Source organism: Streptococcus sp. BS35b (assembly GCF_000286475.1).
Taxonomy (GTDB): domain Bacteria; phylum Bacillota; class Bacilli; order Lactobacillales; family Streptococcaceae; genus Streptococcus; species Streptococcus oralis_W.
In genome coordinates this window covers 1-56,270 of record NZ_ALKH01000008.1, presented here as the reverse complement: position 1 = coordinate 56,270, position 56,270 = coordinate 1, and the positions used below count along the sequence as shown (strand labels likewise).

55 protein-coding genes, 3 tRNA genes, 5 pseudogenes, 1 riboswitch and 2 other annotated features (1 of these 66 running past the window's edge) are annotated in these 56,270 nt (G+C 41.3%); of the genes and pseudogenes, 21 read left to right on the top strand and 42 right to left on the bottom strand.

Features of this window, described 5'->3' with window-relative positions; translation table 11 throughout:
* Together HMPREF1149_RS07740 and HMPREF1149_RS07735 are read right to left on the bottom strand one after the other, a co-directional pair.
* Nucleotides 1-715 carry the 5' portion of a S41 family peptidase gene (locus HMPREF1149_RS07740; RefSeq protein WP_000750495.1) on the bottom strand. Its footprint begins 545 nt before the window's first position, so only the first 715 of its 1,260 coding nucleotides appear in the window; its start codon is at nt 713-715; the stop codon falls past the left edge of the window.
* Between the two features lie 79 nt (nt 716-794).
* Nucleotides 795-1,250 carry a GNAT family N-acetyltransferase gene (locus tag HMPREF1149_RS07735; protein WP_000973463.1) on the bottom strand — a complete coding sequence of 152 codons (456 nt, stop codon included), beginning with the start codon at nt 1,248-1,250 and terminating at the stop codon, nt 795-797.
* 69 nt (nt 1,251-1,319) lie between these two features.
* On the opposite strand from HMPREF1149_RS07735, the gene HMPREF1149_RS07730 reads away from it, so the two are divergent.
* The gene (locus tag HMPREF1149_RS07730) at nt 1,320-1,979 is read left to right on the top strand and encodes a prepilin peptidase (protein ID WP_000566517.1); all 660 of its coding nucleotides are present in this window, start codon (nt 1,320-1,322) and stop codon (nt 1,977-1,979) included.
* Here HMPREF1149_RS07730 and trpA read toward each other — a convergent pair.
* The 14 genes from trpA to HMPREF1149_RS07655 form a co-directional block, all read right to left on the bottom strand.
* Nucleotides 1,951-2,727 carry a tryptophan synthase subunit alpha gene (trpA, locus tag HMPREF1149_RS07725; protein WP_001127018.1) on the bottom strand — a complete coding sequence of 259 codons (777 nt, stop codon included), beginning with the start codon at nt 2,725-2,727 and terminating at the stop codon, nt 1,951-1,953. The genes HMPREF1149_RS07730 and trpA overlap by 29 nt on opposite strands.
* Nucleotides 2,720-3,943 carry a tryptophan synthase subunit beta gene (gene trpB, locus HMPREF1149_RS07720; protein ID WP_000331259.1) on the bottom strand — a complete coding sequence of 408 codons (1,224 nt, stop codon included), beginning with the start codon at nt 3,941-3,943 and terminating at the stop codon, nt 2,720-2,722. The genes trpA and trpB (HMPREF1149_RS07720) overlap by 8 nt, the downstream gene beginning before the upstream one ends.
* A complete protein-coding gene (locus HMPREF1149_RS07715) occupies nt 3,921-4,520 on the bottom strand; it encodes a phosphoribosylanthranilate isomerase (RefSeq protein WP_000169906.1) in 600 nt (199 codons plus the stop codon). The genes trpB (HMPREF1149_RS07720) and HMPREF1149_RS07715 overlap by 23 nt, the downstream gene beginning before the upstream one ends.
* Nucleotides 4,507-5,274: an indole-3-glycerol phosphate synthase TrpC gene (gene trpC, locus HMPREF1149_RS07710; protein WP_000076510.1), complete on the bottom strand. Its 768-nt coding sequence runs from the start codon at nt 5,272-5,274 to the stop codon at nt 4,507-4,509. Before trpC ends, HMPREF1149_RS07715 begins: the two co-directional genes overlap by 14 nt.
* On the bottom strand, nt 5,271-6,275 hold the full coding sequence (gene trpD / locus HMPREF1149_RS07705; protein ID WP_000658673.1) for an anthranilate phosphoribosyltransferase: 1,005 nt from the start codon (nt 6,273-6,275) through the stop codon (nt 5,271-5,273). Before trpD ends, trpC begins: the two co-directional genes overlap by 4 nt.
* A gap of 10 nt (nt 6,276-6,285) precedes the next feature.
* A complete protein-coding gene (locus HMPREF1149_RS07700; protein WP_000601910.1) occupies nt 6,286-6,852 on the bottom strand; it encodes an aminodeoxychorismate/anthranilate synthase component II in 567 nt (188 codons plus the stop codon).
* Nucleotides 6,849-8,210, bottom strand: coding sequence for an anthranilate synthase component I (gene trpE / locus HMPREF1149_RS07695; RefSeq protein WP_000439657.1), 1,362 nt, complete (start codon nt 8,208-8,210; stop codon nt 6,849-6,851). Before trpE ends, HMPREF1149_RS07700 begins: the two co-directional genes overlap by 4 nt.
* A 71-nt stretch (nt 8,211-8,281) precedes the next feature.
* Nucleotides 8,282-8,507 (bottom strand) — a binding site (T-box leader).
* Nucleotides 8,504-9,682 (bottom strand): tryptophan synthase subunit beta, encoded by a 1,179-nt coding sequence (gene trpB / locus HMPREF1149_RS0102095; protein WP_000208433.1) that lies wholly within the window; start codon nt 9,680-9,682, stop codon nt 8,504-8,506. (Overlaps the previous feature by 4 nt.)
* Before the next feature lie 161 nt (nt 9,683-9,843).
* Nucleotides 9,844-10,069 (bottom strand) — a binding site (T-box leader).
* A gap of 42 nt (nt 10,070-10,111) precedes the next feature.
* Nucleotides 10,112-11,338, bottom strand: a complete 1,227-nt coding sequence (locus tag HMPREF1149_RS07685) for a DegT/DnrJ/EryC1/StrS family aminotransferase (RefSeq protein ID WP_001134529.1) — start codon at nt 11,336-11,338, stop codon at nt 10,112-10,114.
* 42 nt (nt 11,339-11,380) lie between these two features.
* Nucleotides 11,381-12,073 carry a sugar transferase gene (locus HMPREF1149_RS07680; protein WP_000922231.1) on the bottom strand — a complete coding sequence of 231 codons (693 nt, stop codon included), beginning with the start codon at nt 12,071-12,073 and terminating at the stop codon, nt 11,381-11,383.
* A gap of 183 nt (nt 12,074-12,256) precedes the next feature.
* Nucleotides 12,257-13,999, bottom strand: coding sequence for an ABC transporter ATP-binding protein (locus tag HMPREF1149_RS07670; RefSeq protein ID WP_001180044.1), 1,743 nt, complete (start codon nt 13,997-13,999; stop codon nt 12,257-12,259).
* A complete protein-coding gene (locus tag HMPREF1149_RS07665) occupies nt 13,989-15,734 on the bottom strand; it encodes an ABC transporter ATP-binding protein (RefSeq protein WP_000022637.1) in 1,746 nt (581 codons plus the stop codon). Before HMPREF1149_RS07665 ends, HMPREF1149_RS07670 begins: the two co-directional genes overlap by 11 nt.
* A gap of 206 nt (nt 15,735-15,940) precedes the next feature.
* Nucleotides 15,941-16,576 carry a DUF421 domain-containing protein gene (locus HMPREF1149_RS07660; protein ID WP_000174452.1) on the bottom strand — a complete coding sequence of 212 codons (636 nt, stop codon included), beginning with the start codon at nt 16,574-16,576 and terminating at the stop codon, nt 15,941-15,943.
* On the bottom strand, nt 16,573-17,028 hold the full coding sequence (locus HMPREF1149_RS07655; protein WP_000675340.1) for a DUF3290 family protein: 456 nt from the start codon (nt 17,026-17,028) through the stop codon (nt 16,573-16,575). The genes HMPREF1149_RS07660 and HMPREF1149_RS07655 overlap by 4 nt, the downstream gene beginning before the upstream one ends.
* Before the next feature lie 134 nt (nt 17,029-17,162).
* On the opposite strand from HMPREF1149_RS07655, the gene HMPREF1149_RS07650 reads away from it, so the two are divergent.
* The 4 genes from HMPREF1149_RS07650 (at nt 17,163) to HMPREF1149_RS07635 (ending at nt 20,584) form a co-directional block, all read left to right on the top strand.
* On the top strand, nt 17,163-17,990 hold the full coding sequence (locus tag HMPREF1149_RS07650; protein WP_000767448.1) for an exodeoxyribonuclease III: 828 nt from the start codon (nt 17,163-17,165) through the stop codon (nt 17,988-17,990).
* Between the two features lie 11 nt (nt 17,991-18,001).
* Nucleotides 18,002-18,388: a bleomycin resistance protein gene (locus HMPREF1149_RS07645; protein ID WP_000386237.1), complete on the top strand. Its 387-nt coding sequence runs from the start codon at nt 18,002-18,004 to the stop codon at nt 18,386-18,388.
* Nucleotides 18,389-18,519: 131 nt separating this feature from the next.
* Nucleotides 18,520-18,615: riboswitch (purine riboswitch) on the top strand.
* 125 nt (nt 18,616-18,740) lie between these two features.
* Complete coding sequence (locus tag HMPREF1149_RS07640) at nt 18,741-19,322, top strand: xanthine phosphoribosyltransferase (RefSeq protein ID WP_000770434.1); 582 nt, start codon at nt 18,741-18,743, stop codon at nt 19,320-19,322.
* Nucleotides 19,322-20,584 carry a nucleobase:cation symporter-2 family protein gene (locus tag HMPREF1149_RS07635; protein WP_001171646.1) on the top strand — a complete coding sequence of 421 codons (1,263 nt, stop codon included), beginning with the start codon at nt 19,322-19,324 and terminating at the stop codon, nt 20,582-20,584. Before HMPREF1149_RS07640 ends, HMPREF1149_RS07635 begins: the two co-directional genes overlap by 1 nt.
* A 32-nt stretch (nt 20,585-20,616) precedes the next feature.
* Here HMPREF1149_RS07635 and HMPREF1149_RS07630 read toward each other — a convergent pair whose 3' ends face one another.
* The 4 genes from HMPREF1149_RS07630 to HMPREF1149_RS07615 all read right to left on the bottom strand — a co-directional run bounded on the left by HMPREF1149_RS07630 (nt 20,617) and on the right by HMPREF1149_RS07615 (nt 24,424).
* A complete protein-coding gene (locus HMPREF1149_RS07630; protein ID WP_000651224.1) occupies nt 20,617-21,021 on the bottom strand; it encodes a PaaI family thioesterase in 405 nt (134 codons plus the stop codon).
* Nucleotides 21,022-21,090: 69 nt separating this feature from the next.
* On the bottom strand, nt 21,091-22,578 hold the full coding sequence (locus HMPREF1149_RS07625; protein WP_000077633.1) for a UDP-glucose--hexose-1-phosphate uridylyltransferase: 1,488 nt from the start codon (nt 22,576-22,578) through the stop codon (nt 21,091-21,093).
* Nucleotides 22,575-23,234, bottom strand: a complete 660-nt coding sequence (locus tag HMPREF1149_RS07620) for an HAD family hydrolase (RefSeq protein ID WP_000340242.1) — start codon at nt 23,232-23,234, stop codon at nt 22,575-22,577. The genes HMPREF1149_RS07625 and HMPREF1149_RS07620 overlap by 4 nt, the downstream gene beginning before the upstream one ends.
* An 11-nt stretch (nt 23,235-23,245) precedes the next feature.
* Entirely contained in the window at nt 23,246-24,424 is a 1,179-nt protein-coding gene (locus HMPREF1149_RS07615) for a galactokinase (protein WP_000191985.1), read from the bottom strand.
* Between the two features lie 270 nt (nt 24,425-24,694).
* On the opposite strand from HMPREF1149_RS07615, the gene galR reads away from it, so the two are divergent.
* On the top strand, nt 24,695-25,696 hold the full coding sequence (gene galR, locus HMPREF1149_RS07610; protein ID WP_000212494.1) for a DNA-binding transcriptional regulator GalR: 1,002 nt from the start codon (nt 24,695-24,697) through the stop codon (nt 25,694-25,696).
* A gap of 229 nt (nt 25,697-25,925) precedes the next feature.
* On the opposite strand, the gene HMPREF1149_RS07605 is transcribed toward galR, so the two are convergent.
* Nucleotides 25,926-26,462, bottom strand: a complete 537-nt coding sequence (locus tag HMPREF1149_RS07605; RefSeq protein WP_000166027.1) for a phenolic acid decarboxylase — start codon at nt 26,460-26,462, stop codon at nt 25,926-25,928.
* Between the two features lie 140 nt (nt 26,463-26,602).
* Between HMPREF1149_RS07605 and HMPREF1149_RS07600 the strand changes: the two genes are divergently transcribed.
* Nucleotides 26,603-27,466: a LysR family transcriptional regulator gene (locus HMPREF1149_RS07600; protein ID WP_000354969.1), complete on the top strand. Its 864-nt coding sequence runs from the start codon at nt 26,603-26,605 to the stop codon at nt 27,464-27,466.
* Nucleotides 27,467-27,641: 175 nt separating this feature from the next.
* Here HMPREF1149_RS07600 and HMPREF1149_RS07595 read toward each other — a convergent pair whose 3' ends face one another.
* From HMPREF1149_RS07595 to HMPREF1149_RS07585, 3 genes are all read right to left on the bottom strand, one after another.
* The gene (locus HMPREF1149_RS07595; protein WP_000833750.1) at nt 27,642-28,679 is read right to left on the bottom strand and encodes a zinc-binding dehydrogenase; all 1,038 of its coding nucleotides are present in this window, start codon (nt 28,677-28,679) and stop codon (nt 27,642-27,644) included.
* A complete protein-coding gene (gene nmlR / locus HMPREF1149_RS07590) occupies nt 28,680-29,033 on the bottom strand; it encodes a stress response transcriptional regulator NmlR (protein WP_001022632.1) in 354 nt (117 codons plus the stop codon).
* Nucleotides 29,034-29,277: 244 nt separating this feature from the next.
* The gene (locus HMPREF1149_RS07585) at nt 29,278-30,165 is read right to left on the bottom strand and encodes a cation diffusion facilitator family transporter (RefSeq protein WP_000095924.1); all 888 of its coding nucleotides are present in this window, start codon (nt 30,163-30,165) and stop codon (nt 29,278-29,280) included.
* Between the two features lie 132 nt (nt 30,166-30,297).
* Between HMPREF1149_RS07585 and HMPREF1149_RS07580 the strand changes: the two genes are divergently transcribed.
* Together HMPREF1149_RS07580 and HMPREF1149_RS11565 are read left to right on the top strand one after the other, a co-directional pair.
* The gene (locus HMPREF1149_RS07580) at nt 30,298-30,852 is read left to right on the top strand and encodes a TetR/AcrR family transcriptional regulator (RefSeq protein ID WP_001126069.1); all 555 of its coding nucleotides are present in this window, start codon (nt 30,298-30,300) and stop codon (nt 30,850-30,852) included.
* 26 nt (nt 30,853-30,878) lie between these two features.
* Nucleotides 30,879-31,211 carry a hypothetical protein gene (locus HMPREF1149_RS11565; RefSeq protein WP_000958145.1) on the top strand — a complete coding sequence of 111 codons (333 nt, stop codon included), beginning with the start codon at nt 30,879-30,881 and terminating at the stop codon, nt 31,209-31,211.
* 37 nt (nt 31,212-31,248) lie between these two features.
* Here HMPREF1149_RS11565 and pnuC read toward each other — a convergent pair.
* A pseudogene (pnuC, locus tag HMPREF1149_RS07575) lies at nt 31,249-31,755 on the bottom strand (nicotinamide riboside transporter PnuC); the annotation flags it as partial.
* Nucleotides 31,756-31,794: 39 nt separating this feature from the next.
* On the opposite strand from pnuC, the gene HMPREF1149_RS11560 reads away from it, so the two are divergent.
* From HMPREF1149_RS11560 to HMPREF1149_RS07565, 3 genes are read left to right on the top strand one after another with little or no spacing between them, the layout of a single operon-like run.
* Complete coding sequence (locus HMPREF1149_RS11560) at nt 31,795-32,490, top strand: IS6 family transposase (RefSeq protein WP_001015318.1); 696 nt, start codon at nt 31,795-31,797, stop codon at nt 32,488-32,490.
* Nucleotides 32,483-32,719, top strand: coding sequence for a hypothetical protein (locus HMPREF1149_RS07570; protein WP_001287839.1), 237 nt, complete (start codon nt 32,483-32,485; stop codon nt 32,717-32,719). Before HMPREF1149_RS11560 ends, HMPREF1149_RS07570 begins: the two co-directional genes overlap by 8 nt.
* A gap of 12 nt (nt 32,720-32,731) precedes the next feature.
* Nucleotides 32,732-32,938: a hypothetical protein gene (locus tag HMPREF1149_RS07565; protein WP_001152918.1), complete on the top strand. Its 207-nt coding sequence runs from the start codon at nt 32,732-32,734 to the stop codon at nt 32,936-32,938.
* 394 nt (nt 32,939-33,332) lie between these two features.
* Here HMPREF1149_RS07565 and HMPREF1149_RS07560 read toward each other — a convergent pair whose 3' ends face one another.
* The 12 genes and pseudogenes from HMPREF1149_RS07560 to HMPREF1149_RS07505 all read right to left on the bottom strand — a co-directional run bounded on the left by HMPREF1149_RS07560 (nt 33,333) and on the right by HMPREF1149_RS07505 (nt 45,500).
* Entirely contained in the window at nt 33,333-34,133 is an 801-nt protein-coding gene (locus tag HMPREF1149_RS07560) for an energy-coupling factor ABC transporter ATP-binding protein (RefSeq protein ID WP_000103847.1), read from the bottom strand.
* Complete coding sequence (locus HMPREF1149_RS07555) at nt 34,120-34,956, bottom strand: ABC transporter ATP-binding protein (RefSeq protein WP_000343048.1); 837 nt, start codon at nt 34,954-34,956, stop codon at nt 34,120-34,122. Before HMPREF1149_RS07555 ends, HMPREF1149_RS07560 begins: the two co-directional genes overlap by 14 nt.
* Entirely contained in the window at nt 34,932-35,723 is a 792-nt protein-coding gene (locus HMPREF1149_RS07550; protein ID WP_000130448.1) for an energy-coupling factor transporter transmembrane component T, read from the bottom strand. The genes HMPREF1149_RS07555 and HMPREF1149_RS07550 overlap by 25 nt, the downstream gene beginning before the upstream one ends.
* Nucleotides 35,723-36,325, bottom strand: coding sequence for a hypothetical protein (locus tag HMPREF1149_RS07545; protein WP_000846132.1), 603 nt, complete (start codon nt 36,323-36,325; stop codon nt 35,723-35,725). Before HMPREF1149_RS07545 ends, HMPREF1149_RS07550 begins: the two co-directional genes overlap by 1 nt.
* 337 nt (nt 36,326-36,662) lie before the next feature.
* On the bottom strand, nt 36,663-38,183 hold the full coding sequence (locus HMPREF1149_RS07540) for an ABC transporter permease/substrate-binding protein (protein WP_000183012.1): 1,521 nt from the start codon (nt 38,181-38,183) through the stop codon (nt 36,663-36,665).
* Nucleotides 38,176-38,904, bottom strand: a complete 729-nt coding sequence (locus HMPREF1149_RS07535) for an ATP-binding cassette domain-containing protein (RefSeq protein WP_000575214.1) — start codon at nt 38,902-38,904, stop codon at nt 38,176-38,178. Before HMPREF1149_RS07535 ends, HMPREF1149_RS07540 begins: the two co-directional genes overlap by 8 nt.
* Nucleotides 38,905-38,976: 72 nt before the next feature.
* Nucleotides 38,977-39,420 carry a MarR family winged helix-turn-helix transcriptional regulator gene (locus tag HMPREF1149_RS07530; protein WP_000872569.1) on the bottom strand — a complete coding sequence of 148 codons (444 nt, stop codon included), beginning with the start codon at nt 39,418-39,420 and terminating at the stop codon, nt 38,977-38,979.
* A 144-nt stretch (nt 39,421-39,564) separates the two neighbouring features.
* Complete coding sequence (locus HMPREF1149_RS07525) at nt 39,565-40,758, bottom strand: O-antigen ligase family protein (RefSeq protein WP_025170449.1); 1,194 nt, start codon at nt 40,756-40,758, stop codon at nt 39,565-39,567.
* Between the two features lie 132 nt (nt 40,759-40,890).
* Nucleotides 40,891-42,333 (bottom strand): sucrose phosphorylase, encoded by a 1,443-nt coding sequence (gtfA, locus tag HMPREF1149_RS07520; protein WP_000027286.1) that lies wholly within the window; start codon nt 42,331-42,333, stop codon nt 40,891-40,893.
* 196 nt (nt 42,334-42,529) lie between these two features.
* Complete coding sequence (locus HMPREF1149_RS07515; protein ID WP_000711260.1) at nt 42,530-43,363, bottom strand: carbohydrate ABC transporter permease; 834 nt, start codon at nt 43,361-43,363, stop codon at nt 42,530-42,532.
* A gap of 16 nt (nt 43,364-43,379) precedes the next feature.
* Nucleotides 43,380-44,252, bottom strand: a complete 873-nt coding sequence (locus HMPREF1149_RS07510; protein WP_001007690.1) for a carbohydrate ABC transporter permease — start codon at nt 44,250-44,252, stop codon at nt 43,380-43,382.
* 18 nt (nt 44,253-44,270) lie between these two features.
* A pseudogene (locus tag HMPREF1149_RS07505) lies at nt 44,271-45,500 on the bottom strand (extracellular solute-binding protein).
* A 29-nt stretch (nt 45,501-45,529) separates the two neighbouring features.
* On the opposite strand from HMPREF1149_RS07505, the pseudogene HMPREF1149_RS11555 reads away from it, so the two are divergent.
* The 5 genes and pseudogenes from HMPREF1149_RS11555 to HMPREF1149_RS07485 form a co-directional block, all read left to right on the top strand.
* Nucleotides 45,530-47,047, top strand: a pseudogene (locus tag HMPREF1149_RS11555) (recombinase family protein); the annotation flags it as partial.
* Nucleotides 47,048-47,059: 12 nt separating this feature from the next.
* Nucleotides 47,060-48,040, top strand: a pseudogene (locus HMPREF1149_RS11550) (MobA/MobL family protein); the annotation flags it as partial.
* Nucleotides 48,041-48,101: 61 nt separating this feature from the next.
* Nucleotides 48,102-48,521 (top strand): nuclear transport factor 2 family protein, encoded by a 420-nt coding sequence (locus HMPREF1149_RS07495; RefSeq protein WP_000344418.1) that lies wholly within the window; start codon nt 48,102-48,104, stop codon nt 48,519-48,521.
* A gap of 12 nt (nt 48,522-48,533) precedes the next feature.
* The gene (locus tag HMPREF1149_RS07490; RefSeq protein ID WP_025170447.1) at nt 48,534-49,151 is read left to right on the top strand and encodes an SAP domain-containing protein; all 618 of its coding nucleotides are present in this window, start codon (nt 48,534-48,536) and stop codon (nt 49,149-49,151) included.
* A 107-nt stretch (nt 49,152-49,258) separates the two neighbouring features.
* Nucleotides 49,259-49,423, top strand: coding sequence for a transposon-encoded TnpW family protein (locus HMPREF1149_RS07485; RefSeq protein ID WP_000390745.1), 165 nt, complete (start codon nt 49,259-49,261; stop codon nt 49,421-49,423).
* A gap of 108 nt (nt 49,424-49,531) precedes the next feature.
* On the opposite strand, the gene HMPREF1149_RS07480 is transcribed toward HMPREF1149_RS07485, so the two are convergent.
* Nucleotides 49,532-51,691, bottom strand: a complete 2,160-nt coding sequence (locus HMPREF1149_RS07480; RefSeq protein WP_000512825.1) for an alpha-galactosidase — start codon at nt 51,689-51,691, stop codon at nt 49,532-49,534.
* A gap of 107 nt (nt 51,692-51,798) precedes the next feature.
* Here HMPREF1149_RS07480 and HMPREF1149_RS07475 point away from each other — a divergent pair, with 107 nt between their 5' ends.
* Both HMPREF1149_RS07475 and birA read left to right on the top strand, forming a co-directional pair.
* Nucleotides 51,799-52,659, top strand: coding sequence for an AraC family transcriptional regulator (locus HMPREF1149_RS07475; protein ID WP_000959980.1), 861 nt, complete (start codon nt 51,799-51,801; stop codon nt 52,657-52,659).
* Nucleotides 52,656-53,594, top strand: coding sequence for a bifunctional biotin--[acetyl-CoA-carboxylase] ligase/biotin operon repressor BirA (gene birA, locus HMPREF1149_RS07470; RefSeq protein WP_000835299.1), 939 nt, complete (start codon nt 52,656-52,658; stop codon nt 53,592-53,594). The genes HMPREF1149_RS07475 and birA overlap by 4 nt, the downstream gene beginning before the upstream one ends.
* Before the next feature lie 104 nt (nt 53,595-53,698).
* Here the strand turns inward: birA and HMPREF1149_RS07465 are convergent, their stop codons facing one another.
* Nucleotides 53,699-54,403 carry a hypothetical protein gene (locus tag HMPREF1149_RS07465; protein ID WP_000427379.1) on the bottom strand — a complete coding sequence of 235 codons (705 nt, stop codon included), beginning with the start codon at nt 54,401-54,403 and terminating at the stop codon, nt 53,699-53,701.
* 223 nt (nt 54,404-54,626) lie between these two features.
* Between HMPREF1149_RS07465 and HMPREF1149_RS11340 the strand changes: the two are divergent.
* Together HMPREF1149_RS11340 and HMPREF1149_RS11650 are read left to right on the top strand one after the other, a co-directional pair.
* Nucleotides 54,627-55,685, top strand: a pseudogene (locus tag HMPREF1149_RS11340) (transposase).
* On the top strand, nt 55,633-55,935 hold the full coding sequence (locus HMPREF1149_RS11650) for an ISL3 family transposase (RefSeq protein ID WP_002878847.1): 303 nt from the start codon (nt 55,633-55,635) through the stop codon (nt 55,933-55,935). The pseudogene HMPREF1149_RS11340 and the gene HMPREF1149_RS11650 overlap by 53 nt, the downstream one beginning before the upstream one ends.
* Nucleotides 55,936-55,997: 62 nt before the next feature.
* Here the strand turns inward: HMPREF1149_RS11650 and HMPREF1149_RS07450 are convergent.
* The 3 genes from HMPREF1149_RS07450 to HMPREF1149_RS07440 form a co-directional block, all read right to left on the bottom strand.
* Nucleotides 55,998-56,085: transfer RNA gene (locus HMPREF1149_RS07450), tRNA-Ser, on the bottom strand.
* A gap of 6 nt (nt 56,086-56,091) precedes the next feature.
* Nucleotides 56,092-56,165, bottom strand: a tRNA-Ile gene (locus HMPREF1149_RS07445).
* A gap of 33 nt (nt 56,166-56,198) precedes the next feature.
* A tRNA-Gly gene (locus tag HMPREF1149_RS07440) sits at nt 56,199-56,269 on the bottom strand.
* Between the last annotated feature and the right edge of the window lies 1 nt (nt 56,270).

Sequence of the window (56,270 nt, the reverse complement as noted above, 5' to 3'; positions counted from 1 at the left end):
AATCGAGAGTGTCATAGCCTTTCCCTTCCTCCAAGCCAAGATGTAAGAGCGGAAAATACAAAGAATCCGTGCCCCCATTGTTGTAACGGACATCTATAATAAGAGTTTCTGTCTCAGCAATCTTCTGCAAGCACTCTTGGTATAAACGGCTAATCGCTTCTTCATCCATAAAATTATCTAAGCGTAGATAGAGGATATCTGACTCCAACTCTTTCCAAAAGATCTGAGCTTTTTGAGCTTGCTGGCTAGCACGAACTGTAATAGACATCTCCTGCCCATCTCGAAAGACGGTCACTTGCTCTGCCATCAGTAGCAAATCTGCCCATTCTCGGTATCGTCTTTCTGGAGTCAGACTAATAAAGTAATTTTGGTTTTGCAAAGCTACTTGCTCCAAACTCATTCCGTCCAGACCGAGGATTCGATCCCCCACTCGGAGTCCTGTATCTTGGTTTGCTTCCTCGACAAACATTTCCTGCTCACTTATCCTCAAAAGAAAACCTTTCGGACCTGATTTTTTATCATGAAAAGAAACATGCCCAATAATCCCAAAACTAGCAAGATAAGCTCTGACTTGATAGAGAAATTCTTGCTCAGCCATATCATCTGTAATCTTTTCTAGAAAAGGCTGAGGGTTGCACCCTTTGCGATCTTTTACTGTAGATGAATCATGTGTCATAATCCAAACAATGTCTTTAAAAATGTCTGTTTTTTTCATACGAGCCATTCCTTCTACCTTTAAAATAGTATAGCCTTCTTCACAGCGAAAAAGGAGTTTTTACTACAAAGTTAATCTGCTATCTGCCCTTTTTCATGATGTATTTTCGTATAGGTACTTCAACCATTTGAACGATTTCAAATCCTGCTTTTTGGTAAAGGTTGTAAGCTGTTTGATTTGCCTCGTAGACATTTAGAGAAATAGTGTCTATGTCTTCATTTTCAAAGGCCAAACTAACAAATTTTCTTAAAGCCTGGCTACCTAAGCCTTGCCCCTGCTTCTGAGGGTTGATAAAAAATCTCCCGATATGAAGATTTCTGTCTTCTAGCCTGATTTTCTGGATAAGCCCCACAAACTCTTGTCCATCAAAGATAGAAAAGATTCCTTCCAAATCTTGCAAGGCTTGAAGGGTCAGTGGAAAAGGAACCTTTGGTCCCATCCATTGTTCTTGGAAGGATTTGCCAAGGGAGTTGGACCATTGGCATACGAATTGAGCGTTTTCTGTGCTCATATTTTCTTCAAAACGAATCATCATCTTGACCTCACCATCTTATCAATGTTTCTTTATTATACTACTTCTCCTATTTTTTACGAATAGATAAGTATGATTGATCTTTATTTTTTTCTTGTCGGGAGCATTCTCGCTTCTTTCTTGGGTTTGGTCATTGACCGTTTTCCTGAGCAATCCATTATCCGACCGGCTAGTCACTGTGATTCCTGTCAGACTCGCTTGCGTCCCTTAGATTTGATTCCGATCCTCTCTCAGGTTTTCAATCGCTTTCGCTGTCGCTACTGCAAGGCACACTATCCTTTCTGGTATGCCTTATTTGAATTGGGCTTGGGATTCCTCTTTCTGGCTTGGTCTTGGGGCTGGCTTTCCTTAGGTCAAATCATCCTCATCACTGCTGGCTCAACCTTGGGCATCTATGACTTTCGCCATCAGGAATATCCCTTACTGGTCTGGCTGACGTTCCATCTAATCCTCATGGCTTTCTGTAGTTGGAATCTGGTTATGGTATTCTTCCTTGTCCTCGGAATCATGGCCCATTTTATCGATATCCGCATGGGAGCAGGGGATTTTCTCTTTCTGGCTTCTTGTACTCTTGTCTTTAGTGTGACCGAATTACTCATCTTGATTCAGTTTGCTTCTGCGACGGGTATCTTGGCTTTTCTCCTACAAAAGAAAAAGGAAAGACTTCCTTTCGTGCCTTTCCTCTTACTTGCTGCTTGTTTGATTATTTTTGGTAAGCTACTGCTTGTTTGATAAAGTCCTGAATCGGCTCTCCTTGGTGGAGAGCTTTTACAATTTTTGAACCGACGATAACGCCATCTGACACCGCATTGAAGCGTTCGACATCGGCTTGACTAGATACACCAAAACCTGTCAAGACTGGGATGTCAGCTACTTGATGCAATTGTCCCAAGTGCTTGTCCAAGTCTGCACGGTAATTGCCTGATTTCCCTGTCACTCCATTGATGGCAACAGCATAGACGAAGCCTTCAGCTCCTTCAATCAACTCTTTCTGACGCTCAATTCCTGTTGTCAAGCTAACCAAGGGAATCAAGGAGATATCTGTGTCTGCCAAAAATGGCTCCACAAAGTTGGCATGCTCATGAGGCAGGTCTGGGATAATCAAGCCCTTAACCGCTGTATCTGCCAAATCTTTGACAAATTTCTCCACACCGTACTGAAAGAGCGGGTTGAAGTAGGTCATGATGACCAGTGGCACCTCAGTCTGAATGGTTTTCAAGGTTTCAACCAAAGCCTGGGTTGAGGTCCCTTGAGCTAGACTGCGCAAACCTGCTTCTTCGATCACAGGTCCATCTGCAACAGGGTCTGAAAAGGGAATACCCACTTCAATAGCTGAAACACCCAAATCTTCTAAAAAGTGGATTGTTTCACCAAGACCATCTAATCCTTTCTCATGGTCTCCAGCCATGATATAGGGAACAAAAATTCCTTTTCCAGCTGCTTTGATAGCGTTCAATTTTTCTGTTAGTGTCTTAGGCATGAGCTTCTCCCTTCTCTGCTGCATCTGCTTCCAAGCGGTCTTTGACTTGGACCACATCCTTGTCCCCACGACCGGATAGGCAGACAATCATAGACTTGTCTGGTCCAAGTTCTTTGGCTAATTTCACTGCGAAGGCAATGGCATGGCTTGATTCCAAGGCTGGAATAATTCCTTCCACGCGAGACAAGAGCTGGAATCCTTCCAAGGCTTCCTCGTCTGTCACAGGAACATAGCTGGCACGTTTGATATCATGATAGTGAGAATGTTCTGGACCGATACCAGGGTAGTCTAACCCTGCTGAGATAGAGAAGGCTTCAAGAATTTGACCATGGGCATCTTGAAGCACATCCATGAGGGAACCGTGAAGGACACCCGGACGACCCTTGGTCAAGGTCGCTGCGTGGTGCTCCGTGTCCACACCTAGTCCTGCTGCTTCAGCCCCATACATAGCTACAGATTCATCTTCCACAAATGGATGGAAGAGACCGATAGCATTCGAACCACCACCAACACAGGCTACTAGGGCATCTGGCAAATCTTGACCTGTCAAGTCACGGTACTGTTGTTTGGCCTCCTTACCGATGACACTTTGGAAGTCACGAACTATTTCTGGGAATGGATGAGGTCCTAAGGCAGAACCAAGGATATAGTGGGTATCGTCGATATTAGCCACCCATGAACGAAGGGCTGCATTAACCGCATCCTTGAGCACGCGCGAACCATCTGTCACTGCCTCGACCTTGGCTCCCAAAAGCTCCATGCGGAAGACATTAAGAGCTTGGCGTTTGACATCTTCCTCACCCATATAGATGGTACATTCCATGTTAAAGAGGGCCGCAGCTGTTGCAGTTGCCACACCGTGCTGACCAGCACCAGTTTCAGCGATAATTTTCTTTTTACCCATGCGTTTAGCCAGAAGAACCTGTCCCAAGGCATTGTTAATCTTGTGAGCCCCTGTATGGTTAAGGTCTTCACGCTTGAGGTAAATCTTGGCTCCGCCAATATGCTGGGTCAAGTTTTTTGCGTAGTAAAGAGGCGTTTCACGTCCTACATACTGTCGTAAGAGATGGTTTAATTCCTCTTGGAAACTTGGGTCTGCTTGACTTTCACGGTAGGCCTTCTCCAGCTCCAAAACTGCTGTCATTAATGTTTCTGGGACAAAACGTCCACCGAATTTTCCGTAAAATCCATCTTTATTTGGTTCTTGATATGCCATTCTTTGCCCTCTCTATAAATCTTCTAATCTTTTCATGATCTTTTTGTCCATCCGTCTCCACTCCACTTGATACATCTACTGCGTAGGGAGTAAAGCGTTGAATTGCTTGTACTACATTGTCTTCATTAACCCCACCTGCGATGAAAAATGGTTGAGCTAGTTCTGCCGTATCCAGTTGACCCCAGTCAAAGGTCTGGCCACTTCCAGCCACAGGGGCATCAAAGAGTAGATAGTCTGCCCGAGAATGAGGCACATGACCATTTCCATCCACCTGCACCGCCTGAATGCTGGCACAAGGCAAATCCTCAAACAAATCATCTGCTACCTGACCATGAACTTGAACCAAGTCCAAACCAACTTTTTCAATCGCTTCTAGCAGTTGAGCTCGACTTGGTGAAACAAATACACCAACCTTCTTAACGTTCATAGGAATGAGCTTTGCCAGCTCAGCAGCCTCTTCCAAGGTCACCTGCCTTTTACTAGGTGCAAAGACAAAACCGATGTAGTCTGCCCCTGCTGACACAGCTGTCTCTACCGCTTCTTTGGTCGATAATCCACAAATTTTAACCTTTGTCAATCTGCAACTCCTTGATTCTCTGGGCCACATCTTCTGCCTGCATGAGCGCTGTTCCCACCAAAATTCCGTTAAAGTATGGTGCAACACGTATCGCATCCTGTCCTGTGAAAATAGCAGATTCAGAAATGTAATAACGATCTTCCTTAAAGTGCTGGGCCAAGTCTATACTAGTCTGCAAGTCGACTTCAAAGGTGGTCAAGTTGCGGTTATTAACCCCAATAATCTCAGCACCAAGTCTGTGGGCTACCTCTAGTTCAGCTAGATTGTGAGTTTCCACCAAGACTTCCAGACCAAGCTCTGTCGCGTAGTCATACAGTTCCTTGAGGCGTTCTTCTGACAAGGCAGCGACAATGAGCAAGATGACTGTCGCACCTGCATTGCGGGCGCGGATGATTTGCTTTTCGTCGATGATAAAGTCCTTGTTGAGCGTTGGAATGTTTACCTGACTGGAGATCTCACGTAAATAATCCAAATGCCCTTTAAAGAAAACTTCATCTGTCAAAACCGAAATCATCACTGCGCCGTTCGCTTCATAAGTCTGGGCCTGTTGCACAATATCCACATTGAGATTGATATCTCCCAGACTAGGGCTAGCCTTCTTGACTTCAGCGATTACCTGCAAACGGTCCTGGTGATTCTTCAAAAATGCTGCCAAGCGATAGGTCTGGCGCAAGGGCTGGATTTCCTCCAGCTTCATCTGCTCGACTTCATGAGCCTTCTGCTCTAAAATTCGTGCTAAAAATTCCTGACTCATTTTTGGTACTCCTGTAACAGTCTGAGTTTTTCAAGGGCCTTGCCACTAGCAATCACTTGACGGGCCAAGGCAACTCCTTCCTTGATACTAGCTACCTTACCATTGGCATAGAAACCAAGACCAGCATTCAATACTGTCGTTTCCAAGAATGGGCTTGGTTCGTTTTTCAGAACGCTGAGCAAAATTTCTGCATTTTCCTGAGCATTTCCTCCACGAATATCTTCAATAGCGTAGCGTTCCATCCCCAAATCCTCTGGAGTGAAGCTGGATAAGGTGATTTCGCCATTTTCAAGAAGAGCAATCTTGGTTGTTCCGTTCAAGCCAGCTTCATCAAGACCTTCTGGTCCAGCAACCACAATGGCACGCTTGCGACCCATATTTTTCAAAACCTGAGCTGTACTTTCTAGCAGTTCTGGACGACTAATGCCAAGCAGCTGTGTTTCCAAGGCCATTGGGTGAATCAGTGGACCAGTCAAGTTCATAATCGTTGGAATTCCTAGTTCCAAACGTGCTGGCATGATGTATTTCATAGCTGGGTGCATATTTTTAGCAAAGAGAAAGACGATTCCAGTTTTATCAAAGACCTTACCTAGTTCAGCTGGTTTGAGGTCAAGATTGATGCCTAATGCTTGAAGGACGTCTGCCGAACCAGATTTAGAAGAAATCGAGCGGTTACCGTGCTTAGCCATGTGAATGCCACCACCAGCCAAGACAAAGGCTGCAGTTGTTGAGATGTTAAAGCTGAAAGACTTGTCCCCACCTGTACCACAGTTGTCCATAGCATCATGAATCTCAGTTGGAATGTGTTGGGCATGTCCTCTCATGACTTGTGCAATGGCTGTGCGCTCTTCCGGTGTTTCCCCCTTCATCTTAAGGGCCAAGAGGAGAGAAGCAATCTGCGCCTCAGTTACACGCCCAGTCACGATACGCTCAATGACATCCGTCATTTCCACACCTGATAAATGTTCAAATTTTGCTAATTTTTCAATAATCTCTTTCATCCTAGTTTCCTCACTTTACAACATTCTCGATAAAATTCCGAATAGAAGACAAGCCATCTGGCGTTCCGATACTCTCTGGATGGTACTGGAAGCCATAAATGGGCAGGCTTTTGTGTTGAATTCCCATAATGGCTTGGTCATCAGTCGAACGAGCTGTCACTTCAAAGTCTTCTGGCATTTCTTCAATTAAAATACTGTGGTAACGCATGACTGGACGACCATCCTCAATGCCTTGATAGAGAACAGATGGCGCTTCAAAGCTGATATTGCTTTGTTTTCCATGCATGACTTTTGGAGCCAAACCTAGCTTCCCACCAAAGACTTCTGCGATGGCTTGGTGCCCCAAACAAATCCCTAAAATCGGCTTCTTGCCAGCAAAATCACGAATCATGTCTTCCATCTTTCCAGCATCAACTGGCCAACCAGGACCAGGAGAAAAGACCAAACCATCTGCTTTTTCAGCTTCTTCATACAGCTTGGGATCATCATTTCTCAAGACCTGCACTTCTGCAAAATTCCCAATGTATTGCGCCAAGTTATAGGTAAAAGAATCATAGTTATCAATCAATAAAATCATGGTCTTAGTTCTCCAATTCTAGTCATAGATTTAGCCTTGTTAATGGTTTCTTGGTATTCGTTTTGGGCGATGGAGTCATAGACAATCCCTGCCCCAGCCTGTACATAGGCTGTTTGATCTTTGAGAATCATAGTTCGGATGGCAATGGCGAAATCCATATCACCCGTCGCAGACAAGTAGCCGATTGCTCCCGCGTATACACCACGTTTTTCTGTTTCCAGTTCATAGATCCGTCTCATAGCTCGAATCTTTGGAGCTCCTGACACTGTTCCAGCTGGAAGTGTAGCTTTCAAGGCATCCATGGCATTGAGTTCTGGAAGCAAACGTCCCTTGACCACGCTGGTCAAATGCATGACATAACGGAAGAGCTCCACTTCCATATACTTGGTGACTTGGACACTTGCCGTTTCAGCAATTCTACCGATATCGTTACGCCCTAAGTCTACTAACATTCGATGTTCTGCTGTTTCCTTCTCATCAGAAAGCAGGTCAGTCGCCAAGGCCTTGTCCTCTTCATCCGTAGCCCCTCTTGGTCGCGTACCTGCAATCGGATTGGTAGTTACGATGCTATTTTTGACAGAAACCAAACTTTCAGGACTAGCACCGATGATTTGATAATCCCCAAAATCATAAAAATAGAGGTAATTAGAAGGATTGGTCACGCGGAGATTTCTGTAGAAGTCAAATGGATTTCCAGTAACTTCTGCTGAGAAGCGCTGACTGAGTACGCATTGGAACATGTCACCATTACGAATCAAGTCGCGAGCTGTTTCGACCATTTCCTCAAACTTCTGAGGAGCGATATGCGGTTTGAAGTCCAGCGGAGATAGATCCAAATCTTCAAATTCATTTGGAGCAGGAATGCGTAATTCCTCAAGCACTTGGTTCAAGGCTTTTTCCAAATCTTCTTGACTGCGATTGCTATAAAGAGCATCCTCTATGACATGAATTTTTTCTTTCTTGTGGTCAAAAACCATATAGCTCTCATAGACAAAGAAATGCATGTCTGGAGTCCCAATGGTATCTTGAGGGATTTGTCCAATTTCTTCATATAGAGAAATCATATCGTAACCCACAAAGCCAATGGCTCCCCCACCAAAAGGGAGGTCTGAATGGTGCTGGCTCTTATAAGTCACTTCAAAAAGGAAATCCAAGGGATTCCGATCAATCACTTGACCATTTTGATAAAGGACTCCATTTTCAAACTTAATCTCAAAAACAGGATTATAGGCTAAAATAGAAAAACGAGCGGTTTCCTTGTCTCTCGGAATACTCTCTAAGATCACCTTGTGTTGTCCTTTTAAGCGCATATAAGCCAAGATTGGTGATAAGACATCTCCATGAATGATTCGTTCCATTGTAATTTCCCTTTCAGTTCTACTTCTAATCCGTGGCGACTGTATGAAAAATCCCCACGCAAAATAACTTGCGTGAGGACGAAATTCGCGGTGCCACCTCAATTATAGGATTTCTCCTATCTCTCATTCCTGTCTCAGAACTTTCCTATAACAGGCTGTGCGATAAAGGGCACTCCCTTGAGAATTATGTTTTCTTCTCTCGTTTCAAATGGACCCAACCTTACAGCTTTCTCTGCTTGTTTCCAGCAACCACAAGCTCTCTGTGAGAGAAAAGACTGTAATTTTTCCATCTTTTATTTTTTAGCTTCTAGGTAGTCTGCAATCGCAGCTACGTCCTTGTCTCCACGACCAGAGACATTGATGATGATGATCTCATCTTTACTTAGTTTCGGTGCACGTTTAACCGCTTCTGCGATGGCGTGCGAACTTTCGATCGCTGGGATAATCCCTTCTGTCTTACTAAGAAGGAGCAAGGCTTGAACAGCTTCTTCGTCTGTCGCTGCCACATATTCCACGCGACCTGAATCTTTAAAGTAGGCGTGTTCTGGGCCAACCCCTGGATAGTCCAAACCAGCTGAGATAGAGTAAACTGGCGCCAGCTCTCCGTCTTCCTTAAAGACTGCATAGGTCTTCATACCATCGACAATTCCGACACTACCCTTTGTCATAGTGGCTGCATGCTTGTCTGTGTCAAGTCCGTGACCGGCAGCTTCGACCCCAACCAATTTGACTTCTTCATCAGCCACATACTGTGAAAAAGCACCGATAGCATTGGAACCACCACCTACACAGGCAATGACGTAGTCTGGTAAACGGCCTTCTTTTTCCAAGATTTGACGACGAGATTCTTCACTGATGACCTTTTGAAACTCATGGACAATAGTAGGATAAGGGTGAGGTCCCACAGCCGATCCCAAAACATAGAAGGCTTCAAGGTCATTCATCCATGCTCCAAAGGCTGCATCGACCGCATCCTTGAGAGTTCGTGTCCCCGTTTCAACCGCGTGAACAGTTGCTCCCATCATCTCCATGCGGAAAACATTGAGACGTTGACGCTCCACATCTTCTGCCCCCATGTAGACATCACAAGCCATACCAAACTTAGCTGCAGCTGCTGCTGTCGCAACACCGTGCTGACCAGCTCCTGTTTCCGCAATCACTCGTTTTTTGCCCATACGTTTGGCAAGAAGAATTTGTCCTAAAACGTTGTTAAGTTTGTGAGAACCAAGGTGGTTAAGATCTTCGCGCTTGAGATAAATCTTAGCGCCACCTAAGTGATCTGTCAAACTTTCCGCAAAATAAAGCGGTGTTTCACGACCTGAATAATCCTTCAAGTAATGGCGAAATTCTGCCAAAAACTCTGGATCATCCTTGTATTTGTCAAATGTCATTTCCAACTCATCCAACAAAGCCTGAATCGGCTCCGGTACAAAACTACCACCAAATTGTCCAAAATAACCTTTAGTTGTCATAAATTTTTCCTCTTTCCATATTAATTCGGCTTTTTGTTTGCTTTTAGTAGTAGGCAAGGAGCTGCAGATAGAACTCAAGTTCATCAAAGCGACTTAACGCCCTAATAAAAGATAAACAAAATGACCGAAAGAAAAAAGCCCACACACAGAATCTACTTCCATGTGAGGGCGTTGGTAACGCGGTGCCACCTCAATTATAAAGGGACTATTCCCCTTTACATCTCTGCCTTGTCTAACAACAAGTTGCACTGTAAGGTGTGCGCACCGAATTTTCATTGTTTCAAATTCATTTTTAAAATCAGCCCACTTTCACTACTTCCAACCACCTGTTCACAATCACCACAGGCTCCCTGAAGATCAAAAATAGTTACTTTTCTGATTTGTTGAGAATATTATATGCTATTGTCCGCTTTTTGTCAAGATTTTTTATTATTTTTTTCCAGAACCGAGGATTTCTTCAGAAATTCTCACCAAAGTCTGAACGATGTAATCAACTTCTTCATCGCTTAATTTTGTATGAAGAGGAAGCGTAATTTCATTTTCAAAGAAGGCATAGGCTCTTGGATAATCTGCCATATCGAAACCAAGATTCTTATAGGCTGTCAGGAGAGGAAGCGGTTTATAGTGTACATTACTTGCAATTCCTGCTTTGGCCAATTCTTGGATGATGTGGTTGCGTTCTTCTAAACTTGCTCCTTCTACATGGGTGATGTAGAGGTGGCGTGAAGATTCGACACTATCAGTCTTGTGTGCCAATGGACGGATGCGAGAACCTGCAAAACCACGATCATAGCGGTCCACGATGTCCTTACGACGTTCTAGCAAAGCTGGGTAACGGTCCAATTGTACCAAACCAATCGAAGCCATGATATCGGTCATATTGCACTTGTAGGCTGGTGTGACGATATCGTACTCCCATGAACCCAATTGCATCTTGGCAAGAGCATCCTTTGTTTGACCGTGAAGGGAAAGGATTTGGAACTCCTTGTACATCTCTTCGTCATCAATCGCTGGATTGGCTTTCCAAGTCGCACTTCCTCCCTCAGCCGTTGTAAAGTTCTTAACGGCGTGGAATGAGAAGGAAGTAAAGTCAGCGATAGATCCAGCTGGTTGTCCTTTATAAGTAGATCCCAAAGCATGGGCACTATCTGAGACAATTACGATACGGTTAAAGGCTTTTTGCCACTTGCTAGCAGCTGTAAAGAGGTCCCGTTTCTTCTCCACCACTTGGAGCAAACGATCATAGTCGCAAACAATCCCTGCAAGCTCAACCGGAATAATCACCTTAGTCTTTTCAGTGATGGCTTGCTCAAGCAAGTCATAGTCCATCTCAAACGTATCTGCTTGAATATCCACCATGACAGGTGTCGCTCCTACGTGTGTGATAACACTACATGAAGCTGTATAAGTCATAGCTGGAACGATGACTTCATCCCCAGGTCCCACTTCCAAAACACGCAAAATCAACTCAAGAGCGGCTGTCGCAGAGTTGAGGCAGACAGTCTTAGGTGTCTGTGTGTATTGAGACAAGCGGCGCTCCAGTTCTTTTGTCTTCGGACCTGTTGTGATCCAACCAGAACGAAGGGTATCCGCTACTTCAGCAATTTCAGCTTCGGTAATATCGGGAGGTGAAAATGGAATATTGTAATTTGGCATTGATTTGCTCCTTTTATCTGTACTCATTTTCTCATGACTACTTTATTTTAGTACTTCAAACACGGTTTGAAACATGATTTTGATGTCTCCAAGGAAACTAAACTCTCGGAGATAGGCGAGATTATAGCGCATCTTTTCAGGAAGGACATGTTCGACATAGGCCTGGTCAACCGACAGACCTTTCTCTGTCATCTGACTGATGATGGTGTCCTCATCCTTGTAGTTGATACTGGCTGGAGAGGTGATTCCTGCTGGCAAGAGCAAGGTCGCCATCATTTCAGGACTATACTGCTCTGTGTAACGTGGCACTTCAGGACGGGTCCCTACAAAGGACATTTCGCCTTTAAGGACATTGACCAGCTGAGGTAGTTCGTCCAAACGCACACGGCGGATGAAATTTCCAACCTTGGTAATGCGACTATCGTTAGCAGAAGTCACCAGACTTCCTTTTTTATCCGCATCCGTTACCATAGTACGGAACTTCCAAATCTTGAACCGACGATTATACTGGGTCACGCGCTCTTGCTTGTAAATGACAGGTCCCTTGCTATCCAACTTGATCCAAATGCTCAAGACAAGAAAGACGGGAGAGGTCAAAAGTAGCAAAAACAGGGCCAGAACCCAGTCCAGGCAACGCTTGAAAACCAGCGAACCTTTCCTTTTAGAGACAAGCTGGTAGTAAGACTTAACCTCGCTTGATTGCATTTCCACGGGTAGGTCTTCCCATTTCAGCATGCTGTTTCTCCTTTGTTTTTATTATACTATTTGTCAACATTTTTCATTATACCACAAAATGGAAAAGGCGGTGCAAGAAATCTGTGATTTGAAGAATTTCCTTCTGGTGCTCAATGAAAATCAAAGTACAGCTTTGAGGTTGCAGATAAAGCTGACATGGTTTGAAGAGATTTTCAAAGAGTATTAGGACATGGCCCCAGCCTGCAAGCTATACATTTTGTGATAGGTTCCTCCCAAGGCCAAGAGTTCCTCATGGGTTCCACTCTCGATGATACGCCCCTTGTCCAAGACGTAGATGCAGTTGGCGTCTTGGATGGTCGAAAGGCGATGAGCAATAGCAATGGTCGTCCGACCCTGTCTCATCTTAGCTAGGGAATCTTGAACCAAACTTTCTGTTTCAGAGTCAATATTGGCTGTCGCTTCATCCAAAATCAGGATTTTAGGCTGACTGGCGACAGTTCTAGCAAAGGCAAGAAGCTGGCGTTGGCCAGTAGAAAAGTTCGAACCACGCTCAGAAACAGGTGCATCATAACCCTGCGGAAGGTCCTGAATAAAGGAATCTGCATCGACAAAGGCAGCTGCAGCCTGGACCTGATCATCACTAAGATCTTGGTACATGGCGATATTGGACTTGATAGTCCCGTGATAGAGGAAGGGATCCTGTAAGACCAAACCGATGTTTTTTCTCAGCTCTTCCTGACTGTAGTTCCTGATATCCACATCATCCAAGAGAACGCGGCCTGACTGAAATTCATAAAAGCGCATGAGGACATTGATAATGGAAGATTTCCCAGAACCTGTATGACCTACAAAGGCAATGGTTTCGCCCTTGTTAACTGAAAAGGAAATATCATCCAGAATCGGATGTTTGCCATCATATGAGAAACACACATGTTCAAAACGGATATTGCCTTCTTTGACTTTAGCTTTCCCATCTTTTTGAAGAGGCTCATAGGTCGTTTCGTCAATCAAGGCAAAGACACGACCTGCAGATACCATGGACGTTTGAAGGGTTGAAAAGTTTTGCGTTACCTCAATCAGGGGATCAAAGAGACGGTTGATGTACTGGATAAAGGCATACATGGTTCCGGCCGTTATCCCGATAGACAGACCACGGTAACCAAAGTAAGCCATCAAAACGGCGTAGCCTAGGAGTTTCAGCAAACTCATGGCAGGACGCAAAAAGAGGGCATCCAAGGCTACAGATCGGTTGGCATAGACCAAGTGTTCTTGGTTGATTTCATCAAATTCTGCCTGCAGGCGCTTCTCTTGATTAAAGGCCTGGATAATCCTGATTCCCTCGATATTCTCTGCCAGCTTACTATTGATATCCGACAAGAGACTTCTGGTTTTTTCGATGATTTTCACTGACTTTTTCCGATAGAGATTGACCAAAAGGAAAATCAAGGGAAGAAAGAGCAAGACTAAAGCTGTCAAACGAAAATCCAGCACCAACATGGTATACAGGGTTGTCAGAAAGATGAAAACAGCTGAGATAAAGCTGGATAAAATTCCCGAAAACATGTCACTGATGGTCTCGGTATCATTGGTCAAACGAGAGACGATGGAACCTGCTGGCGTCTTGTCAAAATAAGACATGCCCAGTTTCTCCATATTGGCAAAGGCATCCCGACGAATATCTCTGACAATACTGTAGGAAACCCGCGCAAAGAGAAGATTGCCGATATACTGAACTAGAGTTTGTAGGATATAAAGACCATAGTAGACCAGCAAAACGGTCACAGCAAGTTGGTTGAGATTGCTGAGGTACTGGTCGATAAAGTGGGAAGCTACAAGGGGAATGACACTTTTAATGACCGTCGTCGCGAGGAGAAAACTGAGTGCCAAAAAGGTCAGGAGGCCATAGGGCTTGAGATAAGACATCAAGCGCTTCAATACAACCCATTGTTCTTTCTTATTCTGCATCTTCTTCTCCTTTCATTTCCAATTGCTGAGACTGGTAGGTTTGGGCATACCAGCCATCTAAAGCTAGCAGGTCTTCGTGTGTACCGCGTTCTATGATTTGGCCATTTTGCAGAACCAAAATCAGATCTGCATGGACAACTGCACTGAGTCGATGTGCTGTAATAATAGTTGTCTTGTCCTTGCGCGTCTCCTTGAGATTGTCGATAATCGCATACTCTGTCTTGGCATCCACGGCTGACAAGGAATCATCTAGAATCAAGATATCAGGGTCTAAAATCATAGCCCGACTCATAGCCAGACGTTGCTTTTGACCACCTGAGAGACTGACTCCCTTTTCACCGATCAGCGTATCAAATCCCTGAGGCATGTCCACAATATCTTGGTAAACTTGAGCTAGTTTAGTCGCTTCCTCGACCGCTGAAAGGGGCAAATTAGGATTGCCGAAGCGGATATTGTCTAAGATAGAGGTCGCAAAGAGGAACTGGTCCTGAGGGACATAGCCCATGAGACCACGAAGGTCTGTCAGACGATAATCACGAATATCGTGATCGTTTAGATAAATAGCTCCCTTATCCACATCGTATTCACGCAAGAGGAGCTTAATCAAGGACGTTTTCCCAGAGCCTGTCTGTCCGACCAAGCCTAGGGTTTGTCCTTTTTCTAAACTAAAGTGAATATCCGTCAGTGTCTCCTCATTTTCAAAGGCAAAGCTGTCAATAGCGTACTCCAAACGTCCATTTTCAATACCGTCCAGAGGAAACTCAGGGTCTTTTACAGGTGATTCCTGAGATAAAAGTTCCTCAATCCGTTGGTAAGAAACCTTGCCTCGCTGAGTGATATTAAAGAGGAAACCAATGGCCATAAGAGGCCAGACCAGCATATCCAAGTAGCTGATAAAGGTGACCAGATTCCCAACCGTAATCTGTCCCTCCTGAACCATCAAGGAACCGACCAAAAGGGTTAAAACATAGGATGAACCAACAAACAAGAGAACCATAGGGTCAAAGAGACTATCGTATTTCATGGTTTGGAGGTTCTTTTGGAAGGTCAATTCATTTACTGCCTGAAAGGACTTCAACTCGTCCGCCTGATAACCGAAAGATTTGGTCACTTTGATACCCGATACAGACTCCTGCACCTTGTTATTGAGTTCGGAAAATGCCGCCTGTGACTCGCCAAAGGCCTTGTGGGTCTTTCTCCCTAGACGACTGGTCGCATAGGCCATGAAAGGCAAGGGAAGAATGGCAACCAGAGTCATCTGCCAAGAAATGCTAAAAAGCATGGTCAGCAAAGTCACCAGCGCCGTGATGGAAGCATCCACTGCTGACATGACTCCTCCACCTGCGAGACGAGTTAGGGCATTGATATCATTGGTGGCGTGTGCCATCAGGTCTCCCGTTCGATAGGTCTGATAAAAGGCTGGCGACATTTTTGTGAAATGCTCAAACAATCGAGAGCGCATAATCTGCCCCAGACGGTAGGAAGTTCCAAGGATATACATGCGCCAAACATATCGCAGATAGTACATCCCAAAGGCCGCAAGAAGCAAGTAAAATAGGTCAAGAAGGAGGTCCTGATGGGTTAATTGCCCCGATGTAATGGCATCAATCACCCGCCCCATAACCATGGGAGGAATGAGATTGAGGACGGAAACCAAGACCAAGGCCATAATCCCGACTAGATAACGGCGTTTTTCTAACCTGAAAAACCACCAAAGTTTTTGAATAATGGACATAAAATCCCTTTCTGATTGCAAATGGAAACCTGAGGCCAAGACTCAATGAAAATCAAAGAGCAAACTAGGAAACTAGCCGCAAGCTGCTCAAAGCACTGCTTTGAGGTTGTAGATAGAACTGACGAAGTCAGTAACCTACATACGGCAAGGCGACGTTGACGCAGTTTGAATTTGATTTTTGAAGAGTACAAGACCCCAGGTTTTTCTTATTCATAAGTTACGACTGAGACGGCACCCTTGTCATACTCAGCGATAAAGATATTGGCCACATTGTCATGCCCTTGTTTGCTGAGATTATCAAGCAACCACTCTTCGCTACGGTCAATATATTCCAAAACATCGACTTGGATCACACCGTCAGTCACAACTGGATACTTAGGATTTTCATCTCCCATTTGGACCACGATGAGTTGGCCATTTTGCTCATGCACAGCTCGTTTGACCTGTTTCATCTGGAAAATTCCTTGGCTACGAAGTTTGAGAGCAACTTCTGCTGCAGACAAACCAACTGAACGACAGGCTTCTGGGTCAATCTGCCCATTTTTGATAAGGAGAGTTGGTTTTCCATCAATCAAGCGTTTGACAAAACGAACATTGTTATTGAGCCACTTGAGGGTCAAGACCAAAATCGTCCACATCATCAAAATCACTGCGTACTGCAGAATGCTGATTGAACTATTGTAAATCACCCCACCGATGATACCACCAAGAACATAGTTCTGAATTTGGTCTGTAGCAGAGTTAGGTGCTAGATTCCCCTTTCCTGTCACATTAATAACAAAAACAAGAGAGAAAAGACCCAAGGCCAGTTTGATTAAAATTTCCATATAATTGAGTGTCATTTGTTTACCTCCACCAATTCAATAGCGTCTGTTTGATGCAATTCTAATTTCTCTAAAAGATACTTGTCTGGTTGGCTCCCGTTCATGGCACGATAGAAATTTGAACCTACCTTGATAAGTGCTCCATCAGTGGCTGCAGAAGTATTGACATAAACTTCTGATTTATCCACTCCCAAGTCTTTGGAAACAACCTCTATGAAATGAAGGGAAGTTTGAAATTGGTTGTTAGAGGCTTGATTGGTCTGGTATTTTGAGATTGTTACCAAAAGCATGGCTACCAAGGTCAAGGCCAAAATCATGACCAATTCCCGAAACTTAGTCCCCTTTTTATCTCGATAGGCTTTAAAAGCAAAAAATCCTGTCACAGCTAATAGGACAATCCCTAAACCAATCATGATGCCATTTTGCTGACTGATTTGGCTGAGTACATAGTCGTAAGAATAGAATTTCATCTATTTTCATCTCCCTTTCATAAAATCATTCTTAATTATAAACGAAAGAGGGTGATTTTTCAAACCATACGTTGGGGAAATACGCCTTTTTTTGGTATAATATAGTCTGTAATCTGAATGAAAAAGGTAAGTTTATGAAACTCATATCATGGAATATCGATTCCCTCAATGCAGCCCTAACGAGCGACTCAGCTCGTGCAAAATTGTCCCAAGAAGTCCTACAAACCTTGGTAGCCGAAAATGCTGATATTATCGCTATTCAGGAAACCAAGCTTTCTGCAAAAGGGCCTACAAAAAAACACTTGGAAATTTTAGAAGAACTCTTCCCAGGTTATGAAAACACTTGGCGTTCCTCTCAAGAGCCTGCTCGCAAAGGCTACGCTGGAACCATGTTCCTTTATAAGAAAGAACTCACACCAACGATTAGCTTCCCAGAAATCGGTGCTCCTTCTACCATGGACTTAGAAGGCCGTATCATCACCTTGGAATTTGATACATTTTTCGTGACCCAAGTATACACTCCAAACGCTGGCGACGGTCTCAAACGCTTGGAAGAACGCCAAGTCTGGGATGTCAAATATGCTGAGTATCTAGCTGAGTTAGACAAAGAAAAACCAGTCCTTGCGACTGGAGACTACAACGTAGCTCACAAGGAAATTGACCTTGCAAATCCTGCCAGCAATCGCCGTTCACCTGGTTTTACAGACGAGGAACGTGCTGGATTTACCAACCTTTTGGCAACTGGGTTTACTGACACCTTCCGCCATCTTCACGGCGATGTCCCAGAACGTTATACTTGGTGGGCGCAACGCAGCAAGACTTCTAAAATCAACAATACAGGCTGGAGAATCGACTACTGGCTCACCAGCAATCGCGTGGCTGACAAGGTGACTAAGTCTGACATGATTGACTCAGGTGCGCGTCAAGACCATACGCCGATTGTATTGGAAATTGAACTCTAAGGAGAAAGCTAATGGACTATCAAGCTGTCATTCCTGAATTTGTAGTATCTGACCTCGAAAAGTCACGCCACTTCTACTGCGACTTGCTGGGATTTTCTGTCGAATACGAGCGTCCAGAGGAGAAATTTCTCTTCCTCTCGCTTGAAGACTGCCAACTTATGCTAGAAGAAGGCAGCACAGAAGAATTAGCCCAACTAACCTATCCTTTCGGGCGCGGTGTCAATATTTCCTTTGGTATTGAAGATGTCCCTCAGCTCCACCAAAAACTGCTGGAGGCCAACTATCCTATTTATCGTCCGCTGACAAAAAGAGAATTTCGAGTGGGAGATAGCTTTATTTACCCTCATGAATTTGCGATTTTGGATCCAGATGGTTATTTTCTAAGATTTAGCGAATAGAATAATCGAAGTCTACAATACTATCTAGCCTTGTAGGCTTTTTCGTTCGCTTTTATGATCTATTTGCTAACAAAATATTTGATTTATAAAGCTAATTGGTGTAAAATAAAAACATTGGCAGTAGCCTATTTAAAATTGAATATCATTTTACTTGTTTATGTCGTGAATTGGCACGACGTTTCTACAAGGTGCTGGAACACCTAACAATGAGTATGTCAGCTGAAGGTATGGTTTTGGCCATGCCTATTTTGGGGACTTGCTTAGGGAATTAAGTAGGTCCTTTTTTCTAGCCCTTTTTGAGACGATAAAGGCGATAGAAAAACACAAAAGAGTTTAGACTTTAGGAGGTCTTATGAAATTATTAGAAGAGCGCATCCTTCAGGATGGGCATATCTTGGGTGACAACATCCTCAAGGTAGATTCCTTTTTAACCCATCAAGTTGACTATCGTTTGATGCGGGAGATTGGTAAGGTTTTTGCGGAAAAATTCGCAACTGCTGGCATTACCAAGGTCGTAACCATTGAAGCGTCAGGTATTGCCCCAGCCGTTTTTACTGCCGAAGCTTTAAATGTTCCCATGATTTTCGCCAAGAAAGCTAAAAACATCACCATGAACGAAGGCATCTTAACTGCTGAGGTTTACTCCTTTACCAAGCAGGTGACCAGCACCGTTTCCATCGCTGGAAAATTCCTTTCACCAGAGGACAAGGTCTTGATTATCGATGATTTCCTAGCAAATGGACAAGCTGCCAAAGGCTTGATCCAAATCATCGAACAAGCCGGAGCAAAAGTTGAAGCGATTGGTATCGTGATTGAAAAATCTTTCCAAGATGGTCGTGATTTGCTTGAAAAAGCAGGGTATCCAGTCCTATCACTGGCCCGTTTGGATCGTTTCGAAAATGGTCAGGTCGTATTTAAGGAGGCAGATCTCTAATGCAAAAACAAGAAAAACACTCGCAAGCAGCTGTTCTTGGCTTGCAGCACTTACTAGCCATGTACTCAGGTTCTATCCTGGTTCCTATCATGATTGCGACAGCTCTTGGCTATTCAGCTGAGCAGTTGACCTACCTAATCTCCACAGATATCTTCATGTGTGGGGTGGCAACCTTCCTCCAACTCCAACTCAACAAATACTTTGGAATTGGGCTACCAGTCGTTCTCGGAGTTGCTTTCCAATCAGTCGCTCCCTTGATTATGATTGGGCAAAGCCATGGTAGTGGCGCTATGTTTGGTGCCCTTATCGCATCAGGGATTTACGTGGTTCTTGTTTCAGGCATCTTCTCAAAAGTGGCCAATCTCTTCCCATCTATCGTAACAGGATCTGTTATTACCACGATTGGTTTAACCTTGATCCCTGTCGCTATTGGAAATATGGGAAATAACGTTCCAGAGCCAACTGGTCAAAGTCTCTTGCTTGCAGCTATCACTGTTTTGATTATCCTCTTGATTAACATCTTTACTAAAGGATTTATCAAGTCTATCTCTATTTTGATTGGTCTAGTTGTTGGAACTGCCATTGCTGCTAGCATGGGCTTGGTCGACTTCTCTCCTGTTGCAGCAGCACCACTTGTCCATGTCCCAACTCCACTCTACTTTGGAATGCCAACCTTTGAAATCTCATCTATTGTAATGATGTGTATCATCGCAACGGTGTCTATGGTTGAGTCGACTGGTGTTTACCTAGCCTTGTCTGATATCACGAAAGACCCAATCGACAGCACGCGCCTGCGCAACGGTTACCGCGCAGAAGGTTTAGCCGTACTTCTCGGAGGAATCTTTAACACCTTCCCTTACACAGGATTTTCACAAAACGTTGGGTTGGTTAAATTATCAGGTATCAAGACTCGCCTGCCAATCTACTACGCAGCTGGTTTCCTCGTTCTCCTTGGACTCCTTCCTAAATTTGGCGCCCTTGCCCAAATCATTCCAAGCCCTGTCCTCGGTGGTGCCATGCTGGTAATGTTTGGTTTTGTGTCTATTCAAGGGATGCAAATCCTCGCTCGTGTTGACTTTGCTAACAATGAACATAACTTCCTTATCGCAGCTGTATCAATCGCTGCAGGTGTCGGACTCAACAACAGTAATCTCTTTGTCAGCATGCCGACAGCCTTCCAAATGTTCTTCTCAAACGGAATCGTCGTAGCCAGCCTCCTCGCCATTGTCCTCAATGCCGTATTAAATCATAAAAAGAAATAAGAAAAAGAGGTGTGAGCCTCTTTTTTGTTTCTCTATATCCTTACCTGTCTTTCTTCTGACCTCTGGCCTGTGACAAACATGGTAAATGTTGCCTTGCAGACATTTCTTCCTTCTTGATTAGTGATATCAACATCCACGACACAGGTTGTGCGACCTTGATGGACACATTCTCCTTTAATGGTCAATACATCGTCGAGTTTTCCAGCTTTGAGGTAATTGATAGAGGATTGGAGTGTCACTCCATCAAGCCCCAGCGAGATAACCACCAAACCACTAATCTGGTCACAGAGAGTAAAGAGATAGCCACCATGGGCATTGCCATAGTAGTTGAGCGACGAGTCCACTACTTTTGTCGTTACCACAACGTGACCATCTCTCATTTGTTCTATTTCGTAATTTTCAAAGGCAGAGATAGCATCAAAATGAAAATCTTTCATCGTTTCCTCCTGATAGTTCAAACGACACTATAATACTACTTTTTATAGGACTGTGCAAGGAGAAAGCTCCTAGTCTGGTAAAATTCCGACCTGTTCCACAAAGCGCATAAAGGATGCTTGTCCCTGTTCCGTTTGCTTGTAGACTCCTGCATCCTCAAGTACACGAGCAAAGATAGCACCCACAGAGTCCTTAACGATTTCAAGGGCTTTTTCTTTATCCGTCAGATCTGAATGTTGGACTTTGAGTTGGTCTGCCCATTCCTGATGATAAGCGGCAACTGAGACATCTTCTCCCACTAGGTAGTTAGCGACTTGCTCCACTTCTGCTTTCAGGCGTGGTGGCAAAATAGCCAAGCCCATGACCTCAATCAAGCCGATATTTTCCTTCTTGATATGTTGGACATCCTTGTGGGGATGATAGATGCCATCCGGATGCTCTGCCGAAGTCTGATTGTCCCGCAAGACCAAGTCCAATTCAAACTGTCCATCACGCTTACGCGCAATGGGTGTAATGGTGTGATGCGGTATCCCGTCTGTCTCTGCCAAAATTTGCACTGCAGGATCTGAATACTGACGCCATTCCTGCAATATCTTATCAGCCAAGTTGATCAAATCTTCTTTTGAATCCGAGGTCAAACGTAGCACTGACATAGGCCACTTGACAATCCCAGCCTTGACCTGATCAAAACCAGCAAATCGGAAAGCCTTTTGCAAAGGAGCCAATTCCATAGGAAACACGTGACGGCCTCCTTGATAGTGGTCATGGGTGAGAATAGAGCCTCCCACGATTGGCAGGTCGGCATTAGAGCCTGCAAAATAGCCAGGAAACTGCTCTACAATAGCCAGCAGACGCTCAAAGCTCTGACGACTGATAGCCATGGGGCGATGCTGGCCGTCTAAGAAAATACAGTGCTCATTAAAATAAGCATAGGGCGAATACTGGAAGCCCCACTCCTGACCCGCCATTTCAAAACGGATAATGCGGTGATTGCTTCGAGCTGGATGGTTAACCCGACCATGGTAGCCTTCGTTCTCTAGACAGAGTTGACACTGTGGGTAATTGCTAGCTTGAACCAACTTAGCTGCCGCAATCTCTTTTGGATCCTTTTCAGGTTTAGACAGATTGATAGTAATCTCCAGTTCTCCGTAGTCTGATGGTACACGATAAGCGATATTCTTAGAAATAGCCTTGAGCTTGATGTAGTCATTTTTCTGGCTGAGCTGGTAAAAATCCCCTATCGCCTGCTCAGGAGAGTGAGCATAGGTTGTCCAAAAGTCACGATTAACCTGACTTGGACAAGGAGTTACCAAGTCCATCAGTTCAGAACCGAGGATTTCACGCGCAGTCTGACTGTCCTCAATCGTCTCTAATCGAACTGCTTCCTCGACTAACTGGTCCTTGAGGTCAATCAACTCATCCAGATCAGTCTCAACTTCCAAAACACCTTCACCCACTCGTGCTAAGACACGATTGGTTAGGTAGATTCGATCCATTTCCTCAAATGAACTTTCAGCAATGACTTCCGTGATAAATGCATCTAGAACTCCTTGACTCATTGATTCTCCTTCTTACTTTCTAAATAATCTCTGACAGCATCTAAATCCTGAAAAACTTGTTCTGTTTTATTTAAGAAAGACTGTGCTGGCATTTTTAAGTCTGGAATACAAATAACTGGTATCCCAGCTCTATACGCTGCTTCAATCCCTGCTTCACTATCCTCTAGTACTAAGCAATTCTCTGGTAAAACATTCAAATCAATACAGGCCTTTAAAAATATATCAGGGTAAGGTTTACTTCGCTTTACATCTTTTGCAAAAACTAGATGGTCAAATAGGGACAGTATCCCATTACTATCCAAAATCATTCTAGCTCTAGATTCAACACTTGAAGTTGCTAGAGCGATTGGAATACCTTCTCTTTGCAAAAAAGCAAGCAAATTTTTAGCACCTTTTTTTAAATTTACACCTTTGGCTAATATTCGAGCTTCCAGTTCATAAACTTTTTCCAAGGTTTGGTCAAAGTTCCAAGGTAAATCATAGTTATCTAAAAATCGTTGAACATTCTCCTCTTCCCTATGTCCACTGTATTCTCTAGAATATGTTTCTTCTGTGAAAGGAATTCCAAAATCTTTAAGCAATTCTTGATAAACTTTTAGAGAAATGATCTCAGTATCAGCTAATAAGCCATCTAAATCAAATATTACAGCGTCCATTTACTTCTCTCCTAGTCTAAAACGCGAGTGCCACCTGCAACTTCAGCGATATAGAAGCTTGGAGCATATCCAACGACTTCCTCATAGTGCTTGCCAACAGCTGCTTTAAAGGCCTCAACAGCATCTTTTCGCACCAAGGCAATGGCACAGCCACCAAATCCTGCCCCTGTCATACGAGCACCCAGAACACCTTCCTGAGCCCAAGCTGTGTGAACAAGGGTATCCAATTCCAAGCCAGTTACTTCATAGTCATGTTCTAGAGAAACGTGAGAAGCATTCATCAAACGACCAAAGGTTTCCAAATCACCTGCCTGAAGAGCTGCTTGCGCTTTGAGGGTACGTTGGTTTTCAAGCACAGCATGACGAGCACGTTTCAAGCGATTTTCATCTTTAATCAGATAGCTGTATTGGTCAAAGGCCCACTCATCCAATTCACCCAAGGTCTGAATATCCAAGGCAACTTGCAATTCTTCCACAGCTTTTTCACACTCAGCACGGCGTTCATTGTACTTAGAGTCCGCCAGTTCACGACGTTTGTTGGTGTTCATGATAACAACGACATTGTCCTTCAAATCAAGTGGCACCAAGTCGTATTCTAACGTATTGGTATCTAGGTAAATGGCACGTTGGTCTGCCCCCATACCGATGGCAAATTGGTCCATGATACCAGAGTTGACTCCGATAAAGTAATTTTCTGTTTGTTTTCCGATTTTAACCAAATCCAAACGGTCTAGTTTTAAACCAAAGAGATGCTCTGCCACGACCCCTGTCAAAAGTTCCAAAGATGCTGATGAAGACAAGCCTGCACCATTTGGGATATTCCCAAAGACATAGAAATCAAACCCTTTGTCAATAACATGGCCAGCTTCCTGCAAGAAATGGAGGACCCCTTTTGGATAATTGGTCCAGCTGTGCTCTTTTTCAAATTTGAGGTCAGCAAGAGGAACTTCAATGATACCTTTGTCCTCAAAGTTGGCTGAGTAGAAACGCAAAACTTGGTCGTCACGTTTGCGAGCCACCCCATAAGTTCCCAAGGAAATAGCTGCTGGGAAAACATGTCCACCATTGTAATCCGTGTGTTCACCAATCAAATTGATACGACCTGGTGAAAAGAAAGTTTGGTCTGCTTCTTGACCAAAAACGGCAAGAAAGTCTTTGCGAAGGGCTTCAGTAGTAAGATGTTGTGTCATATGATTTCTCCTTTGACTGTCCGTTAAGTCATACTCTTCGAAAATCAAATTCAAACCACGTCAGCTTCACCTTGCCGTACTAAAGTACAGCCTGCGGCTAGCTTCCTAGTTTGCTTTTTGATTTTCATTGAGTATCATCTTAACGTGTAATCGTTTTCTTCTATTGTATCCAAGGGATTTACCAAGGTCAATCCTTTTTACTAAACTTTTACTAAACTATCAGTAAAAAGCAGAAAAATATGATATACTAACCTAAAAGGAGGAGGATTTATGGCTACCTTAAAAGACATCGCACAGCTAGCCTCTGTCTCTATTGCGACCGTATCTCGTGTCCTCAATCGCGACCAGAGCCTATCTGTCACAGAAGAAACCAGACACCGTATTTTAACCGTCGCGGAAGAGCTAGGCTATACTAAGCACCTCAAGACAGGCGAATCCCACAAACCAAAGCAAAAGATTGCCATTATCCAATGGGTCAGCGAACAAGGGGAGTTGGACGACCTCTACTACTATCAGATTCGTCTCGGTATTGAAAAAAGGGCCCAAGAGTTGGACTATGATATCTTGCGCTATTTTAATGACCATCCTTTTACACTGAGCGAGGAAGTGATTGGCATTCTCTGCATCGGAAAATTTAGCCGAGCTCAGATTTCTGCCTTTGAAGAATACCAAAAACCTATAGTCTTTATAGACAGCGATACCCTCTCATTAGGTCATACCTGTATTATCACTGACTTTTACACTGCTGTGAAACAAGTTGTAGACCATTTCCTCAGCCAAGGTATGAACCGTATCGGAATTCTCACAGGTCTTGAAGAAACAACCGACCAGGAAGAAATAATCCAGGATAAGCGACAAGAAAATTTCAAAGACATTACCCAAGCAAATGGAATCTACCATGAAGAACTGGTTTTTCAGGGGAGCTTTACGGCCCAGTCTGGCTATGACTTGATGAAGGAGGCCATTCACAAGCTAGGAGAACAACTCCCACCAGCCTTTTTCGCAGCCAGCGATAGTTTGGCCATCGGCGCCCTCCGTGCCCTCCAAGAAGCTGGAATCAGCCTGCCAGACCGCGTCAGCCTCATTTCCTTTAACGACACTAGCCTAACCAAGCAGGTCTATCCTCCCCTCTCTAGTATCACGGTCTATACTGAGGAAATGGGCCGAGCAGGCATGGATATTCTTAATAAGGAAGTTCTACACGGTCGCAAAATCCCTAGCCTAACCATGCTAGGAACTAGACTGACTTTGAGAGAGAGCACCTTGCATTAAGTACAACACTTGAACATAAAAAAACTAATAGAGATTCTCAAATCCTATTAGTTTTTTCTTTTTATACTCAATGAAAATCAAAGAGCAAACTAGGAAGCTAGCCGCAGGCTGTACTTAAGTACGGCAAGGTGAAGCTGACGTGGTTTGAATTTGATTTTCGAAGAGTATTAATCCATCACAATCATAGACTTGATAGTCTTACGTTCATCCATGTCTTGACATGAATATCCTATTTATTTAAACGTTTATAATTTTCATCAAAATACTTGCCGTTGCGGATATCATCTGGAAGTCCTTCATAAGGGGCTTCAGAGATGACATCTTCGTTGTTTTGTCCTGCATCTCCCATGTAAGTGATATGTGCAAATTCAGGAACCACTAGTTTAGGGTAAGTCGCGTATTTTTCCCGAGATTCTTCCATCAAGTCAATGTAGTCATTCTGATAGCAAACAGTGATTTCTGGATGTTCGTGAACCCAAGCAGGGAAGAAAATCGTACCATTTAATTTCTTCTCATTCGGAACAAAGTCAAGAGCGACATCCGTTCCTGTTGGTTCAGTCCATGCTACTTTGTAAACACCTTCTGTCAACATGACGATATGAGCCTCTTGATCTTTGACCCAACGTCCAGCTACCATTCCCCCATGAATACGATAGTCAACTGTATGGTCATTCTTCGCATACCACTCGTATTCCCAACCATTCTCATAAGTATAAATAAAGTGTGTTCCTAAAAAATCGTCTAGTGTTTTAAATTGCTTTGTCATTCTATATTCCTCCTTTAATGATCAACAAGAATAGTATACAAGCTATTTCTGATATAAACAATTACTTTAATTGTATACAAAGTATGCCTTTTAAGCATAATGTGATATACTAGAGGAAATAATCATGAACGAGGTGAATAATGGATATTCGAGTCCTCCAGTATTTTGTTACCATTGCTCGAGAAAGAACGATTTCTAGAGCTGCTGAACGATTGCATCTTACTCAGCCAACTCTTTCGCGTCAACTTAAAGATTTAGAAGAGGAGCTTGCTGTATCTTTATTTAATCGCTCGAACCGTGAAATGACGCTAACAGAAGATGGCCAGTACCTGTATAATCGAGCTCAGGAAATTCTCAAACTGGTCAATAAAACAGAGGAAAAACTAACTCGAAAGGGAGAAATCGGTGGAGATCTTTATATTGGAACATCAGAAACAGCTAGTTTTGACTTAGTAGCTGATACTTGTAGAAATTTACTAGAACTCTATCCCCAAATTCGGCTCAACTTCCATGACGACAATGCGGATACCATCTATGAGGAACTAGATAAGGGGACTCTTGACTTCGGGCTCGTACTAGTGAGGACCATCCCTAGCAAATATCAAACTCTCCTATTACCGAAGCAGGATCAACGAGGGGTTTTGGTGCCTAAAGGTCATCCACTATCAAGTCGCAAACAAGTAACTGTTAAGGATATTGTAGCTTATCCCTTGATCGTTTCCAGTCAATCTGATGTTGATAAAACATCTCTTGGCAATCACGATTACAAGATCGTCGCCACTTACAACCTTCTCTATACCGCTAGTCGTTTGGTTCAGGCAGGAGTAGGCATCGCCATCTGCACGAACGGAATCATAGACAATCCAAATCTTACTTTTATTCCTTTCAACACAGTTAGTGAAGAAAAGTTCTACCTTATCTGGCGTGAGCAACATGATCAAAGTGCTACAGAAAAAGCCTTTTTAGAAGAAATTGAAGCACAACTATATGAAATAGAGAACTAACTTTTACTTTTGTCGAAACAACCATCAGCCCTTATCACAGCCCTCGTAATCCCTACGAGAGGCTTTTTTTATCTTTTATTTGAGAAATGCTATTATCTTTTTTACAGCATAGAAAAAGGCTTGGGAATACAACTTACTGTTGCATTTCCAAACCTTTGATAGAACTAGAACTGACCTAGTCAAGTACAATCATAGCCTTAATGGTCTTGCGTTCATCCATGTCTTTATAAGCTTGGTCGATATCTTCCAGTTTATAACTTGAGGTAAAGACACGTCCTGGATTGATGTTGCCATCAAGGACTGCTTTGAGCAAGAACTGCTTGTCATAAGTTGTGACAGAAGCTGATCCGCCTGCCACAGAAATGTTTTGGGCAAAGGTCGAACCAAGGGCACGGTTATTGTAGTGAGGCACACCGACAAAACCTAAACGTCCACCATTGTGAAGCACTCCAAGAGCTTGATCTACCGCTGCTTCTGTACCGACACATTCGAGAGCTGCATCTGCTCCACCACCAAGGATTTCACGAACCTTGGCAATGCCTTCCTCACCACGCTCTGCGACAACTGCAGTCGCACCTGACTCCAAGGTCATTTGTTGACGGTCTTCATGACGACTCATCAGGATAATTTGAGAAGCTCCACGCATCTTAGCTGCAATGACAGCACATTGGCCAACAGCTCCATCCCCGATAACGACCACTTTGTCGCCTTTTTGCACATTAGCAACACGCGCTGCATGATAGCCTGTTGGCATAACGTCAGCCAGAGTCAAGAGAGATTTGAGCATGCCTTCGCTATAATCGGAAGGTTGACCAGGAATTTTCACAAGTGCCCAATTGGCAAAATGGAAACGGATATACTCAGCCTGGACACCACCTGACCAGTTGTTGCCGATATGGCGGTCACATGTCCCATCATAACCAGCACGACAGGCATCACACTGACCACAACCATGTGTAAACGGAGCAATGACAAAGTCACCTGGTTTTACCGTAGTGACAGCCTCACCAACTTCTTCGACGATTCCGATAGCCTCATGACCACTATTACTATGCCCTTCTTCGATTTCGGGATTACGGTAACTCCAAAGGTCTGAACCACAAACGCAAGTACGAACAATGCGGATAATAGCATCATCTGCTTCTATAATTTGCGGACGTTCAATGGTAGCAAGTCCAACCTGACCTGCCTTTGTATATACTGCTGATTTCATTTAAAATTTTCCTTCCTTGTAAAGTTTAATTTTGTGATTTAATCGATTTAAAGCCACCTGTAACTGAGACAAGCGCTCCTCTAATTTTTTCTTTTCCTCTTCTAAGATACCAAGCCTTTCCTCTCTCGTTTCATCCCCCTCTTGGTAGAGCGACATATAGTCAACTAAACTGTCCACAGAGACACCTACCGAACGAAAACACTTAATAAATTCCAGCGCTTCTATATCCTGGTCTTGAAAATCACGAATTCCAGTTGCAGTTCGAGTAATCGGTGGTACAAGACCAACCCGCTCATAATACCGAATCGTATCCGCTGAAATTCCCAACAAATCACTGGCAGATTTAATATTCATACGCTAACCTCCTCTCATTTCATTCACTGAGTTTAAGCTATTCTAACTCACTTATCTTATTATATAACTTTGAGTTGACTCCAAGTCAAACTTTTTGCATCTAATCGAAAAATTTTTTTAATTACCAAACAACTAAGTAAAGTTTATACAGAGCCTTATAGGATCAAACTTTTAAAATATTTAAACAGTAAGTAAAATACTCTATTTCAAATAACATAGTGGCTTAATCATTCTTTACTTTTTACTAATGATGCCCATGCTTCTGCTCTAACTCTCTCACCTTCCGCCTATGTTGCGCATGATTACTTTGACTGCTATCCACTTCAATAGTGATATTCTGCACGCCTCTTTCTTCTAAACATTGACGCACCACTTCTTTGGTTTCCATCATCTGTTCCCAGTCCTCGATACAGATGTGGACAATAGCATTGTTCTCTAGACCGTCCATGGACCAAATACTAAGTTGATTGATACTTTTGACATTGGGTAGAGCCTCTAAATCCTTCTCCAAATCACTTGTCTCGACCCCTTCTGGCACAGCATCTAGGAAAATTTTCAGTGCGCTCCAAAAGCGAGGAATGGCTTTCGACAGAATAAAGATGGAAATAATAAGCGATAAGAGTGGATCGAGGATATACCAATCTGTAAATCGGAGGATAATCGCCATTAGAATGACGGCCAACCAACCAAGAGTGTCTTCCAGAAAGTGTAGGCTAAGAATTGACTCGTTCTTTGTCTTTCCTTTACGAACTACCAGACTTGCTAGCACATTGATAGCTACTGCAATGATTCCCAGCCAGAGGATACCTTTCTCATTAACGGGTTGCGGATGAGCAATCTTCGTGATATTTTCCAAAATCACTAGGACAGACCCTATCATAAGAATCACAGCCGTTAGCATGGCCCCTAAAAGGCTAAAACGTTTGTAACCCAAGGTGTACTGCCTATCTTCTTCACGGTTTGAGATTGTTTCTAGAAGGGCTGATATACCAATGGCTATAGCATCCCCCAGATCATGAACAGAATCAGCAAGAACTGCACTTGAACCAAAGATTCCTCCTGCGATAAACTCAACAATCGCATAGCTTAAATTTAAGAAAAAAGCTAACCAGATAGATGTTTTAGAACTCATTTCTCTCCCTCCTTTGGTATAATGGGTATATACATACTTCTTTCATTTGTATTATCTAATAAAATCCAAAGAAAGGATAGAAGCAAACTGTCAGTCCTGTTCAGTTCTGAACAGTTTGTCTCAAGTGTCTATATGCCAAAAAGAGACCGTCGAGTCAGCAAGACGAAAAAAGCCATCTATCAAGCTTTTTTACAACTTTTGAACGATAAGGGCTATGATGCCACTACTGTTCAGGATATCATTGACCTAGCAGATGTTGGACGTTCTACTTTTTACTGTCATTACGAAAGTAAGGAACTCCTTTTAGATGAGCTCTGTCGCTACCTCTTTCATCATCTCTTTGAAAGGGAAGAACACTTGACTACAGAAGACTACCTCGCACATATCTTTTTACATTTTCAGAAAAACCAGGACCGTGTCACCAGTCTCCTTTTTTCCAAAAACGACTACTTCCTCCGCCAACTACACAAGGAACTCGAACACCACGTTTATCCCATGGTGGCGGATGACTTGCAAGAGGCCTATCCAAACATTCCTGCCTCCTACCTCCAGCATTTTGTTGTGACGAACTTTATCGAGACCCTAACTTGGTGGCTAAAAAAAGGAAAATCTTATACCGAAGACCAAGTGGTGAAATTTTACCTTTATGTAATGGAGATGACCTCTACAACTCCACTTGATAACTAAGCCTGTAACTCAGAAAGGAACCAACTATGTTAACTTCGATGATTCTAGGAATACTAACAATCGTACTAGCTCTCGCATTCTCATTACTTCACCTTGCTGCTGCTTTTTCAGCCATGAAACAAAAGAACTACAGTCTGGGAAACACGTGCATCTTGGTCGGCAGTTGCATCACTTCTCTGGCTCTAGCTATCTTTTACTTCGTCCCACTGGCAACCATTCTACTATGGATTGTGGGTTCGAGTATCGTCTGCTATGGTGCCTACTGGAACGGGCGACAGCAAGAAAATCAACATATATCGCACCACATTATTCGTATAACGAGTGCTATTGTCATTACGGTATTATTCATTTTGCTCTAACACAAAAAAAGGATCATCTGATCCTTTTTTTACTTTTTTAAGCGCTTTTTGCTGCCTTGCTCCACTGATACCACCCAACTAGACTATTGATGAGATAAATTAGGTATTTCCCTTGGATTTGCAGGCTTTCTCCCCACCAGAGATAGATTGAAAAGACATTAGTAGCAGCCCAGAATATCCACTGTTCACGGTAAACAGCTGTCATGAGGATTTGCCCTACACCATTGGTCGCATCAGTGATAGAATCACGATAGGGACGATTAGCTCCGATAGACTGATAAATAAACCCAAAGGCCAACCACCAAAGAACACTAATAGAAAGATACTTGGTCCAACCCTTGCCGTCTAGTTTACGTGCGACAAACTCTTGTTGTTCTTTCTTAAACTGGGCTTGATAAATCCAAACCAAGAGACCAATTGGCTGCATAATTGTAAAATAGAGAGTTGTTAAAACCTCACCATAGAAGCCTTTTTGAAGGGCAAGCACCAGATAAATGATGGAATTAATCAAACCAAATAGGTAGTTACTAGCACGACCTTCAGCTTCTCAAAGAGCAGAAAAAAGGTTAGTAAGGCTTGAGAGATGAATCATTTTAAAGGCAAACAATTCCAACAAGACGTCATCATTGTCGCTGTTGGTTATTACCTACGTTACAATCTGAGCTATCGTGAAGTTCAGGAATTGCTTTATGACCGTGGAATAAATGTTTGTCACACTACGATTTATCGGTGGGTTCAAGAATACAGTAAAATCCTCTATCATCTCTGGAAAAAGAAAAATAAACAGTCCTTCTATTCGTGGAAAATGGATGAAACCTATATCAAAATTAAGGGGCGTTGGCATTATCTCTATCGAGCGATTGATGCGGACGGTTTAACATTGGATATCTGGTTACGAAAGAAACGTCGAGCAGACGATAACAGCTATAAGTTAGAAGATACCGCCTATCAAGAAGATAAAGCACGCAAAGCAGAAACCGAAGATAAGCTAGCTATTGAAGCAATGAAAAGCAAGTACACCACGCTATTGCTAGAAAATATGTTGCTAAGTCCGTGTGAAATGCAAGATACAAAAATCATGGCAGGATTGCAAGTCCATGTTTATCCCCTCTATGACGAACTGAAAGAATTAAGAGGGCTAAATAGTGTTAAAGACCTCTTGTCTTATGTTGCCAGCAGACGTGAAGAATATTCTAAGCATAATATCGCACGCTACCTCAAAAAAGCCATTGAACAATATCTACCAACGGTTAAAAGGCAGGACTTAAACCATGAGTGAAGACTTAAAAACGATCAAAGAGCTGGCGGATGAGTTGAGTGTTACAAAACAAAATATTCAATATCACTACCAAAGGTTACCAAAAGAATTACAGCTTAAAAGTTCCAATGGGTCTAATCTAATAAATTCTAAAGCAGAAAAAATAATTTTAGGTAAAGTAGAAAGTAGTAGCAAATCAAATACCAAAGACCAACAAATAGAAAAACTAACTAATTTGTTAGACCAGTAACAACGATTAGCCTTGCAAGATAAAAAGTTGCTAGAAGAATACAAGGCGGAAAATGATAACTTAAAAGCCCTCAAAATGCCCTCACAGGAAACAGAATTCAAACACTTAGACAATCAATATAAAGATGAAGTGAACGCTCTTAAAGAGAAGTTGGAAAATTTGCAGGAACAAATCAAAGATCAAAAAAGGATAGAAGAACAAGAAAAACCAATAAAATAGTGGGGACTATGGCGAAAATAGATGATTCAGTTAAAAAGAAAGTTCCAGAATTGCGATTTAAAGTATTCACGGATGAATAGGAATAGCGTAAGTTAGGAGACGAAGTTCGAATAGTGATGGGACAGCCTCCTAATTCAGAAAATTATACTGATGATCCTAATGGACGCTAAAAATGCGAAGACCTATGAAGACCTATTTTGTATTAGTCAAACAAAAAATCCAAAAGAAATGGTATATGATTATGACCATGAAACAAAGTAAAATCAAACCGAGTGATCTGAGGAAGCACCCGATGATCATGAAACGTTATTAAACACAAAAGTCACCCATGTGAGTTCTTGCCAGAAGCTGAAGTTAATCCTTCAACCTGGAAAACCCGCAGAGGTGACTTTTTCTATACATCTCGATTTTTCTGGCAATAATCATTAACCGATAAATATGTCTGTGAATCAGCCAGCGACTCCGCTATGTCCATAATCCGCGGTGGTAGTAATCCCACTCGCTGGACAAGTTCGTGATTGCTGAACAATTCCCGTGGACTGCCGGCGAAGCCAAACTTCCCGTGTTCCATAACATACACCGACTCAAACTCGGCGGCGACCCAATCCATGTCATGGGTGATGGTCACAACTTGGTGGCCCGAATCAGCCAACTGATGGAAAATTGCGGTCAACTTGCGCCGGCTTTCCCAATCAAGCGACATCATCGGCTCATCAAATAAATAAATCGCCGGATCCACTGCCAAAACTGTGGCAACGCTCAACAGCTTGCGTTCCGACAATGACAGGTCATATGGACTTTCAGCTGTTTTATCATCCAAGCCAACTCTTTTTAGAGCCGCTAAAGCCCGCCTCGTAATCGTGTCGTGGTCATCCATGACCTGCGCGACATTCCACTCCACCTCTCGTTGAACGGTCGGGTTGAAAAGCTGATCGTCAGGATTCTGAAAAGTAATCCCAACCTTCAGTAACTTTTCGACTGGTTTAAGATCATTAAAATTTTCTCCATCGATCTTAATCACACCGGTTTGTGGTGTCAGCAAACCCGTCAACAATTTGAAGAGCGTTGATTTGCCGGCACCATTTTGGCCGACAATCGCCACCATCGGATCGGCGAAGTGTTTGTCTTCAACATCCAAGCTAAAGGACCGTTCCGGATAAGTGAACGTCAGGTGGCTCAGTTCAATTGTGGACATAACGAACCTCCTTCAGATCAGCGTAATTCACCGGATACCGGCCATCAGCCAAGTGCCAATCCATTTTTTGAGCAAGTTGCTGGATTGTCGGGGCTGGAATCTGCCAGTCAGCTGCCAAATGATTAAACACCTCACCCGGCCTGCCCTGGGCTACCATTTGACCCTCGTGCAGCACCCACACAACGTCGGCGACTTCGCACAAATCGTCAATTTCACTGGTGACAATGAAGACAGTCGTCTCTTTGACTTGGGCCAGCCATTGGAAAAATTGCCGGCGGCCAAGGGGATCCATCTCACTGGTCGGATCATCCATAATCAAAACAGCCGGATTAGCCACAATCGCCGTGGCAATTGCCAACCGCTGGATCTGACCACCGGAAAGGCTCTCGGGACGCAAATTCAGCTGTTCAATCAGCCCCATTTGCGTGGCAACTTCTTCAACCCGTTTTTGAATCAGTCCTTCAGCCATTCCCTGATTAATCAAGTCAAAGGCGATTTCATCGGCAACCGTGTCTGCCAACCCGCTTAGTTGGCCAGCTGGATTTTGCAGTACAACTCCATTCATGGCATTATAAACGGGCCAATTGTCAGACACTCGCTGGCCAAACATGTGCCAATCGCCCTCAATCTCAGCAGACACAATTTTGGGAATGACCCCTGCCAGCACACGGCACAAAGTCGATTTGCCGGAGTGGCTATTCCCGATAATCCCAACCACCTGGCCGGTATGAACCTCCGCGTTAATCTGACGCAGTTGTGGTTGCTCAGTACCCGGATAACGGGTGGTCAAATTTTCAATTACAATCCGTTTATCTTCGTCCATATCTTCCACCCAATCAATAAAATTGCCAATCCAGTCAGACCAATGTGCAGCGTCCGCGACAGGCGATACACGCGCTGGGAGGTTCTGACAGTCCGGTTGAGATTATCAAAACCTCTCAGTTGGAGAGAAATCGACCGCGTCATCGATTGATCCAAGGTCTTAATCACCAATGGAATTAGAACCGGCAGGACTGACTTTAATTTCTGAATCAACGTTTTTTGCGGATTGGTTCCGCGAACTTTTTGTGCCTGCTGGATTTTCCGCATATTGCGCATCATTTCCGGCAAAATATAACACACCGACATCAGAACGTAGACGGTTTTATAAGACAATCCGGACAGTTCCAAATAGGCCGCGTTTTCTGAAATACTCGTGGTCACCATAAAAAAGCCACTGGTCAAAATAATCACCAATACTCGACAACCCAGAGTGGTGGCGTAAATCAGGCCTTCTTTGTAGAACGACACCCCAAGCACAGAAAACAGCACAGTTTGATTCCGACTGTAAAATAACCCTTGGATGATCAGCATGGTGCAAATCAGAAACAGGCTGAATCCCAGCGCCTTAAAGGTGGTAGAACTCAATTTGGAAAATAACAATAGCAGTGTTGCGACAAGAATTAATCCGGCCTGAAGCAATAAATTCATACTGGCAAAGCTCAACAACGTCATGTCCAAGATGAACAAGAGCTTAGTAATCGGATCGATCACCTGGTACCACTTGAGCTTGACCCGTGGCGCTCCAGAAATCAATGTTTTATCAGTCATCATTTATCATCGCTAAAGAAGTGCACCATCCGCTTCGGCAGCTGACGATAGATGAAGAATGCCAGGTAGGCCACGCAGACTTTATCCAAAATATCCAAGACAAACTCATCGGTAAATGAGGCCAGCCACACTGGTGCATGATTGGCGACCATTACCGCAAACAATGAGTCACCCCAAGCGATACCGGTCTGACCACCCCAAAAGATGACGTTGAGTGGCGTTGAAATGACAGCTGAAACGATGGCAATAATAATAGCAGAAACAAATACTCGTCGCGCTGACGAGAACCACCCATTGGCGTGCAAAACTCCGACAGCAATCCCAATTCCGATGCTGGTAATCGCATACACGGTTGAAATTGGCGATAAGGTCAGCCCATAGATCACGTTGTTGATGAAACCACTAATGGCACCGGCAACCGGCCCAGCCAACATGCTGGTAAGAAAGGTTCCCAAAGACCCCAGCCAAACGGGCAACTTTAACCCCTCCGCCAATGCTTTGGCAACATAGTTAATCCCCACGGCAGCGGGAATCAAAGTCATGGTGGCAGCACTTAACCTAAATTTCCACATACTGGTACGATGAATCGGTTCTGTTTTCATAATCTTCTCCTTTTGTTTTTAAAGAGCCGTGTCTGGATAGACTTTCGGACGCAACGCTCTATTATATATCTACTGAACTGTCTATACACAAGATTTCCATCCTTAGTCGACATGAGCTGGAAATCTTTATTTGTTAAGTAGTTCACAACACATTATACACCTATTTTGTGAATAGTCAAGTGTATTTACAGTAAAATTTTAGAAAATCCTAAAAATTTCCTCTTATTTTCCATTTTGAAAGACATTCAGTAACTCTAATATCAAAAAAACCCAGACGACATTGTCTGAGCATTCTTTTCTATAGTCGTTTAAGCAAGTTGAGTTTGACATTTTCAAACTATTTCTTCAACAAACCTTGTTCTTGTAGAAATTCCTTGGCTACTTGTTCTGCTGACTTGCCTTCAACGCCGACTTGGTAGTTGAGCTGGCTCATCTGGCTTTCAGTAATTTTACCAGCCAATTTATTGAGAACTGTCTCCAACTCAGGATGTTTCTTGAGAAGAGCTTCTTTCATCAATGGAGCCCCTTGATAAGGTGGGAAGAGTTGCTTGTCATCTTCCAAGACCTGCAAATCATAACGCGCCAATTCTGCATCTGTCGAATAGGCATCTGTGATTTGAATATCGCCTGACTGAATTGCCTGATAGCGAAGAGCTGGCTCCATGGTCGCTACGTTGAGATTGAGACCATACATTGATTGCAAGCCCTTATTTCCATCTTCACGGTCATTAAATTCGAGTGTAAAGCCTGCCTTCAACTGTCCTTCCACTTTTTTCAAGTCCGAAATGGTCTTCAAGCCATATTCTTGAGCAATCTTTTTCGGAACAGCTACAGCGTAGGTATTTTGATAAGACATAGGTTTTAGATAGGCCAGATGATCCTGTTTGGCAATGCCATCACGCGCCACCTGATAAACCTGATCTGGCTCATGACCTACCTTGGGTGATGGCTGAAGCAAACTTTCAGTCACCGTACCAGTAAATTCAGGATAGATGTCAATATCGCCTTTTTTCAGAGCTTCATAGAGGAAGCTTGTTTTCCCAAAATTCGGTTTAACAGTTGCAGTCATACTGGTATTTTCTTCAATCAGCACCTTATACATATTGGCCAAAATTTCTGGTTCTGGACCCAATTTCCCAGCAATCACCAAGTTTTCTTTCTCTTTTTGAGCCAAAAGGGCTGGACTATAAGACAGACCGAGTAATATGGTCACCAAGGCAAAACCAGAGAAAATCGTTCTCAATTTTGCTTTTTCCATCACTTTTAGTAGGAAGTTAAAGGCAATGGCCAGCACTGCAGAAGAAAGGGCCCCAATCAAAATCAGACTGGTATTATTGCGGTCAATTCCCAAAAGGATAAAGGAACCCAGTCCCCCTGCCCCAATCAAGGCAGCCAAGGTTGCCGTACCAATAATCAAGACCGCTGCCGTCCGAATACCAGACATTATGACAGGCATGGCAAGTGGAATTTCAAACTTCTTGAGACGCTCCCACCTGGTCATCCCAAAGGCAATCCCAGCCTCTTGTAGACTTGGATCAATCCCCTTTAGTCCAGTGATGGTATTTTGCAAAATCGGGAAAATCGCATAAATCACTAGTGCTGTCAAAGCAGGCAAGGTTCCAATTCCCATCAAGGGGATAAAGAGTCCCAACAAGGCCAGAGACGGGATAGTCTGGAAAATTCCTGCAATCTGCAAGACCCAGTCCGCCAACTTCTCATGATAGCGAAGATAAACAGCCAAGGGAATAGCAATAAAAATAGCTAGTAATAAGGTCAAAAGCGACAACTGCAAATGTTGAGATAGAGCTGTTACCCAATCACCAAAACGATCCTGAAAAGTTGATATCAAATTAGTCATGAACACTACCTCCAAACAAGTCTGCTACAAAGTCTGTTGCAGGAGCCTTTAATATCGTCTCAGGATTCGCCACCTGACGAATCTCTCCATCCTGCAAGACAGCAATACGGTCACCTAATTTCAAAGCTTCATCCGTATCATGGGTCACAAAAATCGTTGTCATACCAAACTCTTTATGCAATTCTTTCGTCAGAACCTGTAGCTGTTTTCTCGAAATAGCATCCAAGGCTGAAAAAGGCTCATCCATGAGGAGAATCTTAGGCTGACCAATCATGGCACGGACAATCCCGACCCGTTGCTGTTCTCCGCCAGATAGTTCACTAGGAAGTCGATGGCCATACTCAGCCACTGGTAAACCAACTTTAGCCAAAAGCTCTTCTGTTTTCTGAGCAATTTCTTCCTTGCTCCAGCCCTTCATCTCAGGAATGAGGGCAATATTTTCCGCAACCGTTAGATTGGGAAACAGAGCAATGGCCTGTAAAACATAACCAGTAGAAAGACGAAGCTCACGCTCATCATAGTCTTTGATGCGCTTACCATCCATGTATATATTTCCATCAGTTGGTTCCAAAAGACGGTTAATCATCTTGATCATGGTCGTCTTACCAGACCCAGAAGGCCCAACTAAAACCATGAACTCCCCATTCTCAATCTGTAAATTGACATCTCTCAAAACATCTTTTTCTGTATAGCGTAGCGCTACATTTTTGTATTCAATCATTCTTTGTCCTCAATTTAAAATTTTCCTCGGTTGGTCAAGTTACCAACCTTTTAATAACTAATTTACCCCACTCTAAACCTCATTTTCCTTCTCTTTCAGATTAGCCAAAATTCTTTCTTGAAAACCTTCAAACTGACGAATTTCTTCCTCTGAAAATCCTTTGTAACAGATAGTATCCAATCTCTGACTGACACGTTGCCCAACTTCTTTCTGGGACTTGCCCAACTCTGTTAAAACTAAATACTTCTTACGCTTATCTTCTCCACACGGACTGACAGTTATAAGATTTTGCTCCTCTAACTTTTTTATCATAGTCGTCAACGTATTATTAGCAAGCCCAGTCGCAAGCGCAATATCTGTCGCAGTTGCACAGCCCGTCTTACTATTCCATAAAACCGCTAAAATCTTTCCCTGCTCACTCCGATAAAGAGAGTCAGGGTCTTGTCTCAGTAACTTTTGAAAAATCCGCCCATTCAACAAACGAATATGATGGGCTACCAAATGACAATATTTCATGAAACCTCCAATTTATTTCTATATCAATACGAATAAAAAATATTATAATACTTATTATTCCAATTGTCAACTATTTCGACTTAGAACTAATTTTTCTCAGTAAAAAATCTCCTACTCAAGGTAGAAGATTTCAATCTTATAAACTTAATCCGTCATGTCTGATACCAAAGTTCGACGCTCCAATGGAATACTGCACATAACTAACAAGAAAATGAAACCTGACTGAATCCAGAAAAGGGCCAAGTCAAAGATTCCATGCACAGCAACCACTGTAAGGAAAGATAGATAAAGACCGATAATTGGACGTTTCCCCGACTCCTGACTCATATCCATCATCAAACGAACAGGAGCAACAGAAGACAATGCTAATAAAATGGTTCCCACAATTCCGTAACTCAGAATCGTATCAATATAAAGGCTGTGAGCATGTTCATGATAAGGAGCATTTATCCGAGGATAAGAGTGCATATAGGTCAATGGCCCCTCCCCCCAAAAAGGATTTTGCTTAAACAAGGCCATCCCAGCATCCCAGATAGAAATGCGTTCTTCCATAGAAGAATCTAAAGTTCCCATCCGAACTCCCAAATCACTAGAAAAAAGGAAACTCAAGCCAATCGCAAAGACCCCAATACTAAGCCAAAAGGCCTTCCAGTTTTTAATGGTCGTAAAGAGATAAATGATGGCTCCAGCGATAATAGCAGGAAAGGCTGTTCTATTTTGCGTGAAATTTAAACCAAAAAGATTTACAAAACCTGCTAGCACACAAAAGACTTTCAACCATCTTAGCTTCGTCGTTGTAAAGAGATAAAAGGCAATCATGATACAGAAGCAACAAATGATCCCATAGTAGTTAGGATTAAAGAAGGTGACCTCTGCACGGTTTTGGTGCCATACTTGCATATTTGGTGAAAGAAAGGCATAGTTAAATTTCTCTACAATTTGGAAATGCTCCAAAGTAGCAAAAGCGGCAGAGACAACACTACCAAACAAAACCGTCTGGAGTATCAGTCGAAAGAAAGCATGCGTCAGACGCTTCTGGTAGAAGCTAAAGAAAATGAGGAAGAGAAACATCAGTAAAGATGCAACCAATCCAAGCCAGTTCTTGGCGACGATAGAGATGATACTACTGTAGGCAATAAAAAAGAGAAGTACAGGATGTTTGGCTAATCCTTTGATAATTCCCTTCATCTCCCCAGTAACAAGTAAACCTATCAAATATAAAGCAAAGAGGGCTAAGAACAAATAAAAAGGTAAAAAGATACTCATGATCATCAGATACAAAAAGAAATCTTTTTTCGAAAGCCCTCTTATCTTATCCAGTAATCCAATTGATTTCAAAACGGATCCTTTCTGTTCTGGATTTCTCCAGAAGATAAATGCTAAACTATCTTTATATTCTACCATTTTTTCCGTCATTTGGGAACAATGAACACGTTTTCGCCACAAAAAAAATCTTTCATTAATATGGCACTAGAACTGAATGTTTCTACCGTTTTCCACTACTTGATAGGTCTGACTTTGCAAATCAATTTCTGCTACTGCTGTTACGGACTTGTCTTTATTTTGACGTTTGATTACAATTCTGTAAGCTGTTGGTGTTTCAACGTCAATAGTCCCTTCTAGGTCAAAGGCCTCTGATTGATTACGGAAAGAAAATAGATTGAGAAGAGACTTCACCACAGGACGTTGAACTTCTTCTGCTATTTCCTCATTGCTATAGTAATGACGATTAATATTTCGACCTTCTTTGGTTTCTTCTAATAATTTCAAGTCATTTTTTCCTGCTAATAGACCCACATAGTAAACCTGAGGAATGCCTGGAGCAAAAGCTTGAATCAAACGAGCGAGGAAGTACTTGACATCATCATCTCCAAGCGCAGAATAGTAGGTTGAATTGATTTGGTAGATATCTAGATTGTTATACTCTGCACTAGAGTACTTACGTTTGACATTCGCTCCAACCTTATAAAGCTCATTTGAAGCATAGTCAATTTCCTCATCGGTCAGGATATCCTTGACATCCACCACTCCAATCCCATCATGGGTATCTAGTGTCGTAAATTGCTTCATCGGGCTCATCTTTAACCACTTAGCCAAACGCTCTGTTCTGGAACTGTAAAGAGTATAAAGGGTCACCATTGGAAGGGCAAAATCGTAAACATAGTAATCATGGTCCGCTATTTTAAACTGAATCGAATAGTGTTCATGAATCTCAGGTAAGAGCTCTGTCCCATACTCAGCAGCGATATCTCGAACTTTGTCCAATAAATTCCAAATATCTGGTTCCACAAAGAAATCATTGGTATCCAATTTCTTCACTGCATAAGCAAAGGCATCTAGACGAATCAAGTCACACCCGTTACTTGCTAGATGTTGAATCGTCTTACGGATAAATGCCATCGTTACTTCTTTGGTCACATCAAGATCAATCTGCTCCTCACCAAAGGTATTCCACAAATGTTCTACTGAACCATCTGCAAAAACGATCTCTTGCTTTGGTGCACGATCCTTACGCTTGTAAATTAAATCTACATCAGCTTGTGTCGGACGGTTTTCCGGCCAAAACTTGTCCCAGTTTAAAAAGAGATCTTTAAATTCACTAGCTTCATGTTTTTCTTGATAGTCCTTATAATATTTAGATTGACGAGAAATATGGTTAATCATAAAGTCAAACATAAGATAATATTTCTCACCTAAACGCTTAACATCCTCCCAATCACCAAACGCTGGATCCACTTCATCATAGTCCACTGGTGCAAATCCGCGATCACCTGTTGACGGGAAAAATGGTAGAAGGTGAACTCCCCCAATAGCATCGCCAAAATGTTCTTCCAAATTCTCATACAAGTCTTTAAGGTTATTTCCAAGACTATCTGAGTAAGTAATCAACATAGTTTTATTTTGAATGGACATAGATGTTCTCCTTTTTCTAATGAAAGCCAAGTCTTATATGACCTGGCTTCGTAAATGAAAGATATTTTTAGATTTTTGTTCAGTACTAATATAGACTGCAATCAACTAAATACGACTTTCTTGTTTTCTACATAGAAATGCCAACAAGCTGAACCGTTCCTCTATGTATGGAATTATAGATTCCATAAGCACTTTCTTACTTCACTGCCCCGTTACTCATTCCTGAAATGATATGTTTTTGGAAGATGAGGTAGACAATTGTTATCGTTACAATTCCCACAATATAAGATGCAAAACTTGGGCCATAGTCATTGAAGTACTGACCTTGGTAGTTGTATTGGAAGAGAGGCAAAGTCCACATCTTGGAATCCTTATTCAGAATCAAGAGTGGCAACATAAAGTCATTCCAGAACCAGAGAGCATTGATAATCAAAGTTGTCGCATGCATGGGCTTCAACATTGGAAAAATGATTCGACGATAAATTGTAAAACGATCAGCTCCATCAATTTCCGCAGCTTCATCCAAACTATCTGGTACACTGATTTTTATATAACCAACATACAAGAAGAGAGTCTGTGGAATAGCATAAGTTAGGTAGAGTATTACTAGCCCCCACATATTTGCTAGACCGAGTTTACTCATCATAACTGTGATGGGAATCATAATCACCTGAAATGGAACAAATATCCCTAAGATCAGGAGCGAATACATAATTGCAAAGGCTTTTTTCTTGGACATATTTCGAGCAATGGAGTAAGCTGCAGCTGGTATAAAGAAAGCCACTACAATCAATGATAACACCGTAATAACAGCTGAATTCCAGAAATAGCCTCCAATTCCATCCGAAATCAATCGTTCATAATTACTCAACGTAAAAGGATTGGGCAAACTAAAGAAATGATTCATGATATCCTTAGTTGTCTTGAAAGAACTAAATACCGTTACCAACAAAGGAACAAGTATAAAAATACCACCGACTATCAAGAGGACATATTTCCAAAACTGATTCAATTTTTCTTCTTTTTTCATGTGTAGGACTCCTCTATTAGATTTCAAATTTCTTTGATAGCTTGATTTGGATAATAGAAACAATTCCAATAATTAAGAATAAAATCAAGGCAATTGCATTCGCATATCCATATTGGTTACTCTTGAAGGCATAGTTATAGACTAAAAGTCCAAGAGACGTTGTAGCATTATTTGGACCACCACTCGTCAAGGCAAAAATTTGGTCAAAGGCAGTCAAACCGGACTTAAGAGCCAGAATAAAAACCATAGAAATCGTTGGTAGCAAATAGGGCAATTCAATCTTCCAAAAGGTTTGTTTACTTGTTGCACCATCAATTGATGCTGCCTCTAAAATATCATTTGGAATACTTTGAAGACCAGCAAGAAAGAGAATAATTGGCATTGCTACTCCTTGCCATAGAAGAACAAAAATAGTTGCTACTACCGCTCCGACTGGTGTCCCCAATAGACTCTCTTGTAAAAAGCTAATTCCTAAAATTTTTCCAATCGTTGGAAGACCATAGTTGAAGAATTGTTTAAAAATCAAGGAAACTGTCAAACCAGATAAAACAGCCGGGAAAAAGAACCAACCTCTAAAGAAGGTCTGTCCTTTCATCTTAGAATTCAAGGCTCGTGCCACAACCATCCCAATCGTAATCTCTCCAATAATCAATGCCAGAGTTAAAATCAAAGTAAAGGCTATAGCTGTGAAGAATTTCCCATCAATCATCAGCAATTTGTAGTTATTTAAACCAACAAATTTATAATTATAGGTCAATCCAGTCCAGTTAGTCAAACTATAGAAAGCACCTTGTACCATTGGAAAGTAAAAGAAGATAGCTTGTAATGCAAGCGGGATGAGCAAAAAAGTCCAACCCCAGTATTTATTTAAAAATTTTCGAATAGCCATATCATCTTAACTCCTATTCTAGTCCAAATCTGCCTTCATTGGATTAAAGAAAGCATTGAGATTGTTTGCCATATTTTTCAGATTTTTATCCATCAAGTAACCTGCACTTAGATTAAAAAAGTCTTCTTCAGAATTCCAGTGTTGGCCCAACCAAACATAATGCTTATCCGTAAATGCCAGTTTAGAAATCTCTGCAAGTGCTGAATCTTCTTTTTCTTGTATACCTTTTACAGCAACTGGCGATCCATCTACATCATAATATGACTGCATAGCTTTTGGACTAGTCATATAGCTGATAAATTCTTCGGTTTCTTTCGGATGTTTAGTAGTAGCTGAAGTTGATAATGCCATGTCCCCTGCACCAACAGTAACTTCTTTTCCTACTTCTTCTCCAGGAAATGCAAACATCCCCACCTCAAATTTTGGATCCTGTTGATTAATTGCCGCTAGCGCCCATGATCCTTGTGGCATCATCAAGGCTTTTTCACTCGAAAATGCTACCACCGCATCATTATAAGAGGCACCACGCCAACCATCTTGAGCATTATCTGCTAATAAATCGAGTCGTTCTGCATCTGCTTTTTAAATAGCATCATCTGCTGAAATAGCGTTTGGTTTTGAAAAGCGAAGGTAGTTATTAGCCGCGTCTCCACTACCCGTAAGGGTAATGAGAGAAAGTTGGTGGTAACCATTTAATGTCCAGCCTTCATTGCCTGCAACCGCAAATGGAGAATTCCCACTATCTTTTATCTTTTTGACAATCTCTTGAAATTCTTTAAAAGTCTTCGGTTCCTCAAGTCCTAATTCTTTAAACTTCGTTTTATTGTAATAGATTCCATAAAGGTTGGCTGTTAATGGCACACTATAAATCTTGTTATTGATTGCATACTTTTCGGCATAGTCATTCTTGATGTTCTCAAGATAGGGTTTTCCTGTCATATCTGCAAAATAGCCTGCCTTCGCCCACTCCTGAAAATCCATATTTTGAGGATAGATATTAATAATATCTGGAACGTCTCCTGATAAAATCCGAGTCTTTAGAACAATTCCAGCTGAAGGTACTGTAGTCAGCTTCACATCAATATTAGGGTGTTCCTTTTCAAAATCATCCACTATCCTTTGCAAGGTATCTGCCATCTCGGTCTTCTGGTTAAAAAACTCAATCGTTACCTTGCCATCAGCTGACTTCTCTTGACTACTACAAGCTGACAGTCCCAAAAGGATTAACCTTTTAGGGACAGAGAAAATAACAAAAACTTGGAAAGGAGGTAATTCTCATGTCAAATACGAAAAGAACAGGACAAACAGCCCTTTATGAGCGTTTAAGTCGAGATGATGAAATGCAAGGAGAAAGCAATTCCATAACCAATCAAAAGCAGCTACTTGAAAGCTATGCGAAAAGAAACGGCTTTGTCAATATCTATCACTATACCGATGATGGAGTAAGTGGAACAACCTTTGATAGAGAGGGATTTCAAAAAATGATAAAAGCAGTAGAAGAAAACAAAGTATCTACTGTGATAGTAAAAGATATGAGTAGGTTTGGCAGAGATTACCTCAAAGTAGGTTTTTACACCGAAATACTCTTCAAAGAAAAGGGAGTAAGATTTATTGCTATCAATAACGGAATAGATAGTGAGAAACAAGCAGAAAGCGACTTCACCTCATTTCTAAATATTATGAACGAATGGTACGCAAGAGATACCTCGAGAAAAATACAATCTATATTCAGAGCAAGAATGGAAGAAGGCAAAAGAGTATTTCCAAGCGTTCCATATGGCTATTATAGAAACCCAAATAACAAACAGCAGTTACTTGTCGATAAAGAGAGTGCAAAGGTCGTAAAACGCATTTACAGGCTTGTAATAGAGGGATATGGAGTAACACAGATAGCAGATATACTAACCAAAGATAAAGTTCTTATCCCATCAGCCTATGCAGAGATACATTACCCCGAAAACAACCACAGTTCCAAGAAAAGAGGAATAGAAGACCCGTATTTTTGGACACCGACCACAGTAGGCTATATCTTAGAAAAAAGAGAATATATGGGACATACCGTACTTGGTAAAACAATATGTCTTGATTACAAAACCAAGAAACGCAGAAAGGCAAAAGAAGATGAACTCATTATTTTCAAAAACACCCATGAAGCCATAATTGACGAGGAAACATGGAACAATGCTCAACGCTTAAGAAAGACAGTAAGAAGAAGTCCAAAGTATGGAACAACCTCACACCCCTTTACAGGACTTTTAATCTGTTCCGATTGTGGAGGAAAGCTAAGTTACAGAGAGCCGGCAGAACACAAAGAAAAGAAGTATGATTGTGATTATTGTTTTGTATGTCAACATTATAGACACAGAAAAGGCACTTGCAGTATGCACTACATCAAAGTAAAAACGGTTAATGAAATTCTCTTAAAATCAATCAAAGAAATAACCGATTTCGCAAAAGAAGATAAACAAGAATTTCTAAAATTGATGAATAAATTATCCGATGAAAAAAGGGAAGAAAAGTATCAAAGGGACAAAGAAAAGTTAGAAAAACTTTCATCAAGGAATGAAGAACTAACAACCTTAATTACAAAGCTATATGAAGACTACGCACTTGGAAAAATTCCCGCAAAACACTTTGACAGATTATTTAATATATATGATACGGAGCAACAAGAATTAGAAAAGCAAATACAGTATTTTGAACAAGAAATAGAAAGCTACCATCAGAGAAAAGTTGACACCGACAAATTCCTAAAAATGATAGAGAAATATACAGATATTGATGAACTGACAGTACCAATGATAAATGAGTATATAGAAAAAGTAAAACTCAAAAATGGAAATTACAAGACAAGAAAAATCAATACAGTGGATTGGAATGAGCAAGATAAAGCAGAGCATTGGCGAAAGGTATGGGGAGACATTACAAACAAATATTTGGAAGAAAATAGTATACAGAAAAAAGTAGATCACCGTTCCTATCAAAGACAGGGCATAGAACAAATACCGACCATTCATTTAGGCGTATCTGCCACCCAAATGGAGAAAAAAGGAATAGCCACCGACAGAGGAAATATCAACCGAGAAATCAAACATCAAAACATGATTTTAAGAGAAATATCAAGACGAATAAAAGCATTACTAAATTGGATAAGGGGAATAGGCAAAGAAGAAAAAACAGAAAACGAAAATACAAAATCCACCCTCCCACCGAAAGAAAATTTGCTATCCGTTCTTGAAAATCTTATCCGTAAAAATGCAGATAACCATAATACAGACTTAGAAAAATATATTGAGAGTTATCAGCTACTTAAAGAGAAAAACATCACTTCATTATCGGAGTTAAAAGGAAATATACTTGCTTTAAGAGATAAGAACTACAAGACTACAAGAGCCTTAAAAGATGTTGAAAAGAAAGTGGATGATAACACCAAACTTATCGAACAAGCAGAGAAGTATTTGAAGCATAAAGACACCTACAAAGCCTATACTAAGCTAAAGAAAAACAAACAATATACTTTCTACAATGAACATACCACAGAACTTATTTTGTTTGAAAGTGCCAAGAAATATTTGAAAGAACATTTAGGAGAAAGCAAGACCTTAAATATATCCAAATGGAAATCGGAAGTTGCCAATATGAAGAAAGAGAAAAATAGCCTATACAATCAAATATTAGAGATACGAGAGGAAGTAGAACAGGCTGAAAAAGTTAAGACTTGTATTGAACAGTTCCAGGAACATTCAAAGCAACTAACACAGGTAAAATGGAACGAGTTAGACCTATAAAATCAAGCGAAAAAATGGTATAATATTAAACAAGTATTTGATTTTGGAGGTGCTTAAATTCATGGATGAAAGAGAGAAAATCATTCGTTTATGGTTTGATATGTGGCTTACACAACAAGACTTAGGAATAGACGATATTTTTTTGGATGATGTGATTTATATTGAGAGTTGGGGTCCTAAGTATGAAAATCGGCAAACAGTAAAGCACTGGTTTAATGAGTGGAATACAAGAGGAAAAGTTCTTGCGTGGGATATAAAGCAATTTTTTCATAAGGATAATCAAACTATTGTAGAATGGCACTTTAAAAATAAAATGAATGAGGGGAAAGTTGAAGGATTTGACGGTATCTCTTTGATTGTTTGGACAGCCGATAATAAGATAAAAGCGTTGAAAGAGTTTGGTTGTAATTGTAACAACTACAATCCTTACAAAGAGAGTGAAACACCATTATTTAGAGATGAAAAAGTAAATTGGTTTTGAGGAGATAAAATATTGATGGAAAGTAGACCTGAGTTTGACAAAATTACATCGTTTGATGAATTTACTAAATACTATTGGTATCGTGAAGAACTTTCACAGATATGCAAGTCATTAGGATTAGAATATAGAGGTACAAAACAGGAACTCAATTATATTGTTGAGCAATACTTTAAGGGCAATTTGATTAAAAAATCATCAATAAAAAATGAAAAGAAGCAAGTGGAAAATATTACTTTAGATACACCATTACTTGAATGTGGTTTTTCTTTTAATGCAAAGTTCAGAGAATATTTCGCTGTTTTAACAGGTATCTCACCATTTAAATTTACTGCTGATATGGCAACAGTTTGGAGAAAAGTAAAAAGAGAAAATGATTTGAGTTTTACAATTCAAGATATGCTAAAAGTTTATTATTGGAAATCAGATTATGCAAAGTATGATAATTCGGTTTGTCAATGGAATCAATTTTTAAAGGATTTCTGTGCAGACAAAAATAGTTGCAACTACTCAAACAAATTAAAAGTAGCTTCTATTCTTTGGAAAGAAGTCAGAAATTCAAGAAATGAAAAAATTTATTCAAAGAATCTTTTGACTGAATATGCCGATAAAATAAAAGAGTATTGCAAGTAGGATATTTTTAACTTGCTAAACTAACAATTCAATAAAAGCTAACACGAAAGCAGTAAATCAAAAAGGTTTGCTGTTTTTTCTTTGCTTAAAAACGGAAAGGAGGACACATGGAAGAAGAAAAAAGAGTAATAAAAGAATCACAACATAAACAGTTAGTAATGGATATTGGAAAAACAAAATATACTGTAAATCTACATTTCAAGCAAGGTACAGGGGAAACATACAAGGATAAAATACTAAAGTTAATTAAGAGAGAAACAGAGAAGATATAAATTTATCAAAAAAATTTTGTTTATGTCCTTGACAAATCTTCCCAAAAGGCAGAGTCCTGTAGTAGCAATTAAGCTCATCTTTTTATACCATCTCATGATTTTATCTCCTTATCTTCTAATGAAATGTAACTGCCTGCTGAGATAATCTCCCTGCGGAAGCCCCATAGTAATACCCGCATACATGAGTTCTGCACCTGAGTAAACTACACCATTTTCCTGTAATTCATACCGTCCCTCTTCATCCAAATCTTTTAACTTTAAAGTTGTTTCCATTGTTTCCACAACTGATAAGACTCGGACGTAGGTTACAATCGTTTGATTTCCATAGTTGAATTGTACAGCTGCTTCATTGGATTCAGCATCGGGATTGATTAACCTATACTGATTTCCCAACTGGACTACTGGCCGCAATTCTTTATACAAGTTCACCTGGTTAGCAATCTCAGTCTTCTCTTCATCTGATAAACTTGTTAAATCAAGCTCATAACCCAGATTCCCCATCATGGCCACATGACCGCGAGTTTCCAATGGTGTCATTCGTCCCATCTGATGATTTGGCACTGCTGACACATGAGCACCCATAGAAATGGTTGGATAGAGATAGGATGAACCGTATTGTATTGGTAAACGTGAAATAGCATCAGTGTTATCACTAGCCCAGACTTGTGCGAAATAGCGCATCATGCCAAGATCATTTCGTCCACCACCAGAGCAGGACTCAAAGAGAATATGACTGTGTTTCTCTGTCAGATAAGAAACAAGTTCGTAAAGCCCCAACATATACTGATGAGACTGCATCTGGGTTTCCAGATTAACTGAACCATTCCCCAGATTAGTAATATTACGATTCATATCCCATTTGATGTAGTCAATTTTATGATGAGAGAGGAGTTCATCTAAAACATTTTTCAGATATTCTACTACCTGAGGATTGGCAAGATTAAGTACTAATTGATTTCGAGAATAGGTATGCTCATAACCTGGAACCTGGATGGCCCAGTCAGGATGTTTACGATACAAGTCGCTATCAACGGAAATCATCTCAGGTTCTAACCAAAGCCCAAACTGCAAACCTCTTTCATGGATAGCTGAAATCAGACTTTCTAGACTTCCACCCAATTTTTCCTCATTCACAACCCAATCACCTAAAGCACGATTATCATCAAAGCGATTACCAAACCACCCATCATCTAATACAAAAAGTTCTATTCCAACTTTCTTAGCCTCATCTGCCAACTCTAACAATTTTTCTCTCTGAAAGTCAAAGTAGGTAGCTTCCCAGTTATTGATTAGAATTGGACGCTCTTTTTTAGAAAATTTACTTGGCATAATGTGCTTAAGTACAAAATTCTGACTTTTATGACTGATACCAGTTAATCCCTTATCTGAATAGGTCACTAAAGCTACCGGTGTTTCAAAGTTTTCCTTAGAATCTAACTTCCAAGAAAAATTTTCTGGATTAATGCCAATAGCCACCCGAACTTCATTCAGTTGATTCTTTTGGACAAAAGCTTCGAAGTTTCCACTATACAGTAGTTGTAGAGCAAACACATTCCCAGCATCCTCTGTAACTCCTTGATCACATAATAGAAGAGCTGGTGTTTGAGCATGCCCAGAAGCTCCACGGTTCGAACTAATCGAAAAGATTCCTTGTTCTACCTGTTGACGTCGGACAGTCTTTTCACGAGCATAAGCTCCCTGTAAAGTCACTATTTCGTAAGCTGCAGCAGGAAAATCAGCCATGAAAGAAAAGTCCTTATGAATGACAACTTCCTGATTGCTATTATTCTCCAATTTACTGTAACTAGCAATTGTCGCATCATTATCAAAAGCTGTATAATACAAAGTCAGACTAAGTTTAGCTTGAGGATCTTTTAAAATCAAGACAAGAGTCTCTGTACCATCCATGCTGTGAGGAGAAGGTAAGCCCTGTGGACCATTCTGACCTTTTAAAATCTTTGCTTCTACAAATCGAAAGTCTGTTACTTCAGTTGCATCATGTTGAACCTGTAAAGTTGGTTTTCTAAAGTCACCCAAACCATGTTGCCCAAAAATTTGACGTTGCGTATCCAAACTAAAGGTTCGATTAGTAGCTGTTGGATTACCTGAAAAAGCATGATCGCGTTCGTAAACACTATTAGCCCCTCTATAGTTCTTAATAGTCTTTCCTAAATGTTTTAATAATAAGAACCCATCCCTATTTTCAATAATCAAACTTAAACCTTTACTCTCAACGTAAAAAAGATTATTCTCTATCCGAATTCCCATAAATTGTACCTCATCGATTTCCTGATAAAATTTTAGCAAATAAAAGCGCTTTCTAAAATAGAAAAATGTCTCTAAAGTATGGTAAAATGTTAGGTAGGAGGTGCCCCATGCTCGTTTTTTCAGAATACCAGACTGGAACAATTGATCTTTCTCTTAGCTTTTACGGTTATGAAGAATGTACGCCTAACTACTCTTTTGGCCCAGCTATTCGAGATACCTATGTATTACATTACATTACTAAAGGAAAAGGTCAATTTCATTATAAGGGTAAAATTGTTGATTTAAAGGCAGGAGATTTCTTTTTACTAAAACCAGATGAATTAACCTTCTACCAAGCAGATAGCCAGGATCCTTGGGCTTACTACTGGTTAGGGATTACTGGAGGGAGGGCACCTGACTATTTTGCTCTGTCTCAAATTTCTGATCAATCCTACCTCATCCAATCAAAAAACTGTCACACACAGACAACTGCAAAACTCATTGAAAATATTGTCCGTTTTGCTCAGGTAACAAAATCAAACGAACTAGCACAACTCCATATCATGGGGCAACTTCATGAACTAATGTTTCATCTAGGAACTATTGCTCCCAATCAGAAAAAAAAGAATATTTCATCAACCCACCAACTCTATCTTGACTGCAAACGATTGATAGATAGTCACTACCCTCAATCACTCACCATTCAAGATTTAGCAAAGGAGCTATCGGTTCATAGAAGTTACTTAACTAGTGTGTTTAAAGAATTTCACCAACTCTCTCCAAAAGAGTATCTACTCTACGTTCGGATGCATCGTGCACAACAACTTCTGGAACATACTGAAGAATCTATTAAAGTCATTGCGTACTCTGTCGGCTTTTCAGATCCACTACATTTTTCAAAAGCCTACAAGCAGTTTTTTCATAAAACACCTAGTCAAACTCGAAAAGAATACTCTCATTCCCTCTTAGCTAGAAAGGAAAATCAATGAAATCACACCAACTAGTCTACCAAATATTAGCTAGAGAAAACGATTATGTTAGCGGAGAAAAAATCGGAGAAGAACTGAATTTAAGCCGTACATCTATATGGAAAGCGATCCAACGTCTTCAACAAGAAGGCCTAGAAATTGACAGTATCAAAAATAGAGGCTACAAGCTTATTCAAGGCGATCTGATATTACCTGATTTGATTCAAGAGAAAGCCAACTTAATCGTTCACTACAAACCTGAGACCAAATCAACCCAAACAGATGCAAAAGAAGGAATTGAAGCTGGAAACAAAGGAAATACACTCTATCTTTCAACCTGTCAAACAGCAGGTCGTGGCCGCTTTCAGCGTCCCTACTATTCACCATCTCAGGGTGGGATCTATATGTCCCTGCATATTCAACCCAATCTTCCCTATGAAAAACTCCCATCCTATACTCTCCTTGTAGCTGCTGCAGTCTACAAAGCCATTAAAAACCTAACTATGATAGAAGTAGATATCAAATGGGTAAATGACATCTACTTTAAAAATAAAAAGATGGCAGGTATCCTCACCGAAGCAATGACATCAGTTGAGACAGGGGTGGTTACAGATGTCATTATCGGCGTTGGAATCAACTTTGCCATCAGCGATTTTCCCAAAGAGATAAAAGAAAAAGCTGGAAGTCTCTTTACACCACCAGCTCCTATCACACGAAACGAACTAATTTCAGAAATTTGGCGTTGTTTCTACCAAACAGCACCCGAAGAACTACTCTATCTTTATAAAGAACACTCTCTTGTTCTAGGAAGAGAGGTCAGTTTTATCCAAAATCAGACTGAAAAAAAAGGAGTCGCCAAGGACATCTCCGACAAAGGACAACTCCTTATCCAGCTTGATGACCAGACAGAAATCTGGCTCAATAGTGGTGAAATCTCACTCGCTAGCTGGACTTAACAAACAGCACTATATGATGTCTAGAATCTCATCTAGCAAGCATATAGTGCTGTTTGAATGTAGAAAGTAACAGATATATAAATAGCTAGCTTCCTATCAACAATTTACAGGTGGATAGCTTTTGAGGCATTCTTTTTATATGCCGTGCTATGTACCAAAGAAGCTCCATAGCAGTGATTCTCATATTCAAGCATAATCAATGGCAACGCAAAAACTTTAACAGCATATAAAAGCAGCCAAAACATAAAGACTTCAGCTTTTATATTCACCAAATTTTTACTAAACATCTCGTACAAGAAGCATGCATTTAAAGCCATATTGAAGAGACTTGCCAACGTTGCTAAGACTATATTGGTTTTCAATTTTGGATGATAATATTTAGCCACATATAAGGCCAATAATGAAATATTATAAAGGCAAATCGGTTGATAATTTTCTCTATAAATAACCAGCGTCTTACGATTATAGAACAGGAAACCATGAGGTCCACGATGATATTCATTGATCCAGACATGGCTAAGACCTCTAATCTCATCCCAAGCTACAAATAAATCAATTTTTCTTAGATAAATCCCTTTTTTATGAATTGAACATTTCCATTTAAACAAGAAAGATAGAAGAAAAGTGAGGAGCAAAACTACAACTGTAACAATCCTCAACTCCTCTTGCCCAACAATCAAGGATAGATTTAAAAAGCGAATTTGAGCTTCTGTTGTATCTAAGATCATCGAAATCCCAGTTAGAATCACTACAAATATAAATAGTATAAATCTATAAAAAATACTATGAAATTTTACTCCATTTTCCATCTCGATTATCCCCCAGCCACTTAAAGTCCCTAACCTTAGTATACCACTAAATCTAGTCTATTTATGATTTTTTCTAATATGAAAGTTACTGAAACAGCATTAGATAATAGAGCTCTATAATTCGGTAGTGGGTAAATCCACTATGGAGATTATGTAGCCTAGAAAAAAAGTCCCATATGACCTATAATGAAAAGCGACTAAACAACTCATTAGAAAGATTCATATGGAACAATTACATTTTATCACAAAATTACTAGACATTAAAGACCCAAATATCCAAATTATAGATGTCATTAATAGGGATACACACAAGGAAATCATCGCTAAACTGGACTACTACGCTCCATCTTGTCCTGAGTGTGGAAATCAAATGAAGAAATATGACTTCCAAAAACCGTCGAAAATTCCTTACCTCGAAACAACTGGTATGCCTACTAGAATTCTCCTTAAAAAGCGACGTTTCAAATGCTATCAGTACTCTAAAATGATGGTCGCTGATACTCCTATCGTCAAGAAAAATCATCAAATCCCTCGTATCATCAACCAAAAGATTGCTCAGAAACTGATTGAGAAGACTTCTATAACCGACATTGCCCGCCAGCTTGCCATTTCAACTTCAACCGTCATTCGAAAGCTCAATGACTTCCGTTTTAAACATGATTTTTCTCGTCTTCCCGAGATTATGTCTTGGGATGAGTATGCCTTCACTAAGGGAAAGATGAGTTTCATTGCGCAAGATTTTGACAATCTCAATATCATCACTGTTCTTGAGGGCAGAACACAAGCTATCATAAGAAATCACTTTCTTAAATATGATAGAGCTGTTCGTTGTCAGGTGAAAATCATTACGATGGATATGTCTAGTCCCTACTATGGACTTGGCTAAACAGTTTCGCTTTCGAATTTCTAGGCTCAGGCTGAAACAGTCTCCCAGACTGTTTCACTCCCAAACGCTAAAATCGTTCTAGATCGCTTTCACATTGTACAACATCTTAGCCGTGCTATGAGTCGTTTGCGTGTCCAAATCATAAACCAATTCGATAGAACATCCCATGAATACAAGGCCATCAAACGTTACTGGAAACTCATTCAACAAGATAGTCGTAAACTCAGCGATAAGCGATTTTATCGCCCTACTTTTCGTATGCATCTAACTAACAAAGAAATTCTAGACAAACTATTGACCTATTCAGAAGACTTGAAACACCACTATAAAGCTCTATCAGCTCTTGCTTTTTCACTTTCAGAACAAGGAGCCAGACAAATTTTTCGGACTCATTGAAGACAATCTTAAGCTGGTTCATCCTCTTTTTCAGACTGTCTTTAAAACCTTCCTCAAGGATAAAGAGAAGATTGTCAACGCCCTTCAACTACCCTATTCCAACGCAAAATTGGAAGCCACTAATAATCTCATCAAACTTATCAAGCGGAACGCCTTTGGTTTTCGGAACTTTGAAAACTTCAAAAAACGAATTTTTATCGCCCTAAATATCAAAAAAGAAAGGACGAAATTTGTCCTTTCTAGATCTTAGCTGACTTCAACCCACTACAGTTGACAAAGAGCAAAAAAAAGAGCCTAGCAACTCTTAACGTACGGAGAATGGGGGATTCGAACCCCCGCGCCGGTTACCCGACCTAACGATTTAGCAAACCGTCCTCTTCAGCCTCTTGAGTAATTCTCCTATTAATGGGCACGAGTGGACTCGAACCACCGACCTCACGCTTATCAGGCGTGCGCTCTAACCACCTGAGCTACGCGCCCAAGTTTAAAAACTTGGTATGAACTTTCGTTCAAAGCGGGTGACGAGAATCGAACTCGCGACAACAGCTTGGAAGGCTGTAGTTTTACCACTAAACTACACCCGCT

What these genes read in the sequence shown, in the direction of transcription:
- HMPREF1149_RS07540 (WP_000183012.1), bottom strand. Translation starts at nt 38,183, where the DNA reads ATGACTAATTTGATATCAACTTTTCAGGATCGTTTTGGTGATTGGGTA.
- galR (WP_000212494.1), top strand. Translation starts at nt 24,695, where the DNA reads ATGGCTACCTTAAAAGACATCGCACAGCTAGCCTCTGTCTCTATTGCG.
- HMPREF1149_RS07735 (WP_000973463.1), bottom strand. Translation starts at nt 1,250, where the DNA reads ATGATGATTCGTTTTGAAGAAAATATGAGCACAGAAAACGCTCAATTC.
- HMPREF1149_RS11565 (WP_000958145.1), top strand. Translation starts at nt 30,879, where the DNA reads ATGTTAACTTCGATGATTCTAGGAATACTAACAATCGTACTAGCTCTC.
- trpD (WP_000658673.1), bottom strand. Translation starts at nt 6,275, where the DNA reads ATGAAAGAGATTATTGAAAAATTAGCAAAATTTGAACATTTATCAGGT.
- HMPREF1149_RS07550 (WP_000130448.1), bottom strand. Translation starts at nt 35,723, where the DNA reads ATGACTGATAAAACATTGATTTCTGGAGCGCCACGGGTCAAGCTCAAG.
- HMPREF1149_RS07660 (WP_000174452.1), bottom strand. Translation starts at nt 16,576, where the DNA reads ATGACACTCAATTATATGGAAATTTTAATCAAACTGGCCTTGGGTCTT.
- HMPREF1149_RS07655 (WP_000675340.1), bottom strand. Translation starts at nt 17,028, where the DNA reads ATGAAATTCTATTCTTACGACTATGTACTCAGCCAAATCAGTCAGCAA.
- HMPREF1149_RS07640 (WP_000770434.1), top strand. Translation starts at nt 18,741, where the DNA reads ATGAAATTATTAGAAGAGCGCATCCTTCAGGATGGGCATATCTTGGGT.
- HMPREF1149_RS07730 (WP_000566517.1), top strand. Translation starts at nt 1,320, where the DNA reads ATGATTGATCTTTATTTTTTTCTTGTCGGGAGCATTCTCGCTTCTTTC.
- HMPREF1149_RS07510 (WP_001007690.1), bottom strand. Translation starts at nt 44,252, where the DNA reads ATGGCTATTCGAAAATTTTTAAATAAATACTGGGGTTGGACTTTTTTG.
- HMPREF1149_RS07585 (WP_000095924.1), bottom strand. Translation starts at nt 30,165, where the DNA reads ATGAGTTCTAAAACATCTATCTGGTTAGCTTTTTTCTTAAATTTAAGC.
- HMPREF1149_RS07685 (WP_001134529.1), bottom strand. Translation starts at nt 11,338, where the DNA reads ATGCCAAATTACAATATTCCATTTTCACCTCCCGATATTACCGAAGCT.
- HMPREF1149_RS07665 (WP_000022637.1), bottom strand. Translation starts at nt 15,734, where the DNA reads ATGTCCATTATTCAAAAACTTTGGTGGTTTTTCAGGTTAGAAAAACGC.
- HMPREF1149_RS07530 (WP_000872569.1), bottom strand. Translation starts at nt 39,420, where the DNA reads ATGAAATATTGTCATTTGGTAGCCCATCATATTCGTTTGTTGAATGGG.
- HMPREF1149_RS07515 (WP_000711260.1), bottom strand. Translation starts at nt 43,363, where the DNA reads ATGAAAAAAGAAGAAAAATTGAATCAGTTTTGGAAATATGTCCTCTTG.
- trpC (WP_000076510.1), bottom strand. Translation starts at nt 5,274, where the DNA reads ATGAGTCAGGAATTTTTAGCACGAATTTTAGAGCAGAAGGCTCATGAA.
- HMPREF1149_RS07545 (WP_000846132.1), bottom strand. Translation starts at nt 36,325, where the DNA reads ATGAAAACAGAACCGATTCATCGTACCAGTATGTGGAAATTTAGGTTA.
- HMPREF1149_RS07465 (WP_000427379.1), bottom strand. Translation starts at nt 54,403, where the DNA reads ATGGAAAATGGAGTAAAATTTCATAGTATTTTTTATAGATTTATACTA.
- HMPREF1149_RS07535 (WP_000575214.1), bottom strand. Translation starts at nt 38,904, where the DNA reads ATGATTGAATACAAAAATGTAGCGCTACGCTATACAGAAAAAGATGTT.
- trpB (WP_000208433.1), bottom strand. Translation starts at nt 9,682, where the DNA reads ATGACAACTAAAGGTTATTTTGGACAATTTGGTGGTAGTTTTGTACCG.
- trpA (WP_001127018.1), bottom strand. Translation starts at nt 2,727, where the DNA reads ATGCCTAAGACACTAACAGAAAAATTGAACGCTATCAAAGCAGCTGGA.
- HMPREF1149_RS07670 (WP_001180044.1), bottom strand. Translation starts at nt 13,999, where the DNA reads ATGCAGAATAAGAAAGAACAATGGGTTGTATTGAAGCGCTTGATGTCT.
- HMPREF1149_RS07615 (WP_000191985.1), bottom strand. Translation starts at nt 24,424, where the DNA reads ATGACACAACATCTTACTACTGAAGCCCTTCGCAAAGACTTTCTTGCC.
- HMPREF1149_RS07560 (WP_000103847.1), bottom strand. Translation starts at nt 34,133, where the DNA reads ATGTCCACAATTGAACTGAGCCACCTGACGTTCACTTATCCGGAACGG.
- HMPREF1149_RS07680 (WP_000922231.1), bottom strand. Translation starts at nt 12,073, where the DNA reads ATGCTGAAATGGGAAGACCTACCCGTGGAAATGCAATCAAGCGAGGTT.
- gtfA (WP_000027286.1), bottom strand. Translation starts at nt 42,333, where the DNA reads ATGTCCATTCAAAATAAAACTATGTTGATTACTTACTCAGATAGTCTT.
- HMPREF1149_RS07650 (WP_000767448.1), top strand. Translation starts at nt 17,163, where the DNA reads ATGAAACTCATATCATGGAATATCGATTCCCTCAATGCAGCCCTAACG.
- HMPREF1149_RS07700 (WP_000601910.1), bottom strand. Translation starts at nt 6,852, where the DNA reads ATGATTTTATTGATTGATAACTATGATTCTTTTACCTATAACTTGGCG.
- HMPREF1149_RS07485 (WP_000390745.1), top strand. Translation starts at nt 49,259, where the DNA reads ATGGAAGAAGAAAAAAGAGTAATAAAAGAATCACAACATAAACAGTTA.
- HMPREF1149_RS07635 (WP_001171646.1), top strand. Translation starts at nt 19,322, where the DNA reads ATGCAAAAACAAGAAAAACACTCGCAAGCAGCTGTTCTTGGCTTGCAG.
- HMPREF1149_RS07475 (WP_000959980.1), top strand. Translation starts at nt 51,799, where the DNA reads ATGCTCGTTTTTTCAGAATACCAGACTGGAACAATTGATCTTTCTCTT.
- trpE (WP_000439657.1), bottom strand. Translation starts at nt 8,210, where the DNA reads ATGGAACGAATCATTCATGGAGATGTCTTATCACCAATCTTGGCTTAT.
- HMPREF1149_RS07600 (WP_000354969.1), top strand. Translation starts at nt 26,603, where the DNA reads ATGGATATTCGAGTCCTCCAGTATTTTGTTACCATTGCTCGAGAAAGA.
- HMPREF1149_RS07645 (WP_000386237.1), top strand. Translation starts at nt 18,002, where the DNA reads ATGGACTATCAAGCTGTCATTCCTGAATTTGTAGTATCTGACCTCGAA.
- trpB (WP_000331259.1), bottom strand. Translation starts at nt 3,943, where the DNA reads ATGGCATATCAAGAACCAAATAAAGATGGATTTTACGGAAAATTCGGT.
- HMPREF1149_RS07580 (WP_001126069.1), top strand. Translation starts at nt 30,298, where the DNA reads ATGCCAAAAAGAGACCGTCGAGTCAGCAAGACGAAAAAAGCCATCTAT.
- nmlR (WP_001022632.1), bottom strand. Translation starts at nt 29,033, where the DNA reads ATGAATATTAAATCTGCCAGTGATTTGTTGGGAATTTCAGCGGATACG.
- HMPREF1149_RS07495 (WP_000344418.1), top strand. Translation starts at nt 48,102, where the DNA reads ATGGATGAAAGAGAGAAAATCATTCGTTTATGGTTTGATATGTGGCTT.
- HMPREF1149_RS07555 (WP_000343048.1), bottom strand. Translation starts at nt 34,956, where the DNA reads ATGGACGAAGATAAACGGATTGTAATTGAAAATTTGACCACCCGTTAT.
- HMPREF1149_RS07625 (WP_000077633.1), bottom strand. Translation starts at nt 22,578, where the DNA reads ATGAGTCAAGGAGTTCTAGATGCATTTATCACGGAAGTCATTGCTGAA.
- HMPREF1149_RS07570 (WP_001287839.1), top strand. Translation starts at nt 32,483, where the DNA reads ATGAGTGAAGACTTAAAAACGATCAAAGAGCTGGCGGATGAGTTGAGT.
- birA (WP_000835299.1), top strand. Translation starts at nt 52,656, where the DNA reads ATGAAATCACACCAACTAGTCTACCAAATATTAGCTAGAGAAAACGAT.
- HMPREF1149_RS11560 (WP_001015318.1), top strand. Translation starts at nt 31,795, where the DNA reads ATGAATCATTTTAAAGGCAAACAATTCCAACAAGACGTCATCATTGTC.
- HMPREF1149_RS07605 (WP_000166027.1), bottom strand. Translation starts at nt 26,462, where the DNA reads ATGACAAAGCAATTTAAAACACTAGACGATTTTTTAGGAACACACTTT.
- HMPREF1149_RS07620 (WP_000340242.1), bottom strand. Translation starts at nt 23,234, where the DNA reads ATGGACGCTGTAATATTTGATTTAGATGGCTTATTAGCTGATACTGAG.
- HMPREF1149_RS07480 (WP_000512825.1), bottom strand. Translation starts at nt 51,691, where the DNA reads ATGGGAATTCGGATAGAGAATAATCTTTTTTACGTTGAGAGTAAAGGT.
- HMPREF1149_RS07630 (WP_000651224.1), bottom strand. Translation starts at nt 21,021, where the DNA reads ATGAAAGATTTTCATTTTGATGCTATCTCTGCCTTTGAAAATTACGAA.
- HMPREF1149_RS07595 (WP_000833750.1), bottom strand. Translation starts at nt 28,679, where the DNA reads ATGAAATCAGCAGTATATACAAAGGCAGGTCAGGTTGGACTTGCTACC.